General features: G+C 63.2%; 46 protein-coding genes and 1 riboswitch (1 of these 47 running past the window's edge). Of the genes, 32 read left to right on the top strand and 14 right to left on the bottom strand.

What is annotated here, in order from left to right:
• Nucleotides 1-80 precede the first annotated feature (80 nt).
• The 3 genes from ACEW7X_RS08370 to ACEW7X_RS08360 all read left to right on the top strand — a co-directional run bounded on the left by ACEW7X_RS08370 (nucleotide 81) and on the right by ACEW7X_RS08360 (nucleotide 3,108).
• Nucleotides 81-1,073, top strand: coding sequence for a TRAP transporter substrate-binding protein (locus ACEW7X_RS08370; RefSeq protein ID WP_068372433.1), 993 nt, complete (start codon nucleotides 81-83; stop codon nucleotides 1,071-1,073).
• A gap of 95 nt (nucleotides 1,074-1,168) precedes the next feature.
• Nucleotides 1,169-1,786, top strand: a complete 618-nt coding sequence (locus tag ACEW7X_RS08365; protein WP_068372435.1) for a TRAP transporter small permease — start codon at nucleotides 1,169-1,171, stop codon at nucleotides 1,784-1,786.
• On the top strand, nucleotides 1,783-3,108 hold the full coding sequence (locus ACEW7X_RS08360; protein WP_068372438.1) for a TRAP transporter large permease: 1,326 nt from the start codon (nucleotides 1,783-1,785) through the stop codon (nucleotides 3,106-3,108). The genes ACEW7X_RS08365 and ACEW7X_RS08360 overlap by 4 nt, the downstream gene beginning before the upstream one ends.
• A gap of 148 nt (nucleotides 3,109-3,256) precedes the next feature.
• On the opposite strand, the gene ACEW7X_RS08355 is transcribed toward ACEW7X_RS08360, so the two are convergent.
• Complete coding sequence (locus ACEW7X_RS08355; RefSeq protein WP_134838407.1) at nucleotides 3,257-4,885, bottom strand: acyl-CoA synthetase; 1,629 nt, start codon at nucleotides 4,883-4,885, stop codon at nucleotides 3,257-3,259.
• 209 nt (nucleotides 4,886-5,094) lie between these two features.
• Here ACEW7X_RS08355 and ACEW7X_RS08350 point away from each other — a divergent pair, with 209 nt between their 5' ends.
• The 3 genes from ACEW7X_RS08350 to ACEW7X_RS08340 are packed head-to-tail and all read left to right on the top strand — an operon-like array spanning nucleotide 5,095 to nucleotide 8,720.
• The gene (locus tag ACEW7X_RS08350; RefSeq protein WP_083969650.1) at nucleotides 5,095-7,023 is read left to right on the top strand and encodes a sensor histidine kinase; all 1,929 of its coding nucleotides are present in this window, start codon (nucleotides 5,095-5,097) and stop codon (nucleotides 7,021-7,023) included.
• 13 nt (nucleotides 7,024-7,036) lie between these two features.
• Nucleotides 7,037-7,684, top strand: a complete 648-nt coding sequence (locus tag ACEW7X_RS08345) for a response regulator transcription factor (protein WP_068372444.1) — start codon at nucleotides 7,037-7,039, stop codon at nucleotides 7,682-7,684.
• Between the two features lie 58 nt (nucleotides 7,685-7,742).
• Complete coding sequence (locus tag ACEW7X_RS08340; RefSeq protein ID WP_420177893.1) at nucleotides 7,743-8,720, top strand: hypothetical protein; 978 nt, start codon at nucleotides 7,743-7,745, stop codon at nucleotides 8,718-8,720.
• A 46-nt stretch (nucleotides 8,721-8,766) separates the two neighbouring features.
• Here ACEW7X_RS08340 and ACEW7X_RS08335 read toward each other — a convergent pair whose 3' ends face one another.
• Both ACEW7X_RS08335 and ACEW7X_RS08330 read right to left on the bottom strand, forming a co-directional pair.
• Nucleotides 8,767-10,017: an MFS transporter gene (locus ACEW7X_RS08335; RefSeq protein WP_068372450.1), complete on the bottom strand. Its 1,251-nt coding sequence runs from the start codon at nucleotides 10,015-10,017 to the stop codon at nucleotides 8,767-8,769.
• Between the two features lie 111 nt (nucleotides 10,018-10,128).
• Nucleotides 10,129-10,626: an Lrp/AsnC family transcriptional regulator gene (locus ACEW7X_RS08330; protein WP_068372453.1), complete on the bottom strand. Its 498-nt coding sequence runs from the start codon at nucleotides 10,624-10,626 to the stop codon at nucleotides 10,129-10,131.
• Nucleotides 10,627-10,813: 187 nt separating this feature from the next.
• Here ACEW7X_RS08330 and ACEW7X_RS08325 point away from each other — a divergent pair, with 187 nt between their 5' ends.
• The 5 genes from ACEW7X_RS08325 (at nucleotide 10,814) to ACEW7X_RS08305 (ending at nucleotide 21,035) form a co-directional block, all read left to right on the top strand.
• Nucleotides 10,814-12,556 (top strand): alpha-keto acid decarboxylase family protein, encoded by a 1,743-nt coding sequence (locus ACEW7X_RS08325; RefSeq protein WP_068372456.1) that lies wholly within the window; start codon nucleotides 10,814-10,816, stop codon nucleotides 12,554-12,556.
• A 142-nt stretch (nucleotides 12,557-12,698) separates the two neighbouring features.
• A complete protein-coding gene (locus ACEW7X_RS08320) occupies nucleotides 12,699-14,099 on the top strand; it encodes an amino acid permease (RefSeq protein WP_068372460.1) in 1,401 nt (466 codons plus the stop codon).
• A 45-nt stretch (nucleotides 14,100-14,144) separates the two neighbouring features.
• Nucleotides 14,145-15,329 carry an aromatic amino acid transaminase gene (locus ACEW7X_RS08315; RefSeq protein ID WP_068372463.1) on the top strand — a complete coding sequence of 395 codons (1,185 nt, stop codon included), beginning with the start codon at nucleotides 14,145-14,147 and terminating at the stop codon, nucleotides 15,327-15,329.
• A gap of 353 nt (nucleotides 15,330-15,682) precedes the next feature.
• Nucleotides 15,683-18,568, top strand: a complete 2,886-nt coding sequence (gene ppc, locus ACEW7X_RS08310) for a phosphoenolpyruvate carboxylase (RefSeq protein ID WP_083969651.1) — start codon at nucleotides 15,683-15,685, stop codon at nucleotides 18,566-18,568.
• Between the two features lie 16 nt (nucleotides 18,569-18,584).
• Nucleotides 18,585-21,035, top strand: coding sequence for a DUF3772 domain-containing protein (locus tag ACEW7X_RS08305; RefSeq protein WP_420177892.1), 2,451 nt, complete (start codon nucleotides 18,585-18,587; stop codon nucleotides 21,033-21,035).
• 92 nt (nucleotides 21,036-21,127) lie between these two features.
• Here ACEW7X_RS08305 and ACEW7X_RS08300 read toward each other — a convergent pair whose 3' ends face one another.
• Nucleotides 21,128-21,298: an oxidoreductase-like domain-containing protein gene (locus tag ACEW7X_RS08300; RefSeq protein WP_240733344.1), complete on the bottom strand. Its 171-nt coding sequence runs from the start codon at nucleotides 21,296-21,298 to the stop codon at nucleotides 21,128-21,130.
• A gap of 186 nt (nucleotides 21,299-21,484) precedes the next feature.
• Here ACEW7X_RS08300 and ACEW7X_RS08295 point away from each other — a divergent pair, with 186 nt between their 5' ends.
• Nucleotides 21,485-22,246 (top strand): phosphodiesterase, encoded by a 762-nt coding sequence (locus tag ACEW7X_RS08295; protein WP_420177891.1) that lies wholly within the window; start codon nucleotides 21,485-21,487, stop codon nucleotides 22,244-22,246.
• Between the two features lie 51 nt (nucleotides 22,247-22,297).
• Here ACEW7X_RS08295 and ACEW7X_RS08290 read toward each other — a convergent pair whose 3' ends face one another.
• Genes ACEW7X_RS08290 through ACEW7X_RS08275 form a run of 4 tightly spaced genes read right to left on the bottom strand, consistent with a single transcriptional unit; the run spans nucleotide 22,298 to nucleotide 25,960 of the window.
• Nucleotides 22,298-23,152 carry a metal ABC transporter permease gene (locus tag ACEW7X_RS08290; RefSeq protein ID WP_068372471.1) on the bottom strand — a complete coding sequence of 285 codons (855 nt, stop codon included), beginning with the start codon at nucleotides 23,150-23,152 and terminating at the stop codon, nucleotides 22,298-22,300.
• A complete protein-coding gene (locus ACEW7X_RS08285) occupies nucleotides 23,149-24,024 on the bottom strand; it encodes a metal ABC transporter permease (RefSeq protein ID WP_420177890.1) in 876 nt (291 codons plus the stop codon). Before ACEW7X_RS08285 ends, ACEW7X_RS08290 begins: the two co-directional genes overlap by 4 nt.
• Nucleotides 24,024-25,055 carry a manganese/iron ABC transporter ATP-binding protein gene (locus tag ACEW7X_RS08280; RefSeq protein ID WP_242611450.1) on the bottom strand — a complete coding sequence of 344 codons (1,032 nt, stop codon included), beginning with the start codon at nucleotides 25,053-25,055 and terminating at the stop codon, nucleotides 24,024-24,026. The genes ACEW7X_RS08285 and ACEW7X_RS08280 overlap by 1 nt, the downstream gene beginning before the upstream one ends.
• Nucleotides 25,052-25,960, bottom strand: coding sequence for a metal ABC transporter substrate-binding protein (locus tag ACEW7X_RS08275; RefSeq protein ID WP_257740892.1), 909 nt, complete (start codon nucleotides 25,958-25,960; stop codon nucleotides 25,052-25,054). The genes ACEW7X_RS08280 and ACEW7X_RS08275 overlap by 4 nt, the downstream gene beginning before the upstream one ends.
• A 224-nt stretch (nucleotides 25,961-26,184) precedes the next feature.
• On the opposite strand from ACEW7X_RS08275, the gene mntR reads away from it, so the two are divergent.
• Together mntR and ACEW7X_RS08265 are read left to right on the top strand one after the other, a co-directional pair.
• Nucleotides 26,185-26,652 (top strand): manganese-binding transcriptional regulator MntR, encoded by a 468-nt coding sequence (mntR, locus tag ACEW7X_RS08270; RefSeq protein ID WP_068372484.1) that lies wholly within the window; start codon nucleotides 26,185-26,187, stop codon nucleotides 26,650-26,652.
• Nucleotides 26,653-26,821: 169 nt separating this feature from the next.
• Nucleotides 26,822-27,415 carry an HdeD family acid-resistance protein gene (locus tag ACEW7X_RS08265; RefSeq protein ID WP_257740891.1) on the top strand — a complete coding sequence of 198 codons (594 nt, stop codon included), beginning with the start codon at nucleotides 26,822-26,824 and terminating at the stop codon, nucleotides 27,413-27,415.
• Between the two features lie 168 nt (nucleotides 27,416-27,583).
• On the opposite strand, the gene ACEW7X_RS08260 is transcribed toward ACEW7X_RS08265, so the two are convergent.
• The 3 genes from ACEW7X_RS08260 to gloA all read right to left on the bottom strand — a co-directional run bounded on the left by ACEW7X_RS08260 (nucleotide 27,584) and on the right by gloA (nucleotide 32,059).
• Nucleotides 27,584-30,229 (bottom strand): AAA family ATPase, encoded by a 2,646-nt coding sequence (locus ACEW7X_RS08260; protein ID WP_420177889.1) that lies wholly within the window; start codon nucleotides 30,227-30,229, stop codon nucleotides 27,584-27,586.
• Nucleotides 30,226-31,383 (bottom strand): DNA repair exonuclease, encoded by a 1,158-nt coding sequence (locus ACEW7X_RS08255; RefSeq protein WP_308219107.1) that lies wholly within the window; start codon nucleotides 31,381-31,383, stop codon nucleotides 30,226-30,228. Before ACEW7X_RS08255 ends, ACEW7X_RS08260 begins: the two co-directional genes overlap by 4 nt.
• Nucleotides 31,384-31,528: 145 nt before the next feature.
• On the bottom strand, nucleotides 31,529-32,059 hold the full coding sequence (gene gloA / locus ACEW7X_RS08250) for a lactoylglutathione lyase (protein ID WP_130487013.1): 531 nt from the start codon (nucleotides 32,057-32,059) through the stop codon (nucleotides 31,529-31,531).
• 473 nt (nucleotides 32,060-32,532) lie between these two features.
• Between gloA and ACEW7X_RS08245 the strand changes: the two genes are divergently transcribed.
• The 13 genes from ACEW7X_RS08245 (at nucleotide 32,533) to ACEW7X_RS08185 (ending at nucleotide 45,738) form a co-directional block, all read left to right on the top strand.
• Entirely contained in the window at nucleotides 32,533-33,108 is a 576-nt protein-coding gene (locus tag ACEW7X_RS08245) for an NADPH-dependent FMN reductase (protein ID WP_253102818.1), read from the top strand.
• Between the two features lie 197 nt (nucleotides 33,109-33,305).
• A complete protein-coding gene (yaaA, locus tag ACEW7X_RS08240; protein ID WP_068372507.1) occupies nucleotides 33,306-34,079 on the top strand; it encodes a peroxide stress protein YaaA in 774 nt (257 codons plus the stop codon).
• Between the two features lie 29 nt (nucleotides 34,080-34,108).
• Nucleotides 34,109-34,492, top strand: coding sequence for a SirB2 family protein (locus ACEW7X_RS08235; protein ID WP_068372510.1), 384 nt, complete (start codon nucleotides 34,109-34,111; stop codon nucleotides 34,490-34,492).
• Between the two features lie 99 nt (nucleotides 34,493-34,591).
• Nucleotides 34,592-34,939: a SelT/SelW/SelH family protein gene (locus ACEW7X_RS08230; RefSeq protein ID WP_083969653.1), complete on the top strand. Its 348-nt coding sequence runs from the start codon at nucleotides 34,592-34,594 to the stop codon at nucleotides 34,937-34,939.
• A gap of 250 nt (nucleotides 34,940-35,189) precedes the next feature.
• The gene (locus ACEW7X_RS08225; RefSeq protein ID WP_420177888.1) at nucleotides 35,190-36,119 is read left to right on the top strand and encodes a LysR family transcriptional regulator; all 930 of its coding nucleotides are present in this window, start codon (nucleotides 35,190-35,192) and stop codon (nucleotides 36,117-36,119) included.
• Between the two features lie 49 nt (nucleotides 36,120-36,168).
• Entirely contained in the window at nucleotides 36,169-37,659 is a 1,491-nt protein-coding gene (locus ACEW7X_RS08220; protein ID WP_420177887.1) for an FAD-dependent oxidoreductase, read from the top strand.
• Nucleotides 37,656-38,630, top strand: coding sequence for an ABC transporter permease (locus ACEW7X_RS08215; protein WP_257740886.1), 975 nt, complete (start codon nucleotides 37,656-37,658; stop codon nucleotides 38,628-38,630). The genes ACEW7X_RS08220 and ACEW7X_RS08215 overlap by 4 nt, the downstream gene beginning before the upstream one ends.
• Nucleotides 38,627-39,541 carry an ABC transporter permease gene (locus ACEW7X_RS08210; protein WP_068372520.1) on the top strand — a complete coding sequence of 305 codons (915 nt, stop codon included), beginning with the start codon at nucleotides 38,627-38,629 and terminating at the stop codon, nucleotides 39,539-39,541. Before ACEW7X_RS08215 ends, ACEW7X_RS08210 begins: the two co-directional genes overlap by 4 nt.
• A gap of 7 nt (nucleotides 39,542-39,548) precedes the next feature.
• Nucleotides 39,549-40,592 (top strand): ABC transporter ATP-binding protein, encoded by a 1,044-nt coding sequence (locus tag ACEW7X_RS08205; RefSeq protein WP_257740885.1) that lies wholly within the window; start codon nucleotides 39,549-39,551, stop codon nucleotides 40,590-40,592.
• The gene (locus ACEW7X_RS08200) at nucleotides 40,589-41,611 is read left to right on the top strand and encodes an ABC transporter ATP-binding protein (RefSeq protein WP_068372526.1); all 1,023 of its coding nucleotides are present in this window, start codon (nucleotides 40,589-40,591) and stop codon (nucleotides 41,609-41,611) included. The genes ACEW7X_RS08205 and ACEW7X_RS08200 overlap by 4 nt, the downstream gene beginning before the upstream one ends.
• Nucleotides 41,612-41,662: 51 nt before the next feature.
• Nucleotides 41,663-43,237, top strand: coding sequence for an ABC transporter substrate-binding protein (locus tag ACEW7X_RS08195; RefSeq protein ID WP_420177886.1), 1,575 nt, complete (start codon nucleotides 41,663-41,665; stop codon nucleotides 43,235-43,237).
• Nucleotides 43,238-43,270: 33 nt separating this feature from the next.
• Nucleotides 43,271-44,584 (top strand): acyl-CoA thioester hydrolase/BAAT C-terminal domain-containing protein, encoded by a 1,314-nt coding sequence (locus tag ACEW7X_RS08190; protein WP_420177885.1) that lies wholly within the window; start codon nucleotides 43,271-43,273, stop codon nucleotides 44,582-44,584.
• 41 nt (nucleotides 44,585-44,625) lie between these two features.
• Complete coding sequence (locus ACEW7X_RS08185; RefSeq protein ID WP_415358735.1) at nucleotides 44,626-45,738, top strand: CMD domain-containing protein; 1,113 nt, start codon at nucleotides 44,626-44,628, stop codon at nucleotides 45,736-45,738.
• A 189-nt stretch (nucleotides 45,739-45,927) separates the two neighbouring features.
• Here ACEW7X_RS08185 and ACEW7X_RS08180 read toward each other — a convergent pair whose 3' ends face one another.
• A complete protein-coding gene (locus tag ACEW7X_RS08180) occupies nucleotides 45,928-46,956 on the bottom strand; it encodes a LysR family transcriptional regulator (protein ID WP_420177884.1) in 1,029 nt (342 codons plus the stop codon).
• Between the two features lie 235 nt (nucleotides 46,957-47,191).
• Between ACEW7X_RS08180 and ACEW7X_RS08175 the strand changes: the two genes are divergently transcribed.
• From ACEW7X_RS08175 to ACEW7X_RS08165, 3 genes are read left to right on the top strand one after another with little or no spacing between them, the layout of a single operon-like run.
• The gene (locus tag ACEW7X_RS08175; protein WP_253595833.1) at nucleotides 47,192-48,418 is read left to right on the top strand and encodes an efflux RND transporter periplasmic adaptor subunit; all 1,227 of its coding nucleotides are present in this window, start codon (nucleotides 47,192-47,194) and stop codon (nucleotides 48,416-48,418) included.
• 18 nt (nucleotides 48,419-48,436) lie between these two features.
• Complete coding sequence (locus ACEW7X_RS08170) at nucleotides 48,437-51,655, top strand: efflux RND transporter permease subunit (RefSeq protein WP_420177883.1); 3,219 nt, start codon at nucleotides 48,437-48,439, stop codon at nucleotides 51,653-51,655.
• Between the two features lie 2 nt (nucleotides 51,656-51,657).
• The gene (locus tag ACEW7X_RS08165; protein WP_420177919.1) at nucleotides 51,658-53,121 is read left to right on the top strand and encodes an efflux transporter outer membrane subunit; all 1,464 of its coding nucleotides are present in this window, start codon (nucleotides 51,658-51,660) and stop codon (nucleotides 53,119-53,121) included.
• Between the two features lie 167 nt (nucleotides 53,122-53,288).
• Here ACEW7X_RS08165 and ACEW7X_RS08160 read toward each other — a convergent pair whose 3' ends face one another.
• On the bottom strand, nucleotides 53,289-53,849 hold the full coding sequence (locus ACEW7X_RS08160) for a cytochrome b (protein ID WP_420177882.1): 561 nt from the start codon (nucleotides 53,847-53,849) through the stop codon (nucleotides 53,289-53,291).
• Nucleotides 53,850-54,012: 163 nt separating this feature from the next.
• Here ACEW7X_RS08160 and ACEW7X_RS08155 point away from each other — a divergent pair, with 163 nt between their 5' ends.
• Nucleotides 54,013-55,062, top strand: a complete 1,050-nt coding sequence (locus tag ACEW7X_RS08155; protein WP_420177881.1) for an AraC family transcriptional regulator ligand-binding domain-containing protein — start codon at nucleotides 54,013-54,015, stop codon at nucleotides 55,060-55,062.
• A 45-nt stretch (nucleotides 55,063-55,107) separates the two neighbouring features.
• Here ACEW7X_RS08155 and ACEW7X_RS08150 read toward each other — a convergent pair whose 3' ends face one another.
• Nucleotides 55,108-55,269 (bottom strand): hypothetical protein, encoded by a 162-nt coding sequence (locus ACEW7X_RS08150; RefSeq protein ID WP_165390010.1) that lies wholly within the window; start codon nucleotides 55,267-55,269, stop codon nucleotides 55,108-55,110.
• A gap of 477 nt (nucleotides 55,270-55,746) precedes the next feature.
• On the opposite strand from ACEW7X_RS08150, the gene ACEW7X_RS08145 reads away from it, so the two are divergent.
• Nucleotides 55,747-57,633 (top strand): LTA synthase family protein, encoded by a 1,887-nt coding sequence (locus ACEW7X_RS08145; RefSeq protein ID WP_420177880.1) that lies wholly within the window; start codon nucleotides 55,747-55,749, stop codon nucleotides 57,631-57,633.
• Between the two features lie 13 nt (nucleotides 57,634-57,646).
• Nucleotides 57,647-57,671: riboswitch (yybP-ykoY riboswitch) on the top strand; it runs 149 nt beyond the window's last position.

Raw genomic sequence — 57,671 nt, 5'->3', positions numbered from 1 at the left:
TCTCCCCCACTATCCCCGTTTGTTTCAAAAGATAAATTCAGGGAAACCCGTCACAGGGAACAATAACCAAGGAGGAAACAATGAAAATTCGCCTTTCCATGGCGTTCGCCGCCGCTATGATGTTCGCCAGCGCCGGGGCTTATGCCCAGGCCCCCATCACCATCAAGTTCAGCCACGTCGTGGCGCCCGACACGCCCAAGGGCAAGGGCGCGGAACGTTTCAAGGAGTTGGCGGAACAGTACACGGATGGAAAAGTAAAGGTCGAAGTCTATCCCAACTCCCAGCTCTACAAGGACAAGGAAGAACTGGAAGCCCTGCAACTGGGCGCAGTGCAGATGCTGGCGCCCTCGCTGGCGAAGTTCGGCCCGCTGGGCGTGCGCGAATTCGAAATTTTCGATCTGCCCTACATCTTCCAGAGCAAGGATGACCTGCGCAAGATCACCGATGGTGACGTCGGCAAGAGCCTGCTGGCCAAATTGGAGCCCAAGGGCATCACTGGCCTGGCCTACTGGGATAACGGCTTCAAGGTCATGAGCGCCAACACGCCCATTCACACGCCGGACGATTTCCTGGGCCTGAAGCTGCGTATCCAGTCCTCCAAGGTGCTGGAAGCCCAGATGAAGGCGTTGGACGCCGTGCCCCAGGTCATGGCCTTCTCCGAGGTCTACCAGGCGCTGCAGACCGGCGTGGTCGATGGCACGGAAAACCCGCCGTCGAACATGTACACCCAGAAAATGCACGAAGTGCAGAAGCATGCCACGTTGTCCGACCACGGGTACCTGGGCTATGCGGTGATCGTCAACAAGAAATTCTGGGACGGCCTGCCCGCCGATGTGCGTGAGCAGCTCGAGCGCGCCATGAGCGAAGCCACGACCTACGCCAACGATATCGCCCAGAAGGAAAACGACGATTCCCTGGCGGCGATGAAGGCCTCCGGCAAAACCACGTTCTACGAGCCCACCGCCGAAGAGCGCCAACAATGGATCGACACTCTGCTGCCGGTGCACAAGGAAATGGAATCGCGCGTGGGCAAGGACACGCTGGAAGCCACCTACAAGGCCCTGGGCCGCTGATTTTTTCTCAGGAAGGCTGGCCCTCCCGGCCAGCCGTCATCTGAATGCGCCGGGGACACCCGGCGCTTTGATTCCAGGTTCCCTGGGAGTTTTCCATGTTCCTACGTCTACTCGACCGTTTCGAAGAAACTTTCGTGTCGTTCCTGATGGTGGCCGCCGTGCTCATCATCTTCGTCGCTGTCTGCCAGCGCTACTCCGTCGGCCTGGTCGCCGATGTCGTGGCCTGGGCGCGCGTCAACGACTACCCCTCCCTGATGGCCAATGCCCGTTCCCTGTACCGTTCGCTGACCAACATCAACCTGCTGTGGGCCCAGGAGCTCTGCATCTATCTGTTCGTCTGGATGGCCAAGTTCGGCGCTGCCTACGGCGTACGCCTGGGCATCCACGTGGGCGTCGATGTGCTGGTCACCAAGGTTTCCGAACCCATGCGCAAGACGCTGACCGTCATCGCCCTGCTGTCGGGCGCGCTCTTCACTTTCATCGTCGCCTGGATCGGCGCCAGCTTCACCTGGGATATCGGCCACACCAATCAGGTCTCGGCCGACCTGGAAGTCCCTATGTGGATTGTTTACCTCGCCGTGCCCCTGGGTTCGTCGCTGATGTGCTTCCGCTTCCTGCAGGCGCTCTACAACTACCTGCGCACCGGCCAGCTGCCGCACCACGTGCCTGGCCACGACGACGAGCAAGATAGCCCCGAAGGAGCCGCAGCATGACCACCTTCATTATTTTCGCGCTGCTGATCGTCCTGCTGCTCACCGGCATGCCGGTGTCCATCGCGCTCGGCCTGACGGTGATCACTTTCCTGTTCACCATGACCAACGTGCCCATGGACAGCATTGCGCTCAAGCTGTTCACAGGCATAGAGAAGTTCGAGATCATGGCGATCCCGTTCTTCATCCTGGCCGGCAGTTTCCTGACGCACGGCGGGGTGGCGAAACGGATGATACGCTTCGCCACCGCCATGGTCGGCCACCTGCCCGGCGGCCTGGGCCTCGCAGCCGTGCTGGCCTGCGCCCTGTTCGCGTCCATCTCCGGCTCGTCGCCGGCCACCGTCGCAGCCATCGGCTCCATCATCATGCCGGCCATGGTCAAGCAAGGCTTCCCGGCCCAATTCGGTACCGGCATCGTTGCCACTTCCGGCGGCCTGGGCATCCTGCTGCCGCCCTCCATCGTGATGGTGATGTACGCGGTTGCCACCAGCGGCATGATGGTCGAGGGTCCGGACGGCGCGCGCATCGCATCGGCCTCTATCGGCCAGCTCTTCATCGCCGGCGTGATTCCCGGCCTGTTGCTGGCGCTGATGCTGGGCATCACAACCATGTACCGCGCCTGGAAGTACAAGTACCCGCGTCAGGAAAAGGCCAGCTGGAAAGAACGCTGGGTTGCTTTCCGCGATTCGATCTGGGGCCTGATGCTGGTCGTCATCGTCATGGGCGGCATTTATACGGGCGTATTCACCCCGACCGAAGCCGCCGCCATGAGCGCGGTCTATGCCTTTGTCATCGCCATGTTCGTCTACAAGGACATCAAGTGGCGTGACCTCAAGCGCATCATCCTGGAATCGGCGGGCATGAGCGCGATGCTGCTCTATATCATCACCAATGCCGTGATGTTCGCCTTCATCCTGACCTCGGAACAGATCCCGCAGAACATTGCAGCCTGGATCGTTGAACAGGGCCTGGGCATCGTCGCTTTCCTGCTGTTCGTCAACGTGCTGCTGCTCATCATCGGCATGGTGATGGAGCCTTCCGGCCTGGTGCTGATCATGGCGCCTATCCTGTTCCCCGTCGCCATGAAGCTGGGGATCGACCCGGTGCACTTCGGCATCATCCTGGTGGTGAACATGGAAATCGGCCTGGCGACGCCGCCAGTCGGCCTCAATCTGTATGTGGCGTCCAGTATTTCCAAGCTGGGCCTGACGGACGTGACCAAGGCCACGTTCCCGTGGTTGATCACTGGGCTGATCTTCCTGATGATGATCACCTTCATCCCGGAAATCACGCTCTGGCTGCCGCGCATGACAGGCTGGCTGTAGCGCCTGGCCGCAGGCGTCTTGCCGGCACAGAGGGCATGCATGCCCTGCCTTGCCGGCAAGACGCCCAAGCAACGAAAAAGCATGGCGGTCTTGCGACCGCCATGCTTTTTTTCCAGGCAACAAGGCCAGGCATCCTCGGGATGGCGTGCTACAGCGTCCTGGCGCGGCCGCTGAGAACAAACTTCTGTATTTTCCCGGTGGATGTCTTGGGCAACTCGGAAAACACCACGGTTCGGGGTACCTTGAAGCCGGCCAGGTGCTCGCGGCAGAACGCGATCAGTTCGCTTTCCGTCACCCCGTCATGATTGGGCTTGAGCGTCACGAACGCGCACGGCGTTTCTCCCCATTTGTCGTCCGGCCGCGCTACGACTGCAGCTTCCAGCACGGCCGGATGACGATACAGGACGCCTTCCACTTCGATAGTGGAAATGTTCTCGCCGCCGGAAATAATGATGTCCTTGAGCCGGTCCCGAATTTCCACGTAGCCATCCGGATGCCAGACCGCCAGGTCTCCGGTATGGAACCAGCCGCCGGTGAAGGCCTCCGCCGTGGCGGTCGGATTTTTCAGATAGCCTTTCATCACGGTATTGCCACGCATGAAAATCTCGCCCATGGTCTGGCCATCCCGTGGCGTGGGCGCCAAAGTCTTGGGGTCGGCCACCATGACGCCTTCCATGGTGGGATAGCGCACGCCCTGGCGCGCCTTGATGACCGCGCGCTGCTCCAGCGGCAATTCATCCCAGGCCTCGTGCCAGGCGCAGACCACCACAGGGCCGTAGACTTCCGTCAACCCGTACACATGGGTCACGCTGATACCCATTTCCTCCACTGCGCCTATGACTTTGGCCGGGGGCGCAGCACCCGCCACCATGGCTTTCACCGGATGGTCGATGGCCGCCTTGGCGGAATCCGGCATGTTCACCAGCGCATTGAGGATAATGGGCGCACCACAAAGATGGCTTACCTGTTCGTCACGGATCAGCGTCAGTATCTTCTGCGGATCCACGCGACGCAGAAACACGTGGGTTCCGGCCAGCGCGGTGATCGTCCAGGGATAGCACCATCCATTACAGTGGAACATCGGCAGAGTCCACAGATAGACGGGATGGTTGCCCAGGTTCCAGGTCATCTGGTTGCCCATGGCATTGAGGAAGGCCCCGCGGTGGTGATAGACCACGCCCTTGGGGTTGCCAGTGGTACCCGAAGTGTAGTTAAGCGAGATCGCCTGCCATTCGTCCTGCGGCCACTGCCATTCGAATGCCGGGTCGCCCTCGGCCAGCAGCGCTTCATAATCCAGGTTGCTGACCGGCTGGCCTTCGCCATACTCCGGATCATCCACATCGATCACCAGCGGACGCTGGGCGGGTGCCAGCATACCCAGCGCGGCATGCACCACCTCGTGGTATTCCCGGTCCGCAATCAGCACCCTGGCTTCGCCATGTTGCAGCATGAATGCAATGCTCTCCGCGTCCAGGCGCACGTTCAGGGTATTGAGCACCGCGCCTATCATCGGCACACCGAAATGCGCTTCCAGCATGGCAGGAATGTTGGGCAGCATGACGGCCACCGTATCGCCCTGCCCCACGCCGCGCCCGGCCAGGGCCGATGCCAGGCGCCGGCAACGCGCATAGGTTTCGGCCCAGTTCCGGCGTATGGCGCCGTGCACAACAGCCGGGTATCCCGGATAGATGCTCGCGGTCCGTTCGATGAAATTCAGCGGCGTGAGTGCGATATGGTTGACCGGATGCGGGGCAAGGCCATCCTCGAAAATCGACATGCTTAACTCCTCCAGGAAAACAGGGTGGCGGCTGCCGACAACATGGTTTTGCCATTGCCGCTAGTTCTGGAAAAGTTTATATACCCCTGCAAAGATATATGATATTAGTACCAACGCCATATAGAACAATAACCATATAAACCTGAAAAAATAAAAACAATATGGAAGAACTACCATATTCGGAGACACTCCCTGTTGCGACACACCCTATGGCTTCACCGGCAAATATCTCCTCGGCCGTGAATCTGTCCAGTTGGCTGCAATTGCAGCGGCAGGCGGCGCCGCTGGCCATGAAGGCCGAGCTGCTGGCGCGTTCGCTGCGCCAATGCGGCGGCATAGGACGCGTGTTCTACCTGGCCTGGCAGACGCAATCACGGACTTACCTGCAGATCGGCGACCACCATCTCCCCCCCGGCCAGGGCGACCCCCTGGCGGCGAGCGATCAGACACTGCATGCCACCATGCAGCACACGCCGCGCCTGACGCTGGCCGCGCTGCGCGAACTGCCCTGCTGGCTGGCGGGCCGGCTGCGCCGCGCAGGCATGGAGCATGGCCTGGCGCTGAGCCTGCCGCTGGAAGCCGGCACGCCGGGCCTGTTGCTGGTAGAGCTGGACGGCGCCGAGCGCAGCGACTGGCTGGCCTGGATGCATGACGCCCTGCTGGCACTGATACAGGAACCTGCCACTCCCCAGGGCCCACCGTTGCTGGCAACAGACCCTCGCCCCTCCCTGCTGCTGGACGGCGATGCAGGATTGCATGCTATGAACCCGGCCTTGCTGGCCTTGCTGGGCGAGGCCCCCCTGTCCGGCTTTGCGCGTTGCCTGCCGGTCAACTATGCGCACATCGTGCGCGCCTGCCTGGCACAAGGCCGCGCCATCGAGCACCAGGAAGCCAGCATGGGAGACCGGCTGCTGCTATGGAGTTTCATTCCCGACCGCGCCAACGGCCTTGTGCTGGCGCGCGGCCGGGATGCCACGCAGGAACGCCGGGAAGCACGCGAAGCCGCGCGTTCCCGCAGGCTGTACCGCCTCATCACCGAGAACACGACCGACCTGATCGCCCGCCACGACCCGGAAGGCGCGTTCCTGGATGCATCGCCCGCCTCCTGGACGCTACTGGGCTATTGGCCAGAAGAACTGCGCGGCCGCAACCTGCGGGAACTGCTGCATCCGCAGGACGCAGGCCTGCCGTTCGATCTGGGCCAGGCTGCCCTGGTCGATGACGGCTACCACACAATGACTTACCGGCTGCGCCACCGCAACGGCCATTACCTCTGGTTCGAAACGGCCAGCCGCGCCATCCGCGATACCTATACCGGCGCAGTCGTCGAAACCATCAGCGTATTGCGCGACATCACGGCGCGGGTTCAGGCGGAAGCCAACAAGCGCCGCCTGGAAGACGAGCTGGCCCATACCAGCAGGCTGATCACGCTGGGGGAACTGGCGTCTGGCATCGCCCACGAAATCAACCAGCCGCTGGCGGCGGTCATGAACTATGCCGGCGCCTGCCAGAACTACTTGCGGGGGCTGGGCAGCAACCCCCAGGCGGCCAATCGCGTCCAGCAAGGGCTGGCGCGCATCAGTGAACATGCGGCGCATGCCTCGGCCGTCATCCGGCGCCTGCGCGCTTTTCTGCGCAAAGACCAGCGCCGCGTGCAGGCCATGGACGTGGGCGACGTCGTGCAGGAAGCCATCCACCTGTGCGCCTGGGAAGCCGACCAGCATCAGGTCATCATAGACGCCATACCCACGGCAGGCCTGCCATCGGTTTATGCCGACCGCGTGCTGTTGCAGCAAGTCCTGTTGAACCTGCTGCGCAATGCCATCGACGCCAACCGCGAACGGCATCCCGGCCAGGCCTCCAGGGTCGTCGTGGATGCCTCGGCCTGCCACCAGGACGGCTACCTGCGCGTGCGGGTGCGCGACCAGGGCCCGGGCCTGGATCAGGAGGCGCAACGCAAGGTTTTTACGCCGTTCTATACCAGCAAGCAGGCCGGCCTGGGGCTGGGCCTGTCGATGAGCCGGAACATTGTCGAGGGTTTTGGCGGGGAGCTGGATATCGTGGAAAATGGCCCCGCCGGCCTGACCATGGAATGCCGCCTGCCCCTGCGCCAGGAAACGCCGGCACAATCAAAATAAGGAGACTGGCCACATGCAGGATGCCGCAACACAAATTGTCTATGTCGTGGACGACGATCAGGGAATGCTGGATTCCACCGTCTGGCTACTGGAATCGGTAGGCCTGAAAACCTTGCCCTTTACCTCGGGGCAAGCCTTTCTGCAGGCCTGCCAGGCGACGGACGATGCCTGCGTACTGCTTGATGTCCGTATGCCCGGCCTGGGCGGCCTGGGCGTGCAGGAGGAAATGCGACGGCGCGGCCTGGATCTGCCCGTGATTTTCGTCAGCGGCCATGCCGATGTACCCATTGTCGTGCGCGCCTTCCGTGCCGGCGCCTTCGACTTCATAGAAAAACCCTATAACGAACAGCTGTTGCTCGACAGCGTACAGCAGGCGCTCAATCGCCGCCCACGCCAGGCGGCCGAGCCGGCGGCAAGCGAAGCCCACACCGCGCTGCAGGCGCGGCTGGCCAGCCTCACGCCGCGCGAGCGTGACGTATTCCTGCCCCTGGCACGAGGCTACAGCAACGGCGAGATTGCGCGGCAGCTCAACATCAGCATCAAGACCGTCAATCTGTACCGCGCCCGCGTGATGCGGCGCATGCAGGCCCGCTGCCTGCCGGACATCGTCGGCCAGGCCATTGCCGCCGGCCTGCTCGATCCGCTGGATCTGCGGGCCTGACCCCGGGTGGCAGAAGTTATAGAATGGCCGCACTTCAAACCCCCAGGACCTGACGGATATGGAATGGCTTTCCCGGATACAGATCGGCGCGGATATCGCGACCGGCCTGACCATTATTGGCGCATTGCTCTCGTGGCTGATCAAAAGCCGTGCCGATGCGCGCAAGGAAAGATTGCGCGGCATCAACGACGCGGCGCGGGCGGTCGCGGTGCAAAGCATCCAGCAGGTACTGGGCGAACTGTCGCGCGACTTCAACAAGATCGTGGTCTGTGCCAGTACCGTGGAACGCCGCATCGACTTCGGTATGGACCGCGACATTGAAAAATGGCAGAACTCGGTGGCCAAGCGCCTGGAAAACGGCAATCTGCCCCTGAACAAAATCCTGTCTGACCTGGACCGCATCCGCGAACAGATCTCCGAATTCTACGAATCCGCCGCCTCCTCCCGCTATGTACTGTTCCCTGCGCTTTCGTCGCTGCCCGAAAGCAAGGAAATCGTCAGCCGCTTCAAAGAAGACTACACCCGCATCGGAAAAGTCTATAACACCTTGTCGGGCGGCCGTCTGGCCCTCTTGACCGAACTGCAGCAACTGATCTCCGGGATCGCCGAGTACCGCACTACGCACCGCAATGCAGGAACAGGCGAACTGGTGGAAACATTCCAGTCGCAAGCCGCCTCCATCGTCCTGGACGCCGATTATGCGGATTGGGTGGCAAGCTTCCTGCCCCAGGAAGAACGCGCCGAATTCATTCGACGTATCCAGGAGCGCGACTACGCCGGCACCGACCTGATCAGTCAGGCCATGCTGGGCGTGCTCGGCGGCGCAGCCTCGCGCGGACATGCGTTGCTGGCGCAGATACTGATTTTCACCAGTTCAGAGCTGCAATCGGCGCGCAAACAATGCAAGGAATTCATGATCATGCTGGCGGCGATTTCCAGTCGATTGCAATCCAAGGATAATGGACTGTCAGTGCCGCAGCTGATTGCCATGCTGCGAGACGAGGAATACTTCGCGGTAGAAAGCGAAGTGCGCTAGAAACTGCATAGACAGCTGACGCCACGATGCCTGCCCGGGGCCTGCCTCAGGCAGGCTGCCCGCGCAGCAGGTCGCGGATCACCCAGGCCATCCAGCCCAGCAATGCCAGCAGGAAGGCCAACAGAGGCCACCAGCCGCCGTGCTCCCAGAACCAGCCGCCGCAAGCCCCCACCACACTGGACCCCAGGTAGTATGCCAGCAGGTATAGCGACGCGGCATGGCCCTTGTTTTCGGTGGCCAGCCGCCCGACCCAGCCGCTGGCGGTCGAGTGCGCCACGAAAAAACCAATGGTGAGCAGGATGATGCCCAGGACAATCGCCGCCAGCCATGGCAGCCCGGTACAGGCCAGGCCCAGCGCCAGAAACCCCACCCCGCCCGCCAGAACCTTGCCGCGTCCCAGCCGATCTGCCAGCCAGCCTGCCATCGGCGAAACGAAAATGGCAAAGATATAGGCCAGGAAGATCAGGCCGATCTCGCTCTGGCTCAGATCGTATGGCGGAGCCAGCAAGCGAAAGCCGACATAGTTGTAGAGCGTCACGAACACGCCCATCAGGCAGAAGCTGGCAATGAACAGCTGGCGCAACCGGGGCTGGCGCCAATGCCGGCCCCAGGCACGGAAGTGGTGACGCATGCCGGTGCCGGTGCGGCGCACGAAATTGCGCGAGCGCGGCAGCAACAGCAGGAAACCCACGGCTGCCAGCAGGTCCAGAACGCCTACCGTCACCATGGCCGAACGCCAGCCATACATGTCTGTCAGGAAACTCATGAAGACCCGGCCCGCCATGCCGCCGAATGCGGTGCCGCCCACATACAGTCCCATGGAAAAGCCCAGGCCGCGCGGATGGGTTTCCTCGGCCAGATAGGCCATCGCCACCGCAGGAACGCCGCCCAGCAGCAGCCCCACCAGCGTACGCGCGGCCAGCAAGGCATGCCATGAGGGCGACACCGCCGCCAGGATATTCAGCAGCGCGGCCAGCGCCATTGACGCGAACATCAGGCCGCGCCTGCCCCAACCTTCTGACAAGGCGCCGGCAAACAGAATGGCAAACGCCAGTGTGGCGGTGGAGAGTGACAGCGCCAGCGCGCTGACGGCAGGACTCACGCCGAATTCCGTGGTGAATTCAGGCAGCAGCGGCTGCACGCTGTAAAGCAGCGAAAAGGTTGCAAAACCAGCCAGGAACAGGCCGATGCAGATGCGCCAGTAAGCCGTGGACCCAGGCTCCGCCCAACTCTGGGCGGGCGCGGCAGCATCAACGGGGGAATCAGGTTCGAGCGGGGTGCGGCTGGCGGACGTCATGGATGCAACAACACAGCAGACTGGCAACCCTGCCATTCTCTTCCCTTTGCCGCATGCTGTCCATGGCACCCATGGCCGCCCGGCCCTGCGGGCACAGGGTCATGCGTCGTGTCATGCGCCGGCAGGCGGTGTTTTGCGAGTTTCACGACCCAGCCACTGCGTGGGCAGCTCGCTGGTCTGCTTCATCTGCCTGAGCACGACGTGCGATTTCACATGGGAAATCGCACCGTTGGCGAGCAAGGTATTCATGACGAAACTGGCCAGTTGCTCAAGATTGCGAGCCACAACCTTGAGCAGGTAATCGGCATCGCCACTGAGCAGATGCGCCTCAAGAATGACGTCATTGGTTTCCACCAGCGTCTGGAAAGCGCGGATGGACTGATTGTCATGGGCATGCAGGCTGACATGGACGAAGGCCAGCACATCCAGCCCCAGCGACTTGCTGTCCAGGCGCGCCGCATAACCCTTGATGATGCCGGCCTTCTCCAGCGCCGTGCGGCGCCGCGAACATTGGGATGCAGACAGGCCGATCTGTTCGCCCACCTCCTGATTGGTCAGGCGGCCATCCGCTTGCAGCACGCCCAACAGCTTCCAGTCGTAGATATCCATGTATCAAACCGCCCAATTTTCAAGACATTGCCAGGGTCACGCATGAATCATGCGCATTTCAGGGTTTTCATGCCATAAGACGCACACACCATGCGCTTCTCACGCACTATATTTTACGCCTATCACCGCCAATACGACGGCGGGCCGGACCACCATTGAATTGCCATACACCCCAAGGAGAAAAATCATGAGAATGCAGATCGGGGAGTTCCTGATCCGGCGACTGAACGAAGCCGGCATACGCCACATGTTCGGTCTGCCCGGGGATTTCAACCTTTCATTCCTTGAACAGGTCGAAGCATCGGGCACGCTGGAATTCATCGGCAATTGCAATGAACTGAATGCGGCCTACGCGGCTGACGGCTATGCCCGCACCGCCGGCATCGGCGCCCTGCTGACCACCTTCGGCGTGGGTGACCTGGGTGCCATCAGCGGCATTGCCGGGGCCTACTCCGAGAACGTTCCCATGGTGCACATTACCGGTGCGCCGCCCCTGCACTCGATGAATAGCCGTGCGCTGCTGCACCATACGCTGGCCGATGGCGCCTATGGCAATATCGGCCGCTGCATGGCGGAATTCACGGTTGCCCAGGCACGCATCACGCCGGCCAATGCCGTCAGCGAAATCGACCGCGTGCTCAAGGCCTGCTGGCAGGAGCGCCGCCCCGTGCACCTGCAACTGCCTTCGGACATCACGCACCTGAGCATCGAAACGCCGGATGAACCGCTGGTGCTGTCTGACCCCGCCAGCGACCCGGGCCAGCTCGAGCGTGCCGCCGCGCGCATCTGCGCCGCCCTCAAGGAGGCCAGCCACCCTGCCATTCTGGTAGATGCCGACGCCGGCCGGTTCGGCGTTGCCGACATCGTGCAGGAACTGAGCGAAAAATACGGGATACCCTGCGCCTCGCTGCCGCCCGCCAAGGGAGTGCTGGACGAAAGCACGCCGCTTTACCTGGGTACCTACATCGGCGCGCCGACGCCCGAAGTCACGCGCCGCGCCATTGAACAATCCGATTGCCTGATCGGCATCGGCCTGCGCTTTACCGACAGCAGCACCTCGCTGTTCAGCCAGCGCATCGCGCCTGAAGCCCTGATCGACCTGCGCCGCCATGACCTCAGCATCGCTGGCCAGCAAATGCCTGGCGTCACCTTGCGCGAAGTCCTGATGCGCGTGCTGGAAGACATGCCAGCACGACCGGCCCGTGCTGCTGCGCAGGTTGCTGCAGCCGCGCCTGCCACCGCGGCTGCAGCGCCGGACACGCCCTTGAGCCATGCCGCGCTCTGGCCGCGCATCCAGGCATTCCTGAAGCCCTGCGACGTCATCATCGGCGAAGCCGGCACCTCGAATTCTGCGCTGGGCGGCATGCGCCTGCCCGCCGGGGCGGCGTATATTTCGCAACCCGTCTGGGGCGCCATTGGCTATACGCTACCGGCCCTGTTCGGCTCCCAGGTCAGTACGCCCTGGCGCCGCCACCTACTGTTCATTGGCGATGGCTCGTTCCAGCTGACGGCCCAGGAACTCTCCTCTATCCAGCGCCGCAAGCTCAAGCCCATCATTTTCCTGGTCAACAACAGCGGCTATACCATCGAACGCCTGATCCTCGGCGAGAACTCGTCGTACAACGATATCGCCGACTGGAATTACGCCGGACTGCCACACATCTTTGCACCGGACAGCGACGCGCTGACACTGGTAGTCAAAGATATCGGCGGCCTGGAACAGGCGCTGGCCCAGGCTGAACAGGCCGACCGCATGGTCTTCATCGAGCTGAAACTGCCGATGATGGATGCCCCGCCTGCCCTGCCCAAGTTTGCCAGCATTTTTGCGGACTACGACTACGGCGAATGCGGCCCCCGCAATCCTTCGGCCCAGCCCGCCGGCGACGGTCAGGCGCCGCCCAAGCCAGCCAAGAACGCGCTCTGCCTGTAAGGTGCGCCCCGCGCGCCCTGGCCAGACGGGGCGCGCCGCAACACTTATTCAGTCGTACCTGAGTTGCAATAAAAACAATACGGTCCATCATAATGGCCGGGTTTCGCCGTGCCTGCACGGAACGGCGAAGAGGAGACTTTTCATGCATGAACAGCAGCAAGCAGGACAACACCTAAAACGCGGCCTGAGCAACCGCCACATTCAGCTGATCGCGCTGGGCGGCGCCATCGGCACCGGACTATTCCTGGGCATCGCCCAGACCATCAAGCTCGCCGGTCCCGGCGTACTGCTGGGCTACGCCATCGCAGGCTTCATCGGCTTCCTGATCCTGCGGCAATTGTCGGAAATGGTGGTGGATGAACCCGTTGCCGGTTCTTTCAGCCATTTCGCCTACAAGTATTTCAGCCCCTTCATGGGCTATCTTTCCGGCTGGAATTACTGGGTACTCTACGTCCTCGTCGGCATGGCAGAACTCACCGCCGCCGGGCTCTACATTCATTATTGGTTCCCTGACATCCCCACCTGGGTATCTGCGCTGGGCTTTTTCGTGCTGATCAATGCCATCAACCTCAGCAGCGTCAAATCCTTCGGCGAAACCGAATTCTGGTTTTCCATCATCAAGGTGGCGGCCATTGTCAGCATGATCGTCTTCGGGCTGTACCTGCTGGGCACGGGCAAGGCTGGCCCGCAAGCCGGCGTTTCCAATCTGTGGAACAACGGTTTCCTGCCCAATGGCCTGAGCGGACTTGCGCTGGCCATGGCCGGCATCATGTTCTCCTTTGGCGGCCTGGAGCTGATAGGCATCACCGCTGCGGAAGCAGATAACCCCAGCAAGACCATCCCGCGTGCCACCAATCAGGTGATCTACCGCATCCTGATCTTCTATATCGGCGCGCTGGCCGTCCTGCTGTCACTCTATCCCTGGGAAAAAGTCGTTACAGGCGGCAGCCCCTTCGTATTGATCTTCCATGAGCTCGACAGCCAGCTCGTGGCCCATGTGCTCAATGTTGTCGTCCTCACCGCTGCACTGTCGGTCTACAACAGTGGCGTTTATTGCAATAGCCGCATGCTGTACGGCCTGGCCCAGCAAGGCAATGCGCCCAAGGTACTGACCCACATCAACCGCCGTGGCATTCCCACCTATGCGCTGGGCGCTTCTGCCGCCGCGACCGCCCTGTGTGTACTGATCAATTACTTTATTCCCGGCCGCGCCTTCGAACTGCTGATGAGCCTGGTCGTTTCGGCCCTGGTCATCAACTGGGCCATGATCAGCCTCACCCACCTGCGCTTTCGCCGCGCCAAACAGCGCGCCGGCCAACGTACCGAGTTCCGCAGCATCGGCTACCCGCTGACGAATTACTTCTGCATCCTGTTCCTGGCGGGCATCCTGGTCGTGATGTATCTGACTCCCACCCTGCGGCTTTCCGTTTATCTGATCCCGTTCTGGCTACTTGCCCTCGCTATCGGCTATCGTTTCCGTCGTATCGATGCCATCGCCATGCCCGGCGCCAGTATCGCAAACGCCAGCGTTCCGGTACGCTGACGGTCACGAAGAATGAAATAACCCATCCGTCAGGAATGCATAACAATGTTTGAACATATTCCGTCCTATCCCGGCGACCCCATTCTGACTCTCAACGAGGACTTCCAAAAGGACCCGCGCCAGGACAAAGTCAACCTGAGCATCGGTATCTACCTGGATGACCACGGCCGCCTGCCCGTCATGGACGCCGTACGCATCGCCGAGGAAGCCATAGGCACGTCTTCGGTGCCCAAGCCCTATCTTCCCATGACGGGTAACCCCATCTATGCCAGCGCAGTGCAGGCACTGGTGTTCGGCAGCGTGGTGCCGCACGTCGCGACCGCGCAGACGCTGGGCGGCTCGGGTGCACTGAAAGTCGGCGCCGATTTCATTCGCCGCTATTTCCCGGATGCCCAGGTCTGGCTCAGCGATCCCAGCTGGGAGAACCATCGCTTCATCTTCGAGCGCGCTGGCTTCACGGTCAACACCTACCCCTACTACGATGCTGAAACCGGCAGCCTGAAGTTCGATGCCATGCTGGCCGCCATCAGCAAGCTGCCCGCCAAGAGCGTGGTGCTGCTGCATGCCTGCTGCCACAACCCGACGGGCGTGGATCTGAACGAAACCCAGTGGCTGGCGGTGCTCGATGTCGTCCAGGAACGCGGTTTGCTGCCGTTCGTCGATATGGCCTACCAGGGCTTTGGCGCCGGCATCGACAATGATGCCTTTGTGGTGCGTGAATTGCTGCGCCGCCACATCCCGGCTTTTGTCGCCAATTCGTTCTCGAAGAACTTCTCGCTGTATGGCGAACGTTGCGGCGGGTTGTCGCTGATCTGCGAAGACCAGGAAGCCGCGCAGCGCGTCCTGGGCCAGCTGGCCAGCGTCGTGCGCTCCAACTACAGCTCGCCGCCCGTGCACGGCGCCAGCGTGGTGACGCAGGTACTCAATACCCCGGAACTGCGTGCCCAGTGGGAAGGCCAGCTGACCGCCATGCGCGAACGCATGCTCGCCATGCGCGCCACGCTGTTCCAGCTGCTGAGTGAAAAAATCAGCGATGGCCATCTTGAACGCTATGTGCAGCAACGTGGCATGTTCACCTATACCGGCCTGAGCGCCGACCAGGTGGATCGCCTGCGCCACGACCATGGTGTCTATATCCTGCGCTCTGGCCGCATGTGCGTGGCAGGCCTGAACCAGTCGAATGTCGGCCGCGTCGCCGATGCCGTGGCACATGTCATGCGCCACCCCTGAACCTGCCCAGCGTTGCCTGCCATAGAAGCAGGCAACGCTGCCGCCGGATCAGCGGCGCTGCCCTCACACCGGGCGGCGCACCACAAACAAGCCCCTGCCGCAACCGGCCGGGGCTTGTTGCTTGACAGGGGTACCGGCCAATCCTGGCATGGCCTCGCGGCACGCGAAAGATGGCCGTCAGCGTTCAGGAATCCTATTTTTTGCGCACTATGCGGCAACGCACAAAATCTCTCACCGAAGCGGCCGGAACTGTTACCATTTCCGGAAACAGTGGCGTAACACAATAAAAAACACGCTGCTGGCCTGCGGCTCTCTCACCAGGAGCCGACGGGCAGCTTGCCCGGTGCCGCGCCATGGCACCGGACATCCCCACACCATCCGGAGAGACCCTAAGAGTGAAGCCACACCACGCGACAAGCTTCGAACCGCCTGCCGGTTCTTCCGCACGCCAGGATATCCGCCTGCTGGGCCGCCTGCTGGGCGAAACCATCAGGGAATGCGAAGGCAAACCCGTTTACGACCTGGTCGAGACCTTGCGCCGCGCCGCGGTGAAGTTCCGCCGTGAAGGCAGCAAGCGCGAACGCGACATCCTGGAAGAGCGCATCGGGGCGCTCAAGGGCGAACAGGCCACGGCCGTCGCCCGCGCCTTCAGCTACTTCCTGCAATTGTCCAATATTGCGGAAGACAAGGAACAGAACCAGATGCAGCGCGAACAGGCCCGCGAAGGGGCCGTTCCTGGCAGCCTGGCGCATACCCTGGCCACGCTGCTCGACAACGGCCAGACTCGGCGCCAGTTGCTGCGCTACCTGGAACAGGCCGATATCGTGCCGGTGTTGACCGCCCACCCGACGGAAGTGCAACGCAAAAGCACCCTGGACCTGCACCATGAGATTGCCCACCTGCTGGCTTCGCCAGAATACGGCGACAGCGAGGTCGAGGAACGCCTGATCGCGCAGATCGTCACCCTTTGGCAAACCCGCATGCTGCGCCGGCAGAAACTGACGGTGCTCGACGAAATCGACAACGCGCTGGTCTATTACGACCGTACCTTCCTGAAGGTCGTGCCGCGCCTGCACCAGGACGTCGCACGCCAGCTGGCCGGCGGCAAGCCCGGCCGGCTGGGACGCCCGCTGCCGCTGCTGCCGGCGTTCCTGCGCATGGGCAGCTGGATAGGAGGTGACCGCGACGGCAATCCAAATGTCGATGCCGATACCCTGGAACAAGCGCTGTTGCGCCAGTCCACGCTGGTGCTGCGCCACTATCTGGACGAAGTGCGCCACCTGGGCATGGAATTGTCGCAGGCGCAGTCCCTGTGCCAGCCCAGTGCCGCATTACTGGCGTTGTCCGCAGCCAGCCAGGACCCGTCCTCGCACCGCGAAGATGAACCCTACCGGCGCGCCTGCATCCATGTTTATGCGCGCCTGGCGGCCACCGCCAGGCACCTGACCGGCCGGGCGCTGGCCGAACGCCCCAGCTACGCCGTCGCTCCGTATGCCGACGCCGCCGAATTCGCCGCCGACCTGCGTTGCATCGGAGCCTCACTGGAGGACGATCATGGTGCGCTGGTGGCGCAAGGCCGCCTGGGCGCACTCGAACAAGCGGTTGAAATCTTCGGTTTTCACCTGGCATCGGTCGACCTGCGCCAAAGTTCGGACGTGCATGAACGCGTGCTGACAGAACTGTTCACGGCCGCTGGCGTATTGCACGACGGCCAGCCGCTGCAATACCACCGCCTCGACGAAGAAGCCAAGATCGCCGTGCTGCGCACGGAACTGCGCCAGGCGCGGCCGCTGGTATCGCCCTGGATAGAATACTCCGAAGAAACCCGCAAGGAACTCGCCATCCTGCGCATGGCGGCAAGCTGCCGCGCGCGCTTTGGCAAGCGGGCCGTCATGCAGGCCATCGTGTCGCATACCGAATCACTCAGCGACCTGCTGGAAGTCCTGGTGCTGCAACAGGAAGCCGGACTGGTTTCACCGGCACTGGCGGCAGACAGCGGCGACAGCGGCGGACTGATGGTGGTGCCGCTGTTTGAGACCATTCCTGACTTGCAGCGCGGCCCGGACATCATGGCGGGCTGGCTGGACATCCCCGAGGTCGCGGAACGTGTGCGCCTGGTACAGGATGGCGTACAGGAAGTCATGCTGGGCTATTCCGACAGCAACAAGGATGGCGGCTACCTGACCTCCAACTGGTCGCTGTACCTGGCGGAGCGCGAGCTGGTGCGCGTTTTCGACAAACGCCGCGTGCACCTGCGCCTGTTCCATGGGCGCGGCGGTTCGGTCGGCCGTGGCGGCGGTTCCACGCGCGACGCCATCCTGGCGCAGCCTCCGGGCACCATAGGCGGACGCATGCGCCTGACCGAACAGGGCGAAGTCATCCAGGCCAAGTACAAGAATCCGGAAGTCGGCCGCCGCCACCTGGAACAGATCATCGGCGCCACCCTGCAAAACAGCCTGCGCCCGGCCAAGGCAGCCACCCAGGCGGAAGACGAATTGGTGGCCCGCCACGGTGCCGCCATGGAAGCCCTGTCCGCCGTCGCAGAACGCAGCTACCGCGAACTGGTCTACGACACGCCCGGCTTTGGCGATTACTTTTTCACCGCCACACCGATCCGCGAAATCCCCGGCCTGAATATCGGTTCACGGCCATCCTCGCGCAAGGCGACCCAGCGTATTGAAGACCTGCGTGCGATTCCCTGGAGCTTTTCCTGGGCGCAGTGCCGGCTGCCGCTGACCGGCTGGTATGGCGTCGGCAGCGCGCTGCACGACTACGTGGAGCGCGGCGCGCAAGGCAGTCCCGCGACCGCTGCGGCGCGCCTGGCCCAGTTGCGCGACATGGCGCAAACCTGGCCATTCTTCGCCACCTTGCTCTCGAACATGGAGCAGGTCCTGGCCAAGACCGACCTGGATATCGCCCGGCGCTATGCCGAACTGGTCGAAGACCGCAAACTGCGCGACGCGATCTTCGGCCAGATCGCACGTGAATACGAACTGACCCTGCAGATGTTCGAGAAGGTCACAGGCCGCCAGTTGCTGGCAACGGCACCGGACCTGGAGGCTTCGCTGGCTGCGCGCTTCGCCTATATCGACCCGCTGAACCACCTGCAGGTCGAACTGCTGCGGCGCCTGCGTGCAGGCGCCGGCGGCAAGCATGGCGGCAAGGCGCTGGAACGCAACCAGCGCGCTATCCACATGACCATCAACGGCATAGCCTCCGGCCTGCGCAACTCCGGCTGACCGCAAAGGACCGTTCATGCATAGGCTTCGTTTCCCCGTTTCCCAGGGTTTGCGCCCGGTATTGTTCCTACTGCTCTGCCTGGCCCTGTGGCTGGGCAGCGGGCTCCCTCCGGCTGCTGCCGCACGGCCTGCCCCCACTCCGGATTTCCCATGGAGTACACAACTGGCAGATGCCAGGAGCCGCATAGACAACATCAAGGCGCAAGTCCAGGAAACGCCGGAGGACGAACACCTGCAGGCCTTGCGGCTGGAGGCCCTGCAGGCCTACCGCCAGGCCAGCGACGCCATCCAGGAAATCACCCCGACACTGGCGAACCTGCAGGAACGCCAGCGCGAGCTGGGCAACGCCCCGGATGGCGCCACCGAGGCTGCGGTACTGGCCGAAGAACGCAAACGCCTGGATAACGAAGCCGGTAGCCTGGAAGCCCAGGCGCGGCTGGCCAACCTGATCGCGCTGGATGCCACCCAGGCGCTGGAAAGCATAGGCGCCCAGCGCCGCGAGCTCTTCAACGCACGGCTGGGGCAACGCAGCTACACCGTTCTTTCCGGCGCGTTCTGGTCCGACCTGGCCAGTACGACGCCGCTGGACACCATGCGTTCACGCGGCCTGCTGGCGGAAACAGGCAGCACCCTGGCTGGCCTGAGCGTCTGGCAATGGGCTGGCGCCGCCGCCTGGCTGGTCTTCATGCTGGCTGCCGGCTCCATCCTGCAGCGCCGCTTCTGGCATTACAGCGCCACCCAGGTGCCACCGGGCCGGTTGCGGCGCGCCGTGCACGGCTGGACCCGCGTTTTTTTGGCAGTCGCGGTGCCCACCTTACTGCTAGAAGGCTTCAGCCTCGGGCTGAGCTGGGTGTCCCCGCCCTCCGCGCCTGCCCGAGATTTCATCACCGGCATGATAGGCACGGTAGGCTTCTGCGGTTACATCATCGGCCTGGGGCAAGGGCTGCTGATGCCACGTCATTCGTCCTGGCGTCTACTTTCCATGCAGGATGAAACGGCCCAGGCGCTGCGTCACCTGCCGTTCTGCGCAGCCTTGTTCATCTGCCTGACCTGGCTCGCGGAAAACCTGGCGGCGCTCGCCAGCGTGCGCCTGTCCATCATCGTCCTGATCCACAGCGTCGCCGGCCTGGCACTGATCCTGGTGCTGGGCGGCGTACTGAAGAAGCTTTCCCAGTTGCAACGCAACATGCCCGATGGCAAGGCACTGAGTGAAGCCCCATGGCTCACACGACTGATCGTGCGCAGGCGCGGCCTGGTGCTGGCGGCGGCCTGGCTGGCGCTGGTGTTCAGCCTGGGCAGCCTGCTGGTCGGTTATGTTGCACTGGCCACTTTCATCCTGAAGCAGATCATCTGGAGCAGTGTCGTGCTCGGCACGGCCTTCCTGGTCTCCATTACCGCTACAGACCTTTCCCAGCTGCCGCTGTGGCAGCGTACCGGGCCGCAAGAAGACGATGATGCCGGCAACCGGGGCGATACACCGCTGCGCCCCTGGATGGTGCTGCTGGCCGGCATCGTGCAAATGAGCATTGCACTATGCGCCCTGCTCCTCCTGTTCGCGCCCTACGGCCAGGGGCCACTGGACATCTACGAACACCTGGAACGCTTGCGCGGCAGCCTCTCCATCGGCGACATCCACCTGCGGCCGGCGGCCATCATCCAGGGACTGTTGCTTCTGTTGCTGGGCGTCGCCGCCGTTAAAGCCATGCAACACTGGCTGGCCCACCACCTGCTGCCCGCGACGCGCATGGAACGAGGCATGCAGGCCTCGACCAGTACCCTGGCTGGCTATCTCGGTTATGTGGTTGTGGTCGCCACCGCACTATCGGCCAGCGGCGTCGGCCTGGAGCGCGTCACTTGGATCGCCAGCGCACTGTCGGTGGGTATCGGTTTCGGCCTGCAGGCCATCGTGCAGAACTTCGTCTCGGGGCTGATCCTGCTGACGGAGCGCCCCGTCAAGGTCGGAGACTGGGTGTCACTCAGTGGCGTGGAAGGCGATATCCGCCGCATCAATGTGCGCGCCACGGAAATCCAGATGAGCGATCGCTCCCGGATTGTCGTGCCCAATTCCGAGTTCATCACCAAAATTGTCCGCAACGTGACCCCGCTCAATGCACTCGGCCGGGTCCAGATCAAGCTGCCGTTGCCGGTGGACACCGACACGACCAAAGCCAGGGCCATTCTGCTGGAAGCGCTGGCTCAAGAACCAGCCATCCTGAAAACACCAGCGCCGGAAGTCTACCTGGACGATATTTCATCGAGTTCGCTGCTCTTCAACGCCGTGGCTTATGTGTCTTCGCCGCGTGCTGCCTATGCAGCGCGCAGCCGGGTACTGTTCGACAGCCTGCGGCGCCTGCGGGAAGCCGGCATTGCCATGAGCTCGCCTTCCACCATGCTGCTGGCCCCTGCGGGCATCATGCCCGGCACGCAACAGCCGCCATCACAGCCCGCGCCGCCTGCCCAGCCCTGAGGCTTGATTCGGGTCGTTCCGGGCGGCCCCGCTCATTCCAGTCGTCCGGGCCAGGGTCAAGCCGCTGGCCCCGCCTGGCAGCCTGGCTCATTTCAGCATCGGCCAGCCTGACGCTGCTCCCAGGCTGCCAGGGCCTCGCGGTATTCCTGCATGGCCTCGGCATAAAGGTCATAGACACAGGGCACACAACCGCTTTCACAGCATTCGTTGGGCCCCGGTGCTTCAGGCGGCTCGGGCCTGGGATCATCGGCCACGGCAGCCAGGCCTGCACCAGGGTGGCCGCCACAAAGACCGGTGGCAGGTATCGCATTCAAATGTCCCGCATGGGCTGCGGCTGAGGCAAAGACAGGCATAAGCAAGCGTTCCAGCCCGGCGAACGGGTGGATGGTCATCAAACTGTTATTTTCCGAAGCTACCTTGTAGCACTTTCCTGCTGTTGCGGCATCTGCATGAAAGTCATTCAGCTCAGTGATTCACACCTGGCCTTACCGGGTCGTCAGCTCCACGGCAGTCTCCCGCTTGAGCGCTTGCGCTACCTGCTGGCGCACGCCACGGATCATCATGGCGACGCCTGTTGCATCATCATCAGCGGCGACCTGACGCATCGTGGGGAAACCGAGGCCTACCTGGAATTGCGCACGCTGCTGGCCGGCCAGCGCCTGCCAGTGCACCTGATGCTGGGCAACCATGACCGGCGCACCGCCTTCCGCCAGGTGTTCCCCGAATACGGTGATGGCGCCGAGCCTTTCATGCAACGTGTCATCATCCAGGACCGCTACCACCTGTTGCTGCTCGATACGCTGGATGAAGGCAGCGCCAGCGGCCATCTCTGCGAGCGCCGCCTGTCATGGCTGTCGGCGCAATTGCAGGCCGCCGGCGACAACCCGGTCTATCTATTCATGCACCATCCCCCCTTCGACGTGGGGATAGCGCCACTGGACAACTGCCGGTTGGACAACCCCGACGCACTGCACGCACTGCTGGCCGGGCATGCCAATGTTAGGCATCTGTTCTGCGGCCACGTGCACCGATACATTTCCGGCACCTGGCGCGGCCTGCCGTTCAGCACGGTCAAGGGCTGCAACCACCAGACTGCGCTGCGCCTGGGGGCGCTCCCGCATGAACACAGTGGGGAAGCTCCTGGCTACGGGGTAATCCTGATCAGTGACGAAAGCACGGTGGTGCACTACCAGGACGTTCCCGACCTATAGCCGCGCCCAGGGTCAGCAGAGCATCCTGGCCGCGCAATATCACGCCCCTTTTTAGGCCTCACGCGGCGCAGCAGTGCCCGCTTCGATGCGGCGTTGACGCGCCATCGACCACAGCAGGACCACGACGAACAGCACCGTGAGCAACAGCACGATGGTCGGCGCTGGCGCGCTGTCCAGGAAAAAGCTCAGGTAAACGCCGCCCACTGCGCAGCACACGCCGATGAGCACCGACGCCAGCAGCATGAAGCCGAAGGTACGAGTCAACAGGTAGGCGATGGCGCCAGGCGCGATCAACAGCGAGATCGCCAGGATGATGCCCACCGCATGCAAAGCCCCCACCACCGCCAGCGACACCGCCGCCAGCAGTCCATAATGCAACACGCCGACGCGCAGTCCGATGGTACGGGCCTGTATCGGGTCAAACGCGTGCAGCAGCAGCTCGCGCCACTTGATCAGCACCCAGCCACCGATTACCAGCGCGATCAACCCGCTGCCGCGCAGGTCTGCGCCATCCACACCGAGAATGTCGCCGAACAGGATGTGATCCAGGTGCACATCGCTGCGGATGCTGGTGTAAAGCAACAGGCCGATGGCAAACATTCCGGAAAATACGACGCCCATCACCGTATCTTTCTTGATGCGGCTGTTATCGGCGATATAGCCTGTCGCCAGCGCGCACACCATGCCGGCCGAAAACGCGCCCACCGCATACGGCAGACCCAGCATATAGGCCAGCACGACGCCAGGAAAAACGCCATGCGCAATCGCGTCTCCGATCAGCGCCCAGCCCTTGAGCACCAGGAAGCACGAGAGCAGCGAGGCAGGAATGGCCACCAGCACGGCAATCGCCAGTGCGTACTGCATGAAATCCAGCTGCAGGGGCAGCATCAGGGCATCAAGCATCATGCCTCTCCCAAAGAGGCAGCTTCTGGCGCTGCCGTGCGGCAGCCGCGCCGCCTGGCCGCCAGCACACCGTGGCGCGGTGCGAAAACGAAAGCCAGCAGGAATAGCAGGGTTTGCAGCACGACGATCACTCCGCCAGTGGCGCCATCGAGAAAATAGCTGGCATAGGCACCGATGAAACTGCTGACGACCCCGATACTGACCGCAATCAGGATGACCCGATGGAAACGGTCTGACAACAGATAGGCGGTAGCCCCCGGCATCACGATCATGGCAATGACCAGGAAAGCCCCGACAGTTTGCATTGCCGCCACGGCGCAGGCCGACAACAAGGCGAAAAAGAGCACCTTCAGCGCGGTGGTCGGGATGCCGACGGAGCGCGCATGGTTTTCATCGAAGAAAGTGACCAGCAAATCCTTCCACTTCAGCAGCAGCACCAGCAGCGTGACACCGCCAATCAGGGCGAGCTGCAGGGTGTCCCCTGGCGTGATAGCCAGCACATTGCCCAGGATGATGGTCTGAATGTTCACCGAGGCCGGCGAGAGCGACACCATGAACAGCCCCAGGCCGAAGAATGAGGAAAAGATCAGGCCGATGATGGCATCTTCCTTGAGCCGTGTGCGTTGGTTCAGGAACATCATCGCGCCGGCAGCCAGGGCACCCGAGAAAAAAGCGCCCAGCGAAAACGATAGGCCCAGCATATAGGCGCCCGCTACGCCGGGCACGATGGAATGCGACAGCGCATCGCCGATCAACGACCATCCCTTGAGCATGAGATAGCACGACAAGAAGGCGCATACGCCGCCGATCAACGCCGACACCCACATGGCGTTGATCATGTATTCATACTGGAACGGCATCAGCAGCGCTGCCATCAGGCCTCTCCAGGCGGCACGCTGCCGGGCGCAACGTCATGGTCCTTGCCACGCACGGTGGAGCGGCCATCGCGCAGGACCAGCGGGCGCTCGTCATCGGTCACGATGCCCATGACGCCGCCCTCGGCATCGGAGGCTGGCAAGTTGAAGTGGCGCAGCACGCCGCCAAAGGTTTTTTCCAGATTTTCCCTGGTGAACACATCCCGGGTCGCGCCGTAGGCCAGCACGGTACGATTGATAAGAATGGTACGGTCGCAGAATTCCGGTACGCTGCCCAGGTTGTGGGTAGATACCAGCATCACTCGGCCTTCGTCGCGCAAGCCTTTGAGCAGGGAGACAATTGCATCCTCGGTTTTCACATCCACGCCAGTGAAGGGTTCATCAAGCAGGATGACCTGGGCGTCCTGGGCCAGTGCACGTGCCAGAAACACCCGCTTCTTCTGCCCCCCCGACAGCTCGCCGATCTGGCGGTGGCGAAACGGCTGCATGTTGACGCGCTCCAGCGCCTGCGTCACGGCTTCCCGGTCCGCCAGGCGCGGCCGGCGCAGGAAGCCCATGTGCCCGTAGCGGCCCATCATGACAACATCCTCCACCAAGACGGGAAAATTCCAATCCACGTCTTCGCTCTGAGGCACATAGGCCACCAGATTGCGCCGCATTGCAGCCCGGACGTCCTGGCCGAGAATGCGGATGCGCCCCTGCGACACGCGCAAAAAACCCATGATGGACTTGAACAGTGTCGATTTACCGCTGCCATTGACCCCCACCAGCGCAGCGATGGTGCCGGTGGGGATGGCGAAACTGGCATCGCGCAAGGCCGTGTGGCCATTACGGTAGGTCACCGTGACCTCACTGACTTCAAGCCCGGCCCCCTCTTGCTGCGGGTCCGGCGCGGCGCCGCCACCTGCCGCAGGTGACGGGCCACCCCCACCGCCCGGCGCTGCCGCAGCCGACATGAGTAAATACGCGCCTTGCGGCTGCCCAGGCAGCGCCAGCCCGGCGCCTGGGCTTGAAGTCGATGCTAGCTTCATTTTTTCAGTGCTTTGGCAATCGTTTCCGAAGTGACCTGCAACAGATCCAGATAGGTTGGCACCGGGCCAGAAGGCTCGCTCAGCGAATCAACATAGAGCACGCCGCCATAGTTCGCGCCGGTTTCGCGCGCCACCTGCTGAGCGGGTGCCGGCGAAATGGTGCTTTCGCTGAAGACCGCAGGAACATTATGCTCCCGCACTGCGTCTATCATCTTGCGCACCTGCTGCGGCGTGCCTTGCTGGTCGGCATTGATGGGCCACAAATACAGTTCCTTCAGGCCGAAGTCGCGCGCCAGATAACTGAACGCCCCTTCGCTGGTGGCGAGCCATCGCTGGTCTTCCGGAATCTGCGCCAGTTCCTGGATGATGGGTTCGACCACGGCATTGATTTTGGCCTTGTAGGCCTCCGCATTGGCGCGATAGGTATCGGCATTGCCCGGGTCCTGCTGCACCAGCGCATCGCGGATATTGTCGACATAGATCAGCGCAGCGGATGGCGACATCCATGCGTGGGGATTGGGCTTGCCCTGATACGGGCCTTCGTCGATGGAAATCGGATCGACGCCATCGGACACCACGACGCTGGGCACTCCTTTCAGGCGCTTGAAGAATTTCTCGAACCACAGTTCCAGGTTCAGGCCGTTCCAGAGCACCAGCTGGGCGTCCTGCGCCTTGAGCAGGTCGCCAGGCGTGGCCTGGTAGTTGTGAATTTCGGCGCCGGGCTTGGTGATGGACTCGACGATGGCGGCATCACCCGCGACATTCTGCGCCATGTCCGCGATCACGGTGAAAGTCGTGACGACTTTCAGCTTGGCAGGCGACTGCGCCGCCACCGGCCCTGCGCCCAGCGCAAAGGCCAACGCCACCGCGCCTCCCAGCAGGCTGCGTCTGATTGAACTATGCATTTCCCGGCTCCAAAATTAGCGAATTACCCCAATGTCTTGCAAATGCAGATGCAACGAATTTGCATTTAAGACATTGCCGTCGACGCAATATAGCATAGGCTATAACTGATAGCATCAACCATAATATATTTTGGCGCTATAGTGGCGGCTGACAAGCATCGCTAACATGGGATGGGATGCACACAAGCAACAAAACCAGCAATTCAAAGCAGGATAGATCAGCCATGACCGACCCGACCTGTCGTCCGAAAACATCGGGCTTGATGGATGCCGCGCTCCAGGTGGAGAGTTTCCGCCAGGCGCGCGAGGCACGCCGCCAGGAGCGCGTGGATGATTACGTGGAACTGATCTCGGACCTGATCCGTGATACTGGCGAAGCCCGCCAGGTCGATATCGCAGCCCGCATCGGCGTGACCCAACCCACCGTAGCCAAGATGCTGCGCCGCCTGGTGGATGCCGGCTATGTGATCCAGAAGCCCTATCGCGGCATTTTCCTGACCGACGCCGGGGAACAACTGGCCGATGTCAGCCGCAAGCGCCACCAACTGGTCGAACAGCTGCTGTTGGCGCTGGGTGTCGACGAGGATTCGGCCCGCCGCGATGCAGAGGGCATAGAACATCACGTCAGCGAAGCCACCCTGGCTGCCTTTGCGCGCTTCATCGCCAGCCGGTCCTCCCCTTCTTCGTACTGAACCCCCAGAAGACCGGCAGGTGGCAGGGAAAGGTCAGACCGCCCGCGCTGATTCTCGAAGACATGGCCTGGATCAAGTAAATCCTTTTTATATCTTTGGCCTGCCTGCCGCAATTCGTGAAATTCCTTTAAAGTAATGGCATAAGGTTACCGTTACGAGGAATCGTTCAATGTCTGACCGCAAGCCCCCTGTTGTTCCCTCTGAATATTCCGCCCCGATTGCCGATGCGCTGCAAGGATTGCAGGCAAGTTGGCGCTGGTTCATCACCGTCGGGCTCATCCTGCTGGTGCTCGGGCTGGTTGCCAGCGTGCACGTGCTGGCGGCCACAGTCTTCAGCGTCGTATTCGTGGGCACGCTGATCGTCATTGCGGGGGTCAGCCAGCTGGTCCAGGCATGGCGCATCAAAAGCTGGCCCGGTTTCCTGCTGTGGAGCCTGGCTGGCCTGCTCTACACGGCAGCGGGCGTCATTGCCATTGTCAACCCGATCACCGGTGCTGCCGCGCTGACACTGCTGCTGGGCGCCACCCTCATAGCCAGCGGCGCCATGCGCCTCTGGCTATGGTTCAACAATCGCAGCCAGCAAGGCTGGGGATGGATCGCCACCTCTGGTGTGGTCACGCTGCTGGCCGGCATCCTGATCGCCGCTGGCTGGCCGGACAACAGCCTGTGGATTCTGGGCCTGCTGCTGGCACTGGACCTGCTCTTCCAGGGTTGGACCCTGCTGCTACTGGGCCTGGCCCTGCGCAACAGCGCTTCCAAGTAAGCCCGGCCCGGCAGCGCATCCGCTGCATTTGCCTGACTACCGCCCGCCATCCCGATGGATCGCGGGCGGTCTGCTTTTGTCCCGATGGACCAGCCCCTGATCCCGGCCTAAAAACCACCGGCCCCGCAATAGCGACCGACGTGGCAGGCCTGCCAGCCAGAACGGCCGTCAGGCCTCGTTCAGGCTGCGCGGCAGCACGCCCAGATCTTCCCAGGCTGCCGGATGGCAGGTGAAGATCAGAATCTGGTGCCGGCTGGCCGCGTCGTAGAGCACCCGCTTCATCTGCCCCAGCCTGCCCTCGTCGGAATGCACCAGTGCATCATCCAGGATGACCAGCGCCGGCCGCCCCGCCTCCTGCAGCAGATCGGCATAGGCGAGCCGCGCCAGTACACCGATCTGTTCCCGGGCGCCATGACTCAAGTCCATCAGCGCGCCGTTCTCCAGCCCCTGGCTGCCCGCCCGCGTGATCTGTCCAGGCACGAGGTCGTCGTCCAGCTCCACGCTGGCTCCCGGAAACAGAATCCGCAGATAACGGTCCAGGTGCTTTTGCAGCGGTGCATGCAGGCGCCGCATCATCTTGCCCCGGGCTGCGTCCAGGCCCTGCAAGAGATAGTCCAGCGCACTGGCCCGTCGCGCCAGGTCTTGCGCACGGCGCTCGGCCTGTTCCAACTGCAGGCGGCGATCCGCCAGATCTTCTTCCAGGCCGGCGCTGCCCATGATGTCCAGGCGGCTCCCCAGTTCGGCCAGCTGGCGCTCGCGCTCCTGGTAGCGCTGCCGCTGTATGCCTTCGCTGTCGGCCAGGCGCTTGACGTCCTGGCGCAGGAAATCAAGATCCAGCGCCTGCAGCTCGGCATCCAGTGCTTCCAGCCGTGCCTGCGCCTGTGCTTCATCGCCACGTGCATTGGCCAGTTCCAGCAAGGCCAGGCGCTGCTGAGCTTCCCGGTCCGGCGCCGTGAGCGCCGCCTGGGCGCGCTGCACCTCAGCCATGGCCGCCGCCAGTTCGGCTTCGGCCACGCCGGCCTGCAGGCGACTGTCCTGCAAAGCCTGCGCCAACTGTTCATGCTGACCTTGCGCCTGCGCGGCCGTCGCACTGGCTTCTTCCAGTCCCGGAATGGCCTCCGGCGCGGCGCTGCCTACTGCCTGGCGTTGCGCCAGCCATTGCCGGGATTCCTGCCACTGCTGGCGGGCCTGTTCCAGTTCAGCACGCAAGGCTGGACTACCCTGGGGCGCATAGCTGGCGGCCACCTGCCGGGCTGCCTCGGACTGCGCCACCAGTTGGTCGTGCTGACGGGCACGAGCCTGCGCCGCACCGACATCGGCCACGTCCAGATCAATCAGCAAGGCAGTCAATTGCTGCTGCAGGCCTTCATGGCTGGCGCGCAGAGCCTCCAGCTCCGCACCGCCCGGCAGAATGCGCAAACTCCCCAGGCCTGGCAGCTGGAATAGCGTCGCTGCCGCCAGCGTAATGCGCCCGTTACCGTCCAGGCGATCATCGCCGGCAAGAATCGTAGCGCCGGCCTGCAATGCATAATCCACAGTCGTCGCAGCCGCTTCCAGGCGGGCCTGGGCCAGACGCACCGATTGTTCCAGGGCCTGCAAGCGCTTGAGATCCGCTGCCGCCAGGCGCTGCTGGCGCGCCTGGGCTTCCAGCTCACGGCAATTGTCCTGCGCAGCTTCCGCTTGCCGCAGGCGTTCTTCCAGCTGTTCCACCTGGCGCTGGGCCACCTGGGCCTGGCGTTCCGCTTCAACGATGCGCTGGCGCAGGCGCGCCGCTTCCAGCATGGACTGCGCCTGCGCATGTGCCTTCAGGGCCTGTTGGGCCAGTTGTTCCTGGCGCGCCAGCGCCGTACGAGCCGCTGCACTGCGTTGCTGCACTACCGCCAGGGCGGCCTGGCGTTCGGCAAGCGCGATTTCCTGTTGGCGCAGATGCTCCACGCGCAGCTGCTGGGCAGCAACCTGCGCCTGACATTGGCGCAGGCGCTCAGCCGCCTCTTTGCGGCGCTCGGCCAGGCCCTCAGCCTGGGCCAGGCGTATCTGCGCCTGTTCGCGCTCCGACGCCAGCTGTTCCCACGGACGTTGCTGCTGAGCTTGGACCTGTTCCGTACGCAGCCGCGCCAGGCGGTCGATGTCCTCGTGGAACAGCGCAATCCGCTGTTCCAGGGTACGCACCTCGTCGCGCAGCGCATCGCGCTGTTTCAAGGCCAATGCATAATCTCCCTTGGGACTGCCGGTCGCCGCGTGCAGCAGTGCGCCACGCGCTTCCCTTACCTGCGCCAGCACTTCGTCGCCGTCGCTGGCTGACAACTCACCCAGGCTGTCACTGAGCGCATCGCGCAATTGCTGTCCCGCATGACGCACACGCTGCGCCAGGTCGTACGCATCCCCCTGGCGTATCCACAACAGGCCGGGCACGCCCATGTCGGAAGGGTCGCTGGCGCCCTTGCGCGCAAAGCGGAAACCCATCATTTCGGCCAGATAATCCTCGGCTTCTGCACCGTCCAGCGCCTTGCCATCAATCAGCAGGTGACAGCGCTTGCGCCCCAGAAACGCCTTGGATAAACGGTATTCCCGGCCTTGCCAGGAAAAATCGACCTCGACCACAGGCGTCGCGGAAGGCTCGTCCCAGGGTCGCAAATAGGCAACGGAACTGGACCGGTGCCGCTCCAGGAATGCCGCCCGTATCGCTTCGGCGACGGTGGATTTGCCAGCCTCATTGGGCGCGGCGATCAGATTCAGGCCAGGCGCCAGGCCCGAGATTTCCAAAGGCTGCCGGAACCGCCTGAACGATTCCAGGCGTACGCGCGTCAATTTCATGCTTCCCTCGCTGGCTGGACGGCTTGCGGCGCTTCATCGCGCCCCCGCCCTGCTTCCAGAATGCGCGCCAGCTCAAGCAAGGCGCCGCGTGCCAGTTCCGCCTGCCCGGCGTCGGCCGCCAGTTGGGCTTCGCGCAACTGGCGCAGTGTTTCCCCGACATAACCGTCGGCGCGCAAGGCGGCCAGGTCCTCGTCGGTAGGTTCCAGGCGCAATGCCGTATCGTCCCACAGCAGTGCCCTTGTCCTGGCTCCGGCCAGGCGGCTGGCCTGTCGCAGGCGCTCGTGGCCCAGCAAGTCCACCGTACCCGACACGCTGACTTGCGCGACGTGCTCCGCCCCCAGCGCCTCGATGGCGTTCAGCGCCTGATCAGCATCCGACTCGCCATGCAGGGCCAGGTCCAGCGAGACCCAGCGGTAGTTGCCCGAGCGCCAGGGTTGCACCTGGGGCCGCGCGCCTGCAGCAGTGATTTCCACCAGCAGGGCATGGCCCGCATCGTTGTCGCGAAAGCGGTCCTGCTCGGGCGTTCCCGAATACCAGCAACGTTCGTCTATACAGCGCATGCCATGCCAATCGCCCATGGCCAGATAATCCAGCCGGCCGCTTTGCACGCGATCGGCCGCAATGGGGTTCGTGGCGTCGATATCTTCGGCCAGCACGCCTTGCACGCTCCCGTGTGCCAGGCCGATACGCGGCAGCCCGGCAGGCGTCTGCGCCTGCCCGAACCAATCCGTCAGGTCGTTATAGGTATGCCGCTGGGTCAGCGGCGCAGGCAGAATGGCGCACTTGCCTTCCAGGATCACCGGCTCCGGCGCCAGGGCCAGGGTGACGTTCGCCGGCACGGCGCCCAGGCGGCGCGCCCTCGCCCAGACCGATTCGGCCAGCGCGGCATCATGGTTGCCGGAAATCATGACCCACGGCCCCGTGAAACCAGCCATGGCCAGAAACATCCGGTGTATGGTCTTGTCGCGGATGCCTTGCGCATCAAACACATCGCCCGCCACCAGCACGGCGTCCGCCTGCCATTGCGTGGCTTGAGCGGCAATGCGCTCGATGACGGCAAAACGTTCGGCAGCCAAAGCCTCAGCATCATCCTCTTCGAACTGTGAAAACACCCTGCCGATCTGCCAATCAGCGGTATGAATGAAACGCAGCACGCGCGACCTCCAGCAATAACAACGCGGAGCAACACCGGATCGGGTCCGGCACTGCTCCGCCATCGACTTCATTTCGTACTCGTCACCAGGCGCCCGGTGCAGCCAGGCCACAGCCGGTCACTCGAGCTGCCGGCCCTGGGGCCAATCAGGCCTGCAGCGGTGTCAACTGGATAACTTCCACCCAGTAGCCGTCAGGATCCTTGATGAACGCAATATCCCTCATGCTGCCATCTTCCAGGCGTTTCTTGAACGGCACCTGCAGGGATTCGAAACGCGCCTGCGCAGCGCGGATATCCGGCACCGTAATACAGAGATGGCCGAAACCGCGCGGCTCGCCATTACCATCGTGATAATGGAACGCCGGGTCGTTCTCGGTGCCGTGGTTGTGCGTCAGCTCCAGCATACCCGCCTGCGCCTTGCGCCACTCGTGACGCTCCGCGGGATCATCCGGCATGACGCCTGGGTCTGCCAGCAACGCGAGAAAATACAGGCTGAAGCCCGCTTTCGGGAAATCATGTTTCTCGACCATAGAGAATCCCAGCACACGGGTATAGAAATCCAGCGAACGCTCGATATCCTTGACCCGCAGCATGGTGTGGTTGAAAACGTAGTCGCGGGTCACGGCTTCGGGATGGGCCGTTACGCCAGGCAGCGAATTGAGGTCTTTGATCGACATGGGTCGGCTCCTGATCAGGTTCTGGGCTGAAAGGCCGCCAGCACAGGCCGGCCGGCGGCACGGCACATTCGTGCGGCGGGCCGCTATGGCAGGGCCGTCTGCCCCACCAAGCGGGACAGGGCCTGCAGGCGGCTGACCCCACGCAGTTTACAACGCCCATCATTGCCTAAGCCCGCATGCAGATCTGCCGACACTGGCCGCCAATCGCCATGCCAACCGCCGAGACGACACATTCATCGTTCACGAATAAGAACGCTGAGTCATGGACCACTCTTGCCTTGCTCAACAAAAAACGCCATGAAACCCGCATGAATAAAGAGTTCCAATGTTTCCCGAAAAGGTTCGGATCGAAAAAAATGATGGTGCACAGCAATAGATTCCGGCGCTATTATCGAGTCCAACGGTACGCCAATGACCTTTCCGGTCATGGACGTCCGGATCTCCTGGATCCCTCTCTCACATAGCGTCACATCATGTCTGCCAAACCTCGCCTGCATATCATTGTCTCCAGCACCCGTCCCGGCCGCGTCGGTCCTAAAATCGCTGCCTGGTTCCAGAAATTCGCCGCCGAACATGGCGGTTTCGACGCCCATCTGGTCGACCTGGCCGATTTCGAACTGCCGGTCTACGACGAGCCCAATCATCCGCGCATGCAGAATTACCAGCATGAACATACGCGCCGCTGGGCAGCCAGCGTTGCAGCCGCCGATGCCTTCGTGTTCGTCACCCCGGAATACAACTTCACGGCACCGCCTGCGCTCTTCAATGCGCTGCAGTATGTCTACAACGAGTGGAACTACAAGCCCGCCAGCTTCGTCAGCTACGCCTATGCCTCGGGCGGCCTGCGCGCCGTACAGGAAGTCAAGACCCTGCTGACCTCGCTCAAGATCGTGCCGCTGGTCGAACAGGTGATGGTGCCGATGTTCCCGCAGCATCTGGGCGAAGATGGCGAGTTCATCGCCAACGAACAGCACACGGCTTCCGCCCAGGCCAGCCTGGATGAACTGCTGCGTTGGACCAAGGCACTGGCGCCGCTGCGTCAGCAGTAAGCCCGCATCCATGCCGGCGGCAGCCGCCGGCACCGGCCAGTATCACGACTGTTGCGCATACTGTTCCCGGCACTCATACGCCGGCCTTCGGGCCGGCGTTTTCCTTGCTGCCGCAGCTTCCCCCTTGCGGCCTGTGCCGATCTGCGGAAAAGCCTGGCGGCTATGCTACGCTCACTCCTGAATTTTCCGGAGACGCCATGCTTTTCCTGCTATCCCCCGCCAAGAAACTCGACTACGACAGCGCCCTGCCCGCGCTGCCGCACACCCAACCCCGCTTCGTGCCGCAATCGACGGAACTGATCCAGGTTCTGCGACAGCTCTCCGCCGACGATATCGCAGCGCTGATGTCACTCAGCCCAGCGCTGGCACAGCTCAATCACGAGCGTTATGCCCAGTGGGAACCCCGGTTCACCGAAGCGGATTCACGCCAGGCGATACTGGCCTTCAATGGTGATGTCTATGAAGGCCTGGACGCCCGCACGCTCGCGCCCAAGGACCTGGAATGGGCGCAGCAACACCTGGCCATCCTGAGCGGCCTGTACGGCGTGCTGCGTCCGCTGGACCTGATGCGTCCGTACCGGCTGGAAATGGGCACTCGCCTGGAAACCGCCAAGGGCAAGACCTTGTACGCCTATTGGGGCGCGCAGATTGCACAGGCGCTACGCGAACAGCTGGCAGAGAGTGACGGCCCCGTCATCAACCTGGCCTCCGAAGAGTATTTCAAAGCCGTGGACCAGAAGGCATTGGGCGCGGAGATCGTGCAATGCGTCTTCCAGGATTGGAAAAACGGCGTCTGGAAGATCATCAGTTTCCATGCCAAGCGCGCACGCGGGCTGATGGCACGTCATGCCATCGAACAACGCGCGCGTTCGCTGGACGACCTGCGCACTTTCAACAGCGAAGGCTATTGCTACGACGCAAGTGCATCCAGCGCCACCAAGCTGGTCTTCCGCCGCCGGTTGGAAGACTGACCCCTGGCATCTATACATGAAACTGCACCATGGATAGCGCCTACGTCATCATGCGCGGCGTTCACCTGACTGCCGTGGTTCTCAGCGGCTGCCTGTTCATGGGGCGAGGCGCCGCCATGCTGCTGGGCAAGCAAGGCATGATGCGGCCAGCGCTGCGCTACGCCAGCTATGCCATAGACACGGTTCTGCTGATCAGCGCCATTGCGCTGGCTACCGTGCTGGCGCTCAATCCCTTGAGCACGCCGTGGCTGGCGCTCAAGATCGGGCTGGTTGTGCTCTATATCGTGCTGGGTTCCCTGGCCCTCAAGCGTGCACGCACCCGGCAAGGCAAGGCACTCGCCTATGCAGCGGCGCTGATCTGTTTCATACTGATCGCACACGTTGCCCATACCCAGGACGCGCTGTTCGGCTGATCCGCCCGCTCGTGCCTGCCTGCCCGGCAGGCACACGCCCCCTCGACTCCGCTGCCCCTGTGTCTTCGCCTCCCCGCCATTGCGACGAGTCCCGCTACCATGCAGACCGACACCCTTCCCCTTTCCCTTTCCGATACGCCCGCCGCCGCTCCGGCAGTTACGCCACCGCGCATTGTCATCCATTACTGCACACAATGCCTGTGGCTGCTGCGTGCCGGGTGGATGGCGCAGGAACTGCTGTCAACCTTCGGCACCGACCTGGGCGAGGTTGCGCTCAAGCCAGGCACCGGCGGCATCTTCCAGATCTACTACAACAATGAACTGATCTGGGACCGCAAGCGCGACCAGGGCTTCCCCGAAGCCAAGACACTCAAGCAATTGGTGCGCGACCGCCTGGACCCGGCCCGGGATCTCGGACATATAGACCGTACCCGCGACCACGGCTGACACCGCCCGACATTGCCGTCGCCTGCCCGGCAGGTAGACACTGAAGTTTGCGCTCCCGTCCAACGGGGGCAGTTCCTGCACGCCTGCAGCCTGCAGTCCGTGTACCTGCCAGCCATCGTTCCCCCTCTTTTCGCTCCCCTCGCAGCCCCACTGGCGGACTTGCCTTAGGCTGATTCCCCATATGCATATACGAAACAATTATTTTGATTGTGCATACAGGAGGCCGAATAATGCATAAAACGCATAAATCATGGAACTCCGACAACTCGAAGCCTTTACCGCCGTCATGGCTGCGGGCAGTATTACCGGCGCCGCCCGGCAACTGAACCGTTCACAGTCCATGATCACCCGCCAGATCCAGGATCTGGAGGCGGAGCTTGGCTATGACCTGCTGCACCGCAACGGCCCGCGCATCAAGCCGACCCTGCTGGCCTCGCATCTGTACGAGGAAGCCGAACGCATCATTTCCAGCGTGCGCCGCATCCAGCAACAGGTGCGCGAAGGCCGGGCGCATGAACAGCCCCTGCTGATTTCTTCGATTTCCTCGCTGGCGCTGGGCCTGATGCCGCAGGCGCTGGCCCGGTTCCAGCCGGAGCTGGCAACGCGCAAGGTACATTTGCGCACGATGACCCCCGAGCGCGTCGTCAACGAAGTGCTGCACCGCACTACCACCATCGGACTGTGCAGCCTGCCGGTGGATCACTATGGCGTGCAGGTGCATTGGATCGCGGAAGCGCCCTGCGTCGCCGTACTGCGCGCAGATGATCCGCTGGCCGCCAGGCAAGTTGTACGCATGGCGGACCTGGCCGATCGGCCCCTCGTCGGCATGGACAACCCGCATCGCCTGCAGCACCGGCTCAATGAGGCCCTGCATGGCCGCCTGCCCGAGATCGCCACCACGACTTCGGCCAATGCCCAGGTACTGGTGCGCGCTGGCCTGGGTGTCGCCATTCTCGAACCGCTGACCGTGCTCGGTGCACCGCTACAAGGACTGGTGCACCGGCCCCTGGATCTTCACCTGCCGTTCTATTTCGGTGCCCTGACCCCGCAAGGCGCGGACTTGCCGCCCCTGGTCACCGGGCTCCTGGATACCATGCGCGAGATCGCTGCCGGACTGCCGGGCTGCGTCCTGCACGCCCCCGACCAACATGCTCGCCTGGTTCAGGCGCAGGCCAGCTGATCCCGCTTTCCCGCACCTGCGTGCGTCAGCCACTTTTTATTGCTTTGCCATGACAACCACCTCATCTTCTTCCTCCATTTCCTGTCAGGCGGGGCTAGAAGCCCTGCGCCAGCGCTATGAGCACGACCTCAGCCTGCTGTGCCTGCCCGCTCGCCGCTGGACGCCTGTGCAAGAAGCAGACGGCCAGGAAGTCCTGGACGTGGCCATTATCGGTGCCGGCATGGCCGGGCTGGCCCTGTCGACGGCATTGCGCCACCTGGGTCTGCAGACGCGCAACTTCGACCAGTCGCCGGCCGGCCATGAAGGCCCCTGGGCCACGACGGCACGCATGGAAACCCTGCGCTCACCCAAGGAGCTGGCCGGACCTGCCCTGGGCTTTGCCGCGCTGACCTTCCGCGCCTGGTTCGAAGCCCAATGGGGTCAGGCAGCCTGGGAGGCGCTCGACAAGATCCCGCGCCTGCAATGGATGGATTACCTGCGCTGGTACCGTGAAGTAAGCGGCGCTGACGTGCGCAACCTGCAGCAGGTCACGGCCGTCCAGCCTCGTGCCGACCAGCTCGTGGCCTTGCAGATGCGCGATCTGTCTGGCGGGGGCTCCTACCAGGTGCTGACACGCCATGTCGTGCTGGCGACCGGACGCGACGGCCTGGGCGGCGCCTGGGTGCCGGAATGGAGCCAACAGTTGCCACGCCCGCTCTGGGTGCACTCCTCCGACACCTGGGACGGCGACATCATGCGCGGCAAGCGCGTGCTGGTCATCGGCGGCGGGGCATCCGCCATGGACAGCGCGGCCACTGCGCTGGAAGCGGGCGCCAGCAGCGTACACCTGCTGATCCGGCGCCCGGAACTGCCGCGCGTCAATAAGGGCAAGGGGTCCGGCAGCCCTGGCGCCACCCATGGCTATCAGCATCTGCCTGACGAATGGAAATGGCGCATCCGCCATTACATCCAGCAGCAGCAGGTTCCGCCCCCACACGGCAGCACGCTGCGTGTCTCGCGCCATGAGAATGCCTATTTCCACCTGGATGCCGCCATCCAGGGCGTAGAAGTGCATGCCGGAGAACAATCCCTGACCTTGCAAACGCGCCAAGGCCCGATACAGGGCGATATCGTCATTTTTTGCACCGGATTCCGGCCGGATTGGCATTTGCGGCCTGAATTCGCCCCTTTCGCCGCCCATGTTCAGCTGTGGCAGGACAGGTTCCCCGTTCCCGCCGGCCAGGAAGATGCGGAGCTGGCGAATTCCCCCTATCTGGGCAGCCTGTTCGAGTTCCAGCAAAAGGAACCCGGCCATTGTCCAGGGCTGGAACGCGTGCACTGTTTCTGCTATCCGGCTGCGCTCAGCATGGGAACAGTGTCGGGCGACATCCCGCAGATCAGTGATGGCGCCCGCCGCCTGGCCCAGGGCCTGGCAGGCGCGCTGTATACCGAGGACATCGCGCTGCACTACGAACGCCTGGTCCAGTTCGCCGAGCCTGAACTGGATGGCAGCGAATGGACGCCCGCGCCCCTGCCCCCCTACGCCGGGGCGCCAGCATGACACAGTGGCTGTTGCGCCGCTTCGGCCAGGCTGCCCTGGTCATACTGGCGATGACCGTCATCGTGTTCGTCGGCCTGCATGCGATCGGCAACCCCGTCGATATCCTTATCGGCGACGACATGAACCAGGAAGAACGCCTGGCTGCCATCGCCAGGCTGGGCCTGGACCAGCCGCTGTGGCGGCAATACCTGCTATTCCTGCAAAATGCGCTGGTGGGCGACCTGGGCAAGAGTTTCGTGTATGGCGAGGACGCCATCCATCTGATCCTGGACCGCCTGCCGGCCACGCTGGAACTGGCAGTCGCTGCGCTGCTGCTGGCCATCGTGCTGGGCGTGCCCCTGGGCCTGTATGCCGGCCTGCGCCCTGAATCGCCGCTGTCCCGGCTGTTGATGAGCGGCAGCATCGTCGGCTTTTCCCTGCCGGCCTTCTGGGTCGGGCTGATGCTCATCATGGTCTTCAGCGTACAGCTCGGTTGGCTGCCGGCCAGCGGGCGCGGCCCGACGCGCAGCCTGCTGGGCATAGAGTGGTCCTGGCTGACGCTGGAAGGCCTGCGCCATATGATTCTGCCGGCGCTGAACCTGGCGCTGTTCAAAATATCACTGGTCATGCGGCTGACGCGCGCCGGCGTGCGTGAAGTGCTGCCACAGGATTTCGTCAAATTTGCACGTGCCAAGGGCTTGTCCGACGCTCGTATCGTGGTGGTCCACGTGCTGCGCAATACCCTGATTCCACTGGTGACCGTGCTCGGCCTGGAGTTGGGTTCCACCATTGCCTACGCCGTGGTCACGGAATCCATCTTCGCCTGGCCCGGTGCAGGCAAGTTGATTCTCGACAGCATCAATACCCTGGACCGGCCCGTCATCGTCGCGTACCTGATGGTTGTCGTCGTGATTTTCGTGACGCTTAACCTGCTGGTGGACCTGGCCTATCGTGTCCTGGACCCGCGAGTACGACTGGAGGCAAAAGCATGAGCACGCCTGCCGCCCCGCACACGCCAGCGACCCGGGCACAATCCATCTGGCGCCAGATGGCAGGTGATTTCTTCGCCTCGCGCATGGCCTGCGCCGGCCTGCTGTTCCTGTTGCTGGTGATCGCTGCCGCGTTGTTCGCCCCATTCATCACGCCCCAGGACCCCTATGACCTGATGCAGCTGGATGTCATGGATTCCCGCCTGCCGCCGGGCGCCATCAGCACAGAACAAGGCTATACCTACTGGCTGGGCACGGATGGCCAGGGCCGAGACCTGTATTCGGCCATCATCTACGGCCTGCGCATCAGCCTGTTCGTGGGTATCGGCTCGGCGCTCATCGCCGCCGTGCTGGGCACGGTCATTGGATTGGTCGCCGCCTATGCCGGCGGCCGGATCGACGCGCTGATCATGCGCATTGTCGATCTGCTGCTCTCCTTCCCGACGATCCTGATGGCCTTGATGATCCTGGCCTATATGGGCAAGGGCATAGGCAATGTGATGCTGACGCTGGTGCTGCTGGAATGGGCCTACTACGCCCGCACCGTACGCGGTCAGGCCCTGGTGGAATCGCGGCGTGAATACGTCGAGGCGGCGCGCGGCCAGGGCATTCCGCAGTGGCGTATCGTGCTGGGCCACATTTTGCCCAACTGCCTGCCGCCCTTGCTGGTGATCGCCGCGCTGCAGGTCGCACGCGCCATCACGCTGGAAGCCACGCTGTCCTTCCTTGGCCTGGGGGTGCCCATTACCGAGCCGTCCCTGGGGCTGCTGATTTCCAATGGCTATCAGTACCTGCTGTCGAACGAATACTGGATCAGCTTTTTTCCCGGCATCGCGCTGCTGCTGACCATCGTCGCCATCAACCTGGTGGGAGACCAGATGCGCGACGTGCTCAATCCGCGCCTGCAGAAGTGAGGACCGCATGAATCCAGCCATCCACTCCCCCATGCCCCCGGCCAGCACGCCAACGCTGGAGGTGCGCAACCTGCATACCCAGTTCCAGACGCGTGCCGGTACCCTGCCCGTGGTCAATGGCGTGTCCTTCACGCTGGAACGCGGCAAGGTATTGGGCCTGGTCGGTGAATCCGGTTCCGGTAAATCCGTCACCGGCTTCTCCATCATGGGCCTGCTGGACGCCCAGGGCCGCATCAGTGCCGGCGAAGTGCTGTTCCAGGGCCAGGACCTGGCCAGTCTCTCGCCCAAGGCGATGCGTGCTATCCGCGGCAACCGCATTGCAATGATCTTTCAGGACCCGATGGCCACGCTCAACCCGGTGTTGCGCATAGACCGCCAGATGCTGGAAGCCGTTCTGGCCCATCAGCGCATGGACAAGCGCAGTGCGCTGGCCCATTGCCGCGACGTGCTGGCGCGCATGGGCATCCCCAGCCCGGAAGAGCGCCTCAAGGCCTATCCGCACCAGCTTTCCGGCGGCATGCGCCAGCGTGTGGCCATCGCCATCGGCCTGCTCAATTCCCCGGACCTGATCATTGCCGACGAACCCACGACTGCACTGGACGTCACTATACAGGCGCAGATTCTCTCTGAAGTCCAGACAATGGTGCGAGAAACCGGTACAGCAATGATCTGGATCAGCCATGACCTGTCCGTGGTCGCTGGCCTGGCCGATGATGTCGCGGTGATGTACGCCGGGCGCATTGTCGAGCATGGTCCGGTCGATGCGGTACTCGACCAGCCCCAGCATCCATATACCCAGGGCTTGATCAACAGCCTGCCCAGCGCCAACCGGCGTGGCGAGCGCTTGCGCCAGATCAGCGGCATGGCGCCCAACCTGCTGGACCTGCCGCCCGGCTGTGCCTTTGCGCCACGCTGCCCGCGCGCCAATGCTACCTGTACCACCCCGCCGCCTATCGTCACGGCTGCCCCTGCGCACGCGGGTGCCCAAGCTCATACGGTGCGCTGCTACTTCCCCGGCCGCTCCCCTGATATGGCAGGAGCCCAACCATGACCATCACTGCCGAGAATCTGCCAGCCCTGGTCGATCTGCAATCCGTCCGCAAGGACTTCGGCGCTCGCCCCGAGCCGGGCGCCTGGGGCCGGTTGATGCGCCGCTTGCACCTGGAGCATCCCCCGGCCGTCACGCATGCGCTCGATTCCGTCAGCCTGACGGTACAGCCCGGCGAAGTGGTGGGCCTGGTGGGTGAATCCGGTTGCGGCAAATCCACGCTGGGCCGGATCGCGGCCGGCATGCTGGAAGCCAGCGCCGGGCAGGTCAGGCTGCTGGGCCACGACATACGGAATATGAATGCGGCACAACGGCTGCAAGCACGCCTGGCGATCCAGATGGTGTTCCAGGACCCGCTGTCCAGCCTGAACCCGCGCCTGCGCGTCAACCGCATCGTCGGCGAGGCGGCACGCCTGCATGGCCTGACAAACGCCGCCGAATCCGATGACTACGTCTGCGCACAGCTGGAACGCGCCGGTCTGGATCCACGCCTGCGCTTTCGCTACCCGCACCAGTTCAGCGGCGGCCAGCGCCAGCGCATCGGCATCGCCCGGGCACTGGCGGTGCAGCCACGCATGCTGGTGTGCGACGAAGCCGTCGCTGCGCTGGATGTGTCTATCCAGGCGCAGATACTCAATCTTTTCATGGACCTGCGTGAAGAGCTCGGTTTGTCCTACCTCTTCATCAGCCACGACCTGGGCGTCGTGCGCCACCTGTGCGACCGCGTCGCGGTGATGTACCTGGGCCGCATCGTCGAAACTGCGCCGGTGGAGGAACTGTTTGCCAACCCGCAGCACCCTTATACACGCGCGCTGCTGGCCGAGATTCCCCGCATCGACGTGCGCAAGGTGCATTTCAATCCGCTGCGCGGCGAGATTCCCAGCCCCATGGCGCCGCCTGCGGGCTGCCACTTCCATCCCCGCTGCCCGCAGGCCATGCCGCGCTGCCGGCAGGAAGTCCCGCAACTCAAGGGGATTGCCGTGCGCCACTACAGCGCCTGTCATCTCAACGACGCGGCTTGAATGCCATGCCGCACATTTTTTCCCCATCCAACCTGGAATAAGGACCTGGCCATGAAACCCATCAAACTTTCGGTGCTGGCCGCCGCAGCCTTGCTGGTCAGCGGCACCACCTTCGCGCAGACCCTGACCATAGGCTTTGCCGACCCGATCTCTTCAGTCGATCCGCAACTCAACAATCATGCGGGCGACCGCTCGCTGGCACTGCACTTCTGGGATTCCCTGGTGGAATCGCGCGACGGCGGCAAGCTGTTGCCCGCACTGGCTGAAAGCTGGCAGGCGCTGGACCCGACCACCTGGGAATTCAAGCTGAACCCGGCGATCAAGTGGCAGGATGGCACGCCTGTCAGCGCCGAGGACATTCTTTTCTCCTTCGAGCGTGCCCGCAATGTGCCGGGTTCCGTCGCCTCCTATTCGGGGGCACTGCGCTCGGTGGCAGCGGTGGAATCGCCCGATCCGCACACCGTGATCGTCAAGACCAAGGCCCCCTCGCCCAATCTGCCGCTGGAAATCGCCTCCATCTATGTCGTCAGCAAGCATGTCGGCGAGAAAAGCGCGACGGAAGACTACAACTCCGGCAAGGCAGTCATCGGTTCCGGCCCCTACAAGTTCGTGTCCTACGTGCCGGGCGACCGCACCATCATGGAACGCAACCCTGACTACCGTGGCCCGGCCCCGCACTGGGAGCGCGTGAACTACCGCTACATCAACAATGGCGCCGCCCGTACTGCTGCCCTGCTGGCCGGCGACGTCGATGTGATCGACAAAGTAGCGGTGACCGACGTGACCAAGCTGAAGAACACCCCTACGGTCGAGGTCTATACCTACCCCGGCCTGCGCGTCCTGCTGCTGCAACCGAGTTTCCGCCCCGGCAGCAATGAATTCATCAAGGACAACGCCGGCAAGCCGCTGCCGGAAAACCCCTTGCTGGACGTGCGAGTGCGCCAGGCGCTTTCGCTGGCCATCAACCGCCAGGCCATCGTCGACCGCATCCTGCAAGGCACCGTGACGCCCGCCAATCAGTGGATGCCCAAGGACACGTTCGGCTTCAACCCGGAAATCCCCGAGATTCCCTATGACGCCGCTGCCGCCAAGCAATTGCTGGCGGACGCCGGTTTCCCGGAAGGTTTCCAGATCACGATACACGTCCCCGGCGATCGTTATCCGCAAGCGCCTGAAACCGCACAGGCCGTGGCGCAATTCTGGGCTCGCATCGGTGTGAAAACGCACGTCGAAGTCGTGCCCTGGTCGGTTTACGCCAGCCGCGCCGGCAAGAACGAATTCGCCGTCAGCGTCCTGGCCTGGGGCAACGGCACAGGCGAAGCCGGCTACGGCCTGCTGCAGACACTGGCCAGCAACGACCCGGCACAGGGCCGCGGCATCAGCAATTGGGGCCGCTACAGCAACGCTGCAGTAGACAAGGCGCTGGACGACGCCAATGCTGAATTCGATGCCGAGCGCCGGGCTGCCATCTTCCAGGGCGCTGCCAAAATCGTCAGCGATGAAGTCGGCCAGATCCCGCTGTTCCACTACAAGAACATCTGGGCGGCCAAAAAGGGCCTGAAGGTGGTCCCCCTCCTCAGCGACCGCACGACCGCGCTGCAGGTCAGCCCGGTCACCCAGCAATAAGCCGCAACACCCTACTGGAGCCTACGCAACGCCATGAGCATGCTTGACATCACTCCCGGGGACGCATTGATCGACGTCCCCCGCCGCATCTCCGTCCAGGGCCTGGCGCCGGACGAAGTCATCACCCTGCGCAGCCGTACCGTGCGCGGCCCCGGCGTGATGTGGCATGCCCAGGCGCGCTATCGCGCCGATGCCAGGGGCACAGTGGACCTGAGCCGTGACGCGCCGCTGGACGGCAGCTATGCCGGCATTTCGCCGATGGGCCTGATCTGGTCGCAATCACCGGAACAGGACGGCTCGCCCCGCGAAGTATTCCACACTGAAGCCTGCGCCCCGCTGACGACCGAACTGCAATTGCTGCGCGGCGCGGACATCGCGGCACGAGGCACGCTGGTGCAGCGCCTGCGCGTCGACGGCGTGCAGCGTGAAGACATACGAGAAGACGGGCTGGTCGGCACCCTCTATACCCCGGCCACGCCCGGCCCGCATCCGGCCGTCATGATCCTGAACGGCTCGGGCGGCGGCATCAACGAGCCGCGCGCCGCGCTCTATGCGTCGCATGGCTATGCCGCCTTCGCCCTCGGCTACTTCAAGGCGCCGGGATTGTCGGACTACATTTCCGACACCCACCTGGAATACTTCGAGCGCGGCCTGCAATGGCTGCACCAGCGGGTACGCCCGCAGCATGGGTTCGTTGCCCTGAGCGGCCAATCACGCGGAGGCGAGCTGGTCCTGCTGCTGGGCTCGTTGCTGCCGGAGCTGGTCAGCGCCGTCATTGGCTACGTGCCTGGCGCGGTCGTGCATTGCGCGCAGAATGCATGCAATCCGGCCACCGGCCGTGACGGCCCCGCCTGGTGGTGGCGCGGACAGCCGTTGCCGCATCTGTGGGAAAACAACCGCAACGCCACCTGGGAGCCCTGGGACAACGGCCCGGAACCGCGCCGCCACACACAGGCCATCCTCACTGGATTGCAGGATGCGGACGCCGTGGAACGGGCCCGCATCCGCGTGGAACAGATCCAGGGGCCGGTACTGCTGCTGTCGGGGCAGGACGATGGCTCCTGGCCCTCCAGCCTGTACGGCCGCATGGTCGAGGAACGCCTGCAGCAATTCGACCACCCGTGGCCAGTGGAGCGCTACGACTACGAAGATGCCGGGCACTCCATCCTGTTCCCCTACGTACCCACCACGCAATTGATCTATCGCCACCCGGTCTCGGGCCGTCTGAGCACCACCGGTGGCTCGCCCGCCGTCAATGCCGGCGCAGATGCCGATTCCTGGCAGCGCGTGCGCGCTTTCCTCGAACGTGCCGTGGCTGCCCGCGCCGCCGAACGCTCGCACGGCTGATGGCCCAGCGACAACCTACCGAGAAGAACCACAGAGACGACATGGACCTGATCGACCAACTCACGCAACTGGACGCCTTTCCCGACACACTGGCCTTGCGCCACCGGCGTGACAAGATAGTCGCGGCCAGCCAGGGCAGTTACGATGCCCTGTTCGACCCAACCCTGCCTGGCCTGGGCCTGCGCACCCGATTGCAGGTGGCCGAGCGCGTCGCCGCGCTCAGCGACAGCAGCGCGCTGCAACAGCACTATGCCAGCCGCCTGGATACGCCCGGGCTGACGCAAGACAGCGCAGCTATCAGCAGTGCTGCCCTGGTTTTTGCCGAAAAACTGACGCGTCGTCCGGTCGATGGCGACCGCGCCGCCATCGACGCCCTGCTGGCGGCCGGCCTGGATGCGCCCGCCATCATCACGCTGGCGCAATTGATTGCCTTCGTTACCTTCCAGGTCCGTGTCATCGCCGGCCTGGATGCGCTCAAGCACAGCAGCGCGCCGGCTGCGGATGCTGTAACGCCACCGGCCGACACAGCGCCCTTCGTCCACCCGGCCCATCTGCCCAAGCCTGGGGAAACGCTGAACATCAAGGGCTACACCAGTGCCAGCCTGGACTGGAAGGCCTGGGTGCCCGTGCTGCAACTGGACCAGGCCACCCCCGAGCAGCTTGCCATCCTGGAAGCCAGCCATCCCACCGCCAAAACCAGCGACTACTATCTGGCACTGATCCAGCAGCCTCGCATCCTGCAGGAACGCTCCACGGTATTCAATGCCATCATGTATGCGCCGGGGGGCATGTCACGCGCGGAGCGGGAACTGGCCAGCACCGTGGTGTCACGCGTAAATGGCTGCGTCTATTGCGCATCAGTGCATGCCCAGCGTTTCGAGCAGCTTGCCAAGCGCAACGACGTTATTGCACAAGTCTTCGAAGACCCTGACACAGCCGGCACCAACGCGCGCGAACGCGCCATCGTGCAACTGGCGCTCACGCTCACCCGCCAACCCGGACACCTGGCGGCAAGCGACCTGCAAGCGCTCTACGCCGCCGGCCTGACCGCGGCTGAAATCCTGGATGGCATCCACAGCATCGCGATCTTCGCCTGGGCCAACCGCCTGATGCTGAACCTGGGCGAGCACGTCTGGCCGGTCCAGCCGGCCTGAACACCGTCACAACGCCAGATTGGACATAATCGCTACGTACGCTCTGGACGTGAAAAACCCGCCTTTTGCACTGTTTTCTTATAAGGAAAACACGTTATCCGAAGACAACAAGTGTGGCGGGTTGCGTTAGGAAAAGTATCTTCCTGATCAAGCAGGTAAATCAAGTAAAGCATCGCCGCGTGAGCACACCTACATCACAAGATCCGGCGCATCCATTGGCGTGTTGCGGCGCACGGCGCGGTCAGCTTCGGAGGACAGGATGGCCGCTTCCGGTTGGCGATGGCAGGCCTGCACTGCCGGGTCGTTTTCGTCACCGCCGTTCAGAAGGGGGCAACGGGCGAATAGCGCAGCCACCCAATCGGAAAAGGCACGCACCTTGGGCGAAAGCTGGCGGCTTTGCAGGTACAGCAGGGAAATAGGAATGGGGGAAGGCTTCCACTGCGGCAGCACTTCCACCAATTCACCATTCAGCAGGTGCGGCAGGGCCAGAAACCGTTGTGTCTGAATCAGGCCAAAGCCTTGCACGCCGCACTTCAGATGCGCCAGCCAATCATTGACGGAAACAATGCCTGGCACATCCACCTGCCGCTCCTCGCCCTCAACGATGAAATCCCACGCGCAGTTGCGTCCGGAGGCGCAAAAATAGTGCACGGCATGGTGAGCCTGCAAATCTTCCAGGCGCTGCGGCACGCCATGGCGTTCGATATACGCCGGCGCCGCGCACGTGGCCGCTTGCACGATGCCGATACGGCGTGCCACCAGGCTGGAGTCTTCAAGCTGCCCATAGCGGATCACGCAATCTACGGCATCCTGAACCAGGTCGACATGCCGGTCTCCGAGACCAATCACCAGCTCGACATCAGGGTACTGGGTATGGAACTCGCACAGCGAGGGCAACAGTATCTGGTGGCCGATGGAAGGCGGAACATCCACCCGCAGACGCCCCTGCGGACGTGACGCGGCATCCTGCAGGCAGGCCTCGGTTTCCTCCACTTCCGCCAGGATGCGCGTGCTGTGCCGATAGTAGGCCGCGCCATCCGGCGTCAAGCTGATACGCCGCGTCGTGCGGTTCAGGAGGCGCACACCCAGGTGGCGCTCAAGGTTCTGGATGATGGTGGTGACCGTGGTACGCGGCAGAGCCAGCCTGTCGGCAGCACGCGTAAAGCTGTTGGTTTCAACGACCCCCACGAAAACCTGCATGGCCTGGAAGCGGTCCATGGTCATTCCCGGTAAACGAATTGGCACCAGCATAACCTGGAACATTCGCCGATTGTTCGAATTTACCGACTAGTGTTACCCAAAACACACTGTTTATCCGAAACGGTAAAGCGCACAGAATCCCACCATCCAGAAAAAAGCCCACCTGCTGCTGCATCGCAGCAACGACACACGCTGCCATGGCGTGCATGCCGGGGGGCTGCCTTTCTCTTCCATCCAAGCTCAAGGAAAACCCATGACGGTCCATCGTCCCCGTTACGCCGCGCTCGTTTTGGCCGCCGCGCTGGTTGCCACTGGCGGCTACCTTGCATTCGGCCCATCGCCAGGCGCAGGCACGGCCCAGGCACAGCCAGCACCGCCTGCCGGTGCACCGGTAGATGTCGCGCCCGCGTTCACGCGTTCCATCGTCGATTGGCAACGCTATTCCGGCCGGCTCGAAGCCATCGAACATGTCGAAGTACGCCCACAGGTGTCGGGCACGCTCACCCGCATCCACTTCAAGGATGGCGCGCTGGTCAGGAAAGGCGATGATCTGTTCACCATAGACCCGCGCCCCTACGCCGCCGAAGTGGACCGGGCCTCCGCCCAACTGGCCGCCGCCCGCGCACGCGTGTCGTACACCGCATCAGAACTGGCGCGCGGCAAGCGCCTGATGTCCGAAAACGCCATCGCACGGCGCGACTTCGAAGAAAAGGAAAATGCCGCACGCGAGGCAGCCGCCAACCTGCAGGCTGCGCAAGCCGCCCTGGATACCGCCCGCATCAACCTGGGCTACACACGCATCACCGCCCCAATGGATGGCCGTGTCTCGCGCGCCGAAGTCACCGTGGGCAATGTGGTCTCGGCAGGAGGCACCGCCCAGCCGCTGACAAGCCTGGTTTCCGTGGCACGCATCTACGCAGCCTTCGACGTGGACGAACAAACCTTCCTGCGCTACGTGAACCCCAGCCGCGCCACCGGTGCTGAGGTAGCGGTAGAACTGGGCCTTGCAAACGAAGACGGCTATTCACGCTCAGGCACCGTGCAATCCGTGGACAACCAGCTCGATACCAGTTCAGGCACCATCCGCGTACGCGCGGTGTTCGACAACCCCGACGGGCTGCTGCTGCCCGGCCTCTACGCCCGCATCCGCCTGGGCGGCAGCGCGCCGCACGACGCCACCCTGATCGAAGAGCGCGCCATCGGTACCGACCAGAACCGACGCTTCGTGCTGGTCGTCGATGACAACAACCGGGCCAGCTACCGCGAAGTCAGGCTGGGCGCGAATATCGGCCCGCTGCGCGTCGTGGAACAGGGCCTGGCGCCTGGCGAACGCATCGTGGTCAACGGCCTGCAGCGGGTACGCCCTGGCGACACGGTTGCCCCCAAGCTCATCTCCATGGATGCCGGACCTGAGGCGGTACTCACGGCCTCGGCCACCCTGAACGAAACGGCGCAAGCCGCCACGGCTTCGTCGAAGTAAGCGCCGCCAGGAACCTCCATGAATATTTCCCGATTCTTTGTCGACCGGCCCATTTTCGCCGGCGTACTTTCGGTCCTGGTCCTGCTGGGCGGCCTGCTGGCCATGTTCCAGCTGCCGATTTCCGAATACCCCGAAGTCGTACCGCCGTCTGTCGTGGTGCGCGCGCAGTACCCCGGCGCCAACCCGAAAGTCATCGCCGAAACCGTGGCTTCGCCGCTGGAGCAATCCATCAATGGCGTCGAAGACATGATGTACATGCAGTCGCAGGCCAACAGCGACGGCAGCCTCACCTTGACGGTGTTCTTCAGTCTGGGCGTGGACCCCGACAAGGCCCAGCAACTGGTGCAGAACCGCGTCGCGCAGGCCCTGCCCCGGCTGCCGCAGGACGTGCAGAGGCTGGGCGTCACCACCGTGAAAAGCTCGCCCACCCTGACGCTGGTGGTGCACCTCATTTCCCCGGACGAGAAGTACGACGCCACGTACCTGCGCAACTACGCCATTCTCAACGTGAAAGACCGCCTGGCGCGCATCTCTGGCGTGGGCGAAGTCGCTGTGTGGGGCGCGGGCGACTATGCCATGCGAGTCTGGCTCGACCCGCAGAAGGTCGCCCAGCGCGGCCTGACTGCCATGGATGTAATCAACGCCATACGCGAACAGAACGTACAGGTTGCCGCCGGCACCATCGGCGCTTCGCCCAATGACGGCAACGTTCCCATGCAGTTTTCCGTGAATGCGCACGGCCGCCTGCAAAGCGAAACCGAGTTCGGCGAAATCATCCTCAAAACCTCGGCTGGCGGTGCCGTCACACGGCTGGCAGACGTGGCGCGGGTGGAACTGGATGCCCAGGAATACGCCTTGCGCTCGCTGCTGGACAACCGCTCTGCCGTCGGCATGGGCGTCATGCAATCACCCGGTTCAAATGCATTGGAAGTCTCCAGCCAGGTCCGCGCAGCCATGGAGGAAATGGCGCAGGACTTCCCGCCCTCGGTGGAGTACCGCATCGAGTACGACCCCACGCAGTTCGTGCGCGCCAGCATCAAGGCCGTGGTGCATACGCTGCTGGAAGCCATCGCGCTGGTCGTGCTGGTCGTCATCATTTTCCTGCAAACCTGGCGCGCCTCCATCATTCCGCTGTTGGCCGTGCCGGTTTCCATCATCGGCACCTTCGGCCTGCTTCTGATGTTCGGCTATTCGATCAATGCCCTGTCGCTATTCGGCATGGTGCTGGCGATAGGCATCGTGGTGGATGATGCCATCGTGGTGGTGGAAAACGTCGAACGCAACATCGCCGCAGGACTGCCACCCCGGGACGCAACCTATCGCGCCATGCAGGAGGTCAGCGGCCCCATCATCGCTATCGCACTGACGCTGTGCGCGGTCTTCGTACCGCTGGCGTTCATGACCGGGCTGACAGGCCAGTTCTACAAGCAATTCGCCATGACCATCGCCATCTCGACGGTGATCTCGGCCTTCAACTCGCTCACGCTGTCGCCCGCGCTGTCCGCCCTGCTGCTCAAGGGACACCATGACGCCCCGGATGCGCTCACGCGCATCATGAACCGCCTGTTCGGGCCGTTCTTCCGCTGGTTCAACGGTTTCTTCGGCCGCAGTTCAGACCGCTACGCCAACGGCGTCACTGGTGTCATCCGCCGCAAATCAGCCTCCATGGCGGTCTACGCCGTGCTGCTGGCAGCGACAATCCTGGTCGGCAATGCCGTGCCTGGCGGTTTCGTGCCTGCGCAGGACAAGCAATACCTGATCGGCTTCGCGCAACTGCCCAATGGCGCCTCGCTCGATCGTACAGAAGCCGTCATCCGTCGCATGAGCGAAATCGCCCTGGCACAGCCCGGCGTCAAAAGCACCATTGCCTTCCCGGGGCTGTCGATCAACGGCTTCACCAACAGCTCCAGCGCCGGCATCGTGTTCGTCACCCTGGACGAATTCGACGAACGCGGCAGCCCTGATCTGACGGGCGACGCCATCGCTGCCACGCTGAACCAGCAGTTCGGGGAAATCAAGGGATCGGTGGTTGCAGTCTTCCCGCCCCCGCCCATCCTGGGCCTGGGTACGCTGGGCGGATTCAAGCTGCAGATCGAAGACAGGGGCGCACAGGGCTACGAAGCGCTGGACCAGGCCACCCAGGCCTTCGTCGCCAGGGCGGCGCAAACGCCAGAACTGGGCCCGACGTTCTCGAACTACCAGGTCGCCGTCCCGCAGATCGACGTTGACCTGGACCGAGTCAAGGCGCGCCAGTTGGGCGTTCCCGTCACTGATGTATTCGACACCATGCAGGTCTATCTGGGCTCGATGTACGTCAACGACTTCAACATTTTCGGCCGCGTCTTCCAGGTACGCGCCCAGGCCGATGCGCCCTTCCGTGCCCACCCCGAGGACATCCTGCAGTTGAAGACCCGCAACACCGACGGCGGCATGGTGCCCCTGTCGTCGCTGGTCACCGTCAAGCAAAGCTTCGGGCCGGAAATGGTGGTGCGCTACAACGGCTACGCGGCTGCCGACATCAACGGCGGCCCGGCGCCTGGGTTCTCGACCAACCAGGCCCAGGATGCAGCGGCGCGCATCGCAGCGGAAGTCCTGCCGCGCGGCTTCCAGATCGAGTGGACCGACCTGGCCTACCAGCAGATGCTGGCTGGCAACGCAGGCCTGTGGGTCTTCCCCATCAGCGTACTGCTGGTCTTCCTGGTACTCGCCGCGCTGTATGAAAGCCTGACGCTGCCGCTGGCCGTCATTCTGATCGTGCCCATGAGCGTCCTGGCGGCCTTGACCGGCGTCTGGCTGACTGGCGGCGACAACAACGTCTTCACCCAGATCGGGCTGATGGTGCTGGTCGGCCTATCGGCCAAGAACGCCATCCTCATCGTGGAGTTCGCCCGGGAACTGGAAATGAGCGGCAGCTCACCGGTAGAAGCCGCCATCGAAGCCAGCCGCCTGCGCCTGCGGCCCATCCTCATGACGTCCATTGCCTTCATCATGGGCGTGGTGCCTCTGGTGCTTTCCACCGGCGCGGGTGCGGAAATGCGCCAGGCCATGGGCATCGCCGTGTTCTTCGGCATGCTGGGTGTCACCCTGTTCGGCCTGTTCCTCACCCCCGTGTTCTACGTCCTGCTGCGCAAGCTCGGCAAAGGCCCGCTGCACAGCGCCAACAAGCACGCCCCCATCATTCATCACCAGGAGCCAGCCCCCATGCCTTCCCAGGCCAGCCAAGGAGGCCAGCCATGACCATGCGCCCCTCCATTACCCATGGTTCCGCCATGCTCGCCTTGCTGCTGACGCTGGCAGCGTGCACGACAGGCCCGCAATACCAGCGCCCGGAAATCAGCACGCCGGCAGCCTACAAGGAAGCGGCCCCAGGTGCCGCCGGCCTGGACGGCCACGCCGGCGGCACCTGGCAGGCTGCCCGCCCGGCCGATGATGCCCTGCGTGGCGAATGGTGGAAAATCTTCAACGACCCCACGCTGGATGCCCTGGAAACCCAGGCCTTGCAAGCCAACCAGAACCTGCACGCCGCCGCGGCCAGGCTAGCGCAGGCACGCGCCTTGGTACGCGACGCACACGCCAGCCTGTTCCCCAGCCTGGATGCTGGCGCAGGCCCCATGCGCCAGCGTAGCTCCCCTGTCTCGCAGGGGCAGGCCGACGACGGCGCCGCCAGTACCAGCACACTCTGGCGAGCGCAGGCATCTCTCGCGTATGAAGCCGACCTGTTCGGGCGCGTCGCGTCGGAAGTGGATGCAGCCAACGCCGATGCCCAGCAAAGCGCAGCGCTCTACCGCTCCGTCCTGCTGGCCCTGCAGGCCGATGTCGCCGCCGGCTACTTCAGGTTGCGTGAACTCGATGGCCAGTTGCACATCTACCGCGAGACGGTCGATTTACGCCGCGCCTCGCTGGACCTGATAAAACAGCGCTACGAAGCTGGCGATATCGGCGAACTGGACCTGGCGCGCTCGCGCACCGAACTGGAATCCACCCGTGCCGAAGCGGTGGGCATCGAGCGCCAGCGCAGCACGGCGGAACATGCACTGGCCGTTCTGCTGGGCCAGGCGCCTGCAGAATTCGAGATGCCTGCGCAGCCCCTGGCGCGCACCATCATCGACATTCCTGCCGGACTGCCCTCCACACTGCTGGAGCGCCGCCCCGACATCGCTGCTGCCGAACGCGCCATGGCCGCCGCCAATGCCCGTATCGGCGTGGCCAGCGCCGCCTTCTTCCCGCGCCTGGAAATCACGGCAGCCGGGGGTTTCGAATCCTCTGAGTTGGGCAACCTGCTGCAATGGTCCAGCCGTACTTTCCTGCTGGGGCCACTGGTGGGCACGGCACTCTCCCTGCCTATCTTCGATGGCGGTCGCCGCCAGGCCAGCCTGGACCACGCCCAGGCCATCTATGAAGAAGACGTGGCCAACTACCGGCAAACCGTGCTCAACGCGTTTCGTGAAGTCGAGGACCACCTGGCCAGCCTGCGCCTGCTGCATGGCCAGACCGAAGCACAGGATGCCGCGCAGCAAGCGGCGGAACGCGCAGCCAGGCTATCGCAGGTCATGTACGTGGAAGGCGCCATCAGCTACCTGGACGTGATCGAAGCGAACCGCGCGGTGCTGCAACAGCAGCGCACGACGATGCTGCTGGATGGCGAAAGGATACAGGCAACCGTGGGTTTGATACGGGCGCTAGGGGGAGGCTGGGGAAACTGAGCCCAACAGGCTCCCCTGGCTGATGCCAGGCATCGACCACCGGGACGCTTTCAATGCCGCCCCGATGGTCGAGGTCACAACATCACGAAATCACGCATGTGTCGGCAAGATCCCCCCCGTCAATCAATTTCAGGCGTGTACCCCGTCACCCGATTGCTCGGATCGAGCTAGCGCAATGGGCCGAACATGCGCGCCATCACGCCGTCCCGCAATACCACGCGATGCCATAGCGCCATGGCGATATGGCCGCCGATCAATGCCAGCAGACACCAGGCCAGTACGCCATGCAGGGCATTGCCCGGCGCCATCATCCAGTCAACCTTCGCGCCCGTGGCCGGCAATACCTGCCAACCCCAGACGTTCAGCCCCCGGCCTGAACCATAGGCGCGCAGGCCGGCAAGCAGTGGCACCATCAGCATCAACAGGTAGAGCATGCCGTGCCCCAGGCGGGCCGCCAGCGCCTGCCAGCCCTGCCCCTGCGGCGGCCGATGGCGCAGATTGCCACCCGCCCATATCAGCCGCACAGCCAGCAGCATCAACAACAAGGTACCCACCGGCGCATGCGTGCCGACAAAAAAAGCCGCCAGCGGGGTGCGTCCCTGCGACAGCTTGATCGCCATGCCCAGGAATTGCCAGGCAAACAGCAAGGCCATGGCGCCATGCAACATTCTGGTGACCAGGCCATAACGGCGCCTGTCGTCTACCCATTGACCGGCCTTCTCCCCCATTTCCCCTATTTCCCCCATTGCCCTATTACCCTGCAATTTTTCCGTATGCCAGCTTGCAGGCACAGTTAGCTGACAACCAGCGGCTGGTGCGCCCCCCGCCCCAGACGCCGGTCATGATTCGAAAGCCCTACAATGCTACCAGCCTTCGCCATGCAACGTTTCCATGCCACACCGCGCAGACCCCTTAGCCGTTCATCTTTCGCCTTTCCTGCTGGAGCAACTGTTCCTGCAGGCACCGGCACTATCGGGTGAAGCAGCGCGGGAGATGGCCCAAGCCTATCTTTCCGGGGCAGCCCCCTTGACGCCCGAGGCGCTGGCCGCGATCTACCGCCAGTTGGCCACGGACATGGCGGATGAACATCTGGGCCTGTTCCTGCGCCCGGCCAGGCCCGGTACCCTCAAGTTCCTGATGCTGGGCCTGCTGGACGCGCCAACCCTGGGGGTCGCGCTGCACCGCTATACCCACCTGTTTCACATCCTGTTCGACGATTTCCGCCTGCGCCTGCGGCGCGACGCCACCCTGGCGCATATCAGTGTGCATGCCACGGAGGGCCACCGCATGCCGGACGAGGCCGGCCAGTTCCTGCTGCTCAAACTGACCCACGGCATTGCCTCGTGGCTGATCGCCGATGACCTGCCGCTGACGCTGCTGCATTTCTCTTTTGGCGCCGGGCTACGCGCGCAGGACTATATCCAGCTCTTCCATGGGGTTCCGCAGTTCGAGCAGGAACGGCCGCAACTCTCGTTTGCACGCGACTACCTGGAGCTGCCCATCCGGCGCCGCAAGCCGGAACTGCGCAGTTTTCTCGCGCGCGCCCCGCTGGACTGGCTGCATACGACCCAGGGTCACGGGTTGGTCAGCCGGGAAGTCAGGCGCGTGCTGACGGCCGCACTGCCGGACATGCCCCCGTTGGAAATCGTGGCCCAGCGGCTGGGGCTGTCTTCCCGCACCCTTTGCCGTCGCCTCAGCGAAGAAGGTCATACCTTCCAAGGCATCAAGAACGGCCTGCGGCGCGATATCGCGATCCAGCGCATCGCCATGACGGACAAGCCGATTGCGGATATCGCGCTGGAACTGGGCTTTGACGATCCCAATACGTTCTACCGCTCCTTCCGTCGCTGGACCGGCCACACACCAGGACACTACCGGCAAGGCCCGGGCGTCCCGGACAACAATACACAGGCACCGCAAGCGCAAAAAAGCCAGGCCTGAGCCTGGCGCGACAGCCTGCCTGATTCGCCCGGCCAGCGGGCGTGGTCAGTTGAAGGTTGTGTAGGCCTTGTAGATAGCGGCGAACAGCACGCCCATCAGGCTGATGCCCAGCAGGGCCAGCCCAACATTGCGGTCGCGCAGGCCGAAACCGAAGATGAACAGAATGATGCTGGCGACGAAAATAATCAGCAAAGTGCCGTTGGTCATGATTCCCTACCTATCCTTGGCGTCGGCCGCTGCCGACTGTCACGGCAAGCATACCTCGCCGCTGGCGCCATCGCTTGACCTGGCTCAAACCCAGCGCCGGCCCCGCACCTGCCTGCCAGCAAGCGCATCCCGCAGGCGTCCCCCAGGTGTTGGCACCCGCTTTTCAGGGCTTTCAAGGCCACTAGAAGCGCCGATTGCACCGCCCCGGTTGCGTTTCGTCACACGCATCATTTTTAACGGCCTGAATCGTTATTTTCGATTAAAGACAAAATATTTTTCTTAAGTCGGGAATTATTTCACTGCATTACAATCCAACACCCTAAAATCGCTCGCCAGGCCGATACATATCCCCGCCAGCGATTTTTTTGTTTCTTATTTTCGTTTGTATCTGCATGCCGATCACATTCTCTGTGATGCGTGGCGTGTCCTATCCCCTCTTGCTGTCTTTCCCGACTTAACAGCCAGGACCCTGCATTCATGCTGAAACTGACCGTCCGATTTCTCATCGCCAGTCTGATCCTTTTCCTTGTTTCCCGTACCGGCCTGGCGCTATGGCAATGGGATCGCGTCAGCGCAGTCCAGGATTTCTGGCGCATCTGGCTTGGCGGCCTGCGCATCGACCTGGCGATGCTGGGCATGCTGGCCGCATTGCCCCTGTTTCTGTCACCCTGGCTCGGCCACAGCCCGCGCGCCACACGCTGGACCGCCATCTGGTTCCGTGTCTGCTGGCTGCTGCTGGCCATCATGGAAGCTGCCACGCCGCAGTTCCTGGCTGAATACGACACTCGTCCCAATCGCCTCTTCTTCATCTACCTCGTCTACCCCGAGGAAGTGCTGTCCATGCTCTGGACAGGCTACAAGCTCAGTGTCGGCGGCGCCATCATCGGTGTGGCCGCCATGTTGTGGATAGGCTTCAAGCTGTTTCCGCTCAATGCCCTGCCCGACGCCCGGCGCGCCTGGGGCTGGCGTCCCGTGCTCAGCGTGGTGTTCGCCGCACTCGCCTTCATTTCCATTCGAGGCACGCTACAGCACCGCCCCATCAATCCATCCACGGTGGCCTTCGCCAACGATGCCATGGTCAATGCGCTCGCGCTGAACTCCTTCTACAGCGTGACCTATGCCGCCTACCGGATGAAGGATGAGCGCTCGGCGGAATCCCTCTATGGCGACATGGCGCCCGAAGAGGCCATCGCGATCGTACGCACCACCGCTGATCTGCCGGCTACGCCGGACAATCCAGCGATTCCCACGCTGCACCGGCAGCAAGCCAGCCTCACCGTAGACAAGCCCCGCAACCTGGTGCTCATCGTCGAGGAGAGCCTGGGGGCGCAGTTCGTCGGCAGCCTGGGCGGCCAGAACCTGACGCCTGAGCTCGATGCCCTCGCCCAGGAAGGCTGGTTCTTTACCCGTACCTATGCCACAGGCACGCGCTCGGTACGCGGCCTGGAAGCCCTGACCACGGGGTTCCCGCCCACTCCGGCCGAAGCCGTCGTCAAGATGCCCAATGCGCAGACCGGCTTTTTCACGCTGGCCGAACTGCTGGGCCGCCAGGGCTACGGTTCCCGTTTCCTGTATGGCGGCGAAGCCCACTTCGACAACATGCGCGGCTTTTTCCTGGGCAATGGCTTCGATGAGGTCGTCGACCTGCCACGCTTTTCCACCAAGCCTGAATTCGTTGGCTCCTGGGGCGCGTCCGACGAAGACATGTTCAAGGAACTGGACCACCTGCTGATGCAGCAGCGCGGCAAGCCGGAATTCATCCTGGCCTTCTCGGTCTCCAATCATTCGCCCTGGGAATATCCGGAAGGCCGCATCACCCCCGATGGCGAACCCGATACCGTGGAAAATACGGTGCGTTATGCCGACTGGGCGCTGGGCCGCTTCTTCGAGACCGCCCGCACCCGCCCGTACTGGGACGACACCGTTTTCCTCGTGGTGGCCGACCACGATGCCCGCGTCTACGGCGCAACCGACATTCCGGTAGAACGCTTCCACATCCCGGCCCTGATCCTCGGCGGCAGCATCGCACCGCGTACCGACGACAGGCTGATCAGCCAGATCGACCTGCCGCCTACGCTGCTGTCGCTGATCGGCATTTCCAGCGAACATCCGATGATAGGCAGCGACCTGACGGTGCGCAGCCCAGGCCGCGCCATCATGCAGTTTGGGGACAACTATGGCTACTTGCGCGGCGACCAGCTGCTGGTGCTGCGGCCCAACCGCGACCCCCAGCAATACCGCTGGACGCCCGAGGGTCAGGAAGCCGTCAGCACCGACAGCGAACTCGCACATATAGCACGAGGGCATGTGGTCTGGCCCAGTTGGGCCTACCGGGAGCGCAGCTATCACTTGCCAGCACGATGATCCGTGCTAATATCCGCCGCAGTAATGGGGAGTAGCCT

It is taken from the genome of Kerstersia gyiorum (genome assembly GCF_048595715.1).
GTDB lineage: Bacteria > Pseudomonadota > Gammaproteobacteria > Burkholderiales > Burkholderiaceae_B > Kerstersia > Kerstersia gyiorum.
Note: the sequence above shows the minus strand (reverse complement) of the source record. Positions and strands in the feature narration are given on the sequence as shown.

Coding starts and splice junctions, on each gene's coding strand:
- ACEW7X_RS08370 (WP_068372433.1), top strand. CDS start 81: ATGAAAATTCGCCTTTCCATGGCGTTCGCCGCCGCTATGATGTTCGCC.
- ACEW7X_RS08365 (WP_068372435.1), top strand. CDS start 1,169: ATGTTCCTACGTCTACTCGACCGTTTCGAAGAAACTTTCGTGTCGTTC.
- ACEW7X_RS08360 (WP_068372438.1), top strand. CDS start 1,783: ATGACCACCTTCATTATTTTCGCGCTGCTGATCGTCCTGCTGCTCACC.
- ACEW7X_RS08355 (WP_134838407.1), bottom strand. CDS start 4,885: ATGTCGATTTTCGAGGATGGCCTTGCCCCGCATCCGGTCAACCATATC.
- ACEW7X_RS08350 (WP_083969650.1), top strand. CDS start 5,095: ATGGCTTCACCGGCAAATATCTCCTCGGCCGTGAATCTGTCCAGTTGG.
- ACEW7X_RS08345 (WP_068372444.1), top strand. CDS start 7,037: ATGCAGGATGCCGCAACACAAATTGTCTATGTCGTGGACGACGATCAG.
- ACEW7X_RS08340 (WP_420177893.1), top strand. CDS start 7,743: ATGGAATGGCTTTCCCGGATACAGATCGGCGCGGATATCGCGACCGGC.
- ACEW7X_RS08335 (WP_068372450.1), bottom strand. CDS start 10,017: ATGACGTCCGCCAGCCGCACCCCGCTCGAACCTGATTCCCCCGTTGAT.
- ACEW7X_RS08330 (WP_068372453.1), bottom strand. CDS start 10,626: ATGGATATCTACGACTGGAAGCTGTTGGGCGTGCTGCAAGCGGATGGC.
- ACEW7X_RS08325 (WP_068372456.1), top strand. CDS start 10,814: ATGAGAATGCAGATCGGGGAGTTCCTGATCCGGCGACTGAACGAAGCC.
- ACEW7X_RS08320 (WP_068372460.1), top strand. CDS start 12,699: ATGCATGAACAGCAGCAAGCAGGACAACACCTAAAACGCGGCCTGAGC.
- ACEW7X_RS08315 (WP_068372463.1), top strand. CDS start 14,145: ATGTTTGAACATATTCCGTCCTATCCCGGCGACCCCATTCTGACTCTC.
- ppc (WP_083969651.1), top strand. CDS start 15,683: ATGGCACCGGACATCCCCACACCATCCGGAGAGACCCTAAGAGTGAAG.
- ACEW7X_RS08305 (WP_420177892.1), top strand. CDS start 18,585: ATGCATAGGCTTCGTTTCCCCGTTTCCCAGGGTTTGCGCCCGGTATTG.
- ACEW7X_RS08295 (WP_420177891.1), top strand. CDS start 21,485: ATGAAAGTCATTCAGCTCAGTGATTCACACCTGGCCTTACCGGGTCGT.
- ACEW7X_RS08290 (WP_068372471.1), bottom strand. CDS start 23,152: ATGATGCTTGATGCCCTGATGCTGCCCCTGCAGCTGGATTTCATGCAG.
- ACEW7X_RS08285 (WP_420177890.1), bottom strand. CDS start 24,024: ATGGCAGCGCTGCTGATGCCGTTCCAGTATGAATACATGATCAACGCC.
- ACEW7X_RS08280 (WP_242611450.1), bottom strand. CDS start 25,055: ATGAAGCTAGCATCGACTTCAAGCCCAGGCGCCGGGCTGGCGCTGCCT.
- ACEW7X_RS08275 (WP_257740892.1), bottom strand. CDS start 25,960: ATGCATAGTTCAATCAGACGCAGCCTGCTGGGAGGCGCGGTGGCGTTG.
- mntR (WP_068372484.1), top strand. CDS start 26,185: ATGACCGACCCGACCTGTCGTCCGAAAACATCGGGCTTGATGGATGCC.
- ACEW7X_RS08265 (WP_257740891.1), top strand. CDS start 26,822: ATGTCTGACCGCAAGCCCCCTGTTGTTCCCTCTGAATATTCCGCCCCG.
- ACEW7X_RS08260 (WP_420177889.1), bottom strand. CDS start 30,229: ATGAAATTGACGCGCGTACGCCTGGAATCGTTCAGGCGGTTCCGGCAG.
- gloA (WP_130487013.1), bottom strand. CDS start 32,059: ATGTCGATCAAAGACCTCAATTCGCTGCCTGGCGTAACGGCCCATCCC.
- ACEW7X_RS08245 (WP_253102818.1), top strand. CDS start 32,533: ATGTCTGCCAAACCTCGCCTGCATATCATTGTCTCCAGCACCCGTCCC.
- yaaA (WP_068372507.1), top strand. CDS start 33,306: ATGCTTTTCCTGCTATCCCCCGCCAAGAAACTCGACTACGACAGCGCC.
- ACEW7X_RS08235 (WP_068372510.1), top strand. CDS start 34,109: ATGGATAGCGCCTACGTCATCATGCGCGGCGTTCACCTGACTGCCGTG.
- ACEW7X_RS08230 (WP_083969653.1), top strand. CDS start 34,592: ATGCAGACCGACACCCTTCCCCTTTCCCTTTCCGATACGCCCGCCGCC.
- ACEW7X_RS08225 (WP_420177888.1), top strand. CDS start 35,190: ATGGAACTCCGACAACTCGAAGCCTTTACCGCCGTCATGGCTGCGGGC.
- ACEW7X_RS08220 (WP_420177887.1), top strand. CDS start 36,169: ATGACAACCACCTCATCTTCTTCCTCCATTTCCTGTCAGGCGGGGCTA.
- ACEW7X_RS08215 (WP_257740886.1), top strand. CDS start 37,656: ATGACACAGTGGCTGTTGCGCCGCTTCGGCCAGGCTGCCCTGGTCATA.
- ACEW7X_RS08210 (WP_068372520.1), top strand. CDS start 38,627: ATGAGCACGCCTGCCGCCCCGCACACGCCAGCGACCCGGGCACAATCC.
- ACEW7X_RS08205 (WP_257740885.1), top strand. CDS start 39,549: ATGAATCCAGCCATCCACTCCCCCATGCCCCCGGCCAGCACGCCAACG.
- ACEW7X_RS08200 (WP_068372526.1), top strand. CDS start 40,589: ATGACCATCACTGCCGAGAATCTGCCAGCCCTGGTCGATCTGCAATCC.
- ACEW7X_RS08195 (WP_420177886.1), top strand. CDS start 41,663: ATGAAACCCATCAAACTTTCGGTGCTGGCCGCCGCAGCCTTGCTGGTC.
- ACEW7X_RS08190 (WP_420177885.1), top strand. CDS start 43,271: ATGAGCATGCTTGACATCACTCCCGGGGACGCATTGATCGACGTCCCC.
- ACEW7X_RS08185 (WP_415358735.1), top strand. CDS start 44,626: ATGGACCTGATCGACCAACTCACGCAACTGGACGCCTTTCCCGACACA.
- ACEW7X_RS08180 (WP_420177884.1), bottom strand. CDS start 46,956: ATGGACCGCTTCCAGGCCATGCAGGTTTTCGTGGGGGTCGTTGAAACC.
- ACEW7X_RS08175 (WP_253595833.1), top strand. CDS start 47,192: ATGACGGTCCATCGTCCCCGTTACGCCGCGCTCGTTTTGGCCGCCGCG.
- ACEW7X_RS08170 (WP_420177883.1), top strand. CDS start 48,437: ATGAATATTTCCCGATTCTTTGTCGACCGGCCCATTTTCGCCGGCGTA.
- ACEW7X_RS08165 (WP_420177919.1), top strand. CDS start 51,658: ATGCGCCCCTCCATTACCCATGGTTCCGCCATGCTCGCCTTGCTGCTG.
- ACEW7X_RS08160 (WP_420177882.1), bottom strand. CDS start 53,849: ATGGGGGAGAAGGCCGGTCAATGGGTAGACGACAGGCGCCGTTATGGC.
- ACEW7X_RS08155 (WP_420177881.1), top strand. CDS start 54,013: ATGCCACACCGCGCAGACCCCTTAGCCGTTCATCTTTCGCCTTTCCTG.
- ACEW7X_RS08150 (WP_165390010.1), bottom strand. CDS start 55,269: ATGACCAACGGCACTTTGCTGATTATTTTCGTCGCCAGCATCATTCTG.
- ACEW7X_RS08145 (WP_420177880.1), top strand. CDS start 55,747: ATGCTGAAACTGACCGTCCGATTTCTCATCGCCAGTCTGATCCTTTTC.